General features: G+C 41.5%; 51 protein-coding genes (2 of these 51 cut by a window edge). 24 read left to right on the forward strand and 27 right to left on the reverse strand.

Going from position 1 to position 57671, the window contains the following annotated elements; translation table 11 throughout:
• The 3 genes in view from hypD to K5R16_RS04930 are tightly spaced (each overlapping or abutting the next) and all read left to right on the forward strand, a layout consistent with a single transcriptional unit that may run on beyond the window.
• Positions 1–475, forward strand: the 3' end of a protein-coding gene (gene hypD, locus K5R16_RS04920; RefSeq protein ID WP_220736427.1) for a hydrogenase formation protein HypD. 647 nt of this gene lie to the left of the window's left edge; the window shows 475 of its 1122 coding nt (coding positions 648–1122); its start codon lies beyond the left edge, outside the window; its stop codon occupies positions 473–475.
• Positions 472–1488, forward strand: a complete 1017-nt coding sequence (gene hypE, locus K5R16_RS04925) for a hydrogenase expression/formation protein HypE (RefSeq protein WP_220736428.1) — start codon at positions 472–474, stop codon at positions 1486–1488. The genes hypD and hypE overlap by 4 nt, the downstream gene beginning before the upstream one ends.
• Complete coding sequence (locus K5R16_RS04930) at positions 1488–1835, forward strand: hydrogenase maturation nickel metallochaperone HypA (protein ID WP_220736429.1); 348 nt, start codon at positions 1488–1490, stop codon at positions 1833–1835. Before hypE ends, K5R16_RS04930 begins: the two co-directional genes overlap by 1 nt.
• A gap of 178 nt (positions 1836–2013) precedes the next feature.
• On the opposite strand, the gene K5R16_RS04935 is transcribed toward K5R16_RS04930, so the two are convergent.
• From K5R16_RS04935 to K5R16_RS05010, 16 genes are all read right to left on the reverse strand, one after another.
• Positions 2014–3042: a lipopolysaccharide assembly protein LapB gene (locus K5R16_RS04935; protein WP_259649767.1), complete on the reverse strand. Its 1029-nt coding sequence runs from the start codon at positions 3040–3042 to the stop codon at positions 2014–2016.
• 38 nt (positions 3043–3080) lie between these two features.
• Positions 3081–4049 (reverse strand): type II secretion system F family protein, encoded by a 969-nt coding sequence (locus K5R16_RS04940; RefSeq protein ID WP_220736430.1) that lies wholly within the window; start codon positions 4047–4049, stop codon positions 3081–3083.
• Position 4050: 1 nt separating this feature from the next.
• Positions 4051–5028 (reverse strand): type II secretion system F family protein, encoded by a 978-nt coding sequence (locus K5R16_RS04945; RefSeq protein ID WP_220736431.1) that lies wholly within the window; start codon positions 5026–5028, stop codon positions 4051–4053.
• 11 nt (positions 5029–5039) lie between these two features.
• Positions 5040–6371, reverse strand: coding sequence for a CpaF family protein (locus K5R16_RS04950; RefSeq protein WP_220736432.1), 1332 nt, complete (start codon positions 6369–6371; stop codon positions 5040–5042).
• 1 nt (position 6372) lies between these two features.
• Positions 6373–7602, reverse strand: coding sequence for a pilus assembly protein CpaE (locus tag K5R16_RS04955; protein WP_220736433.1), 1230 nt, complete (start codon positions 7600–7602; stop codon positions 6373–6375).
• 84 nt (positions 7603–7686) lie between these two features.
• Positions 7687–8133: a TadE/TadG family type IV pilus assembly protein gene (locus tag K5R16_RS04960; RefSeq protein WP_220736434.1), complete on the reverse strand. Its 447-nt coding sequence runs from the start codon at positions 8131–8133 to the stop codon at positions 7687–7689.
• A complete protein-coding gene (locus K5R16_RS04965) occupies positions 8130–8609 on the reverse strand; it encodes a TadE/TadG family type IV pilus assembly protein (RefSeq protein WP_220736435.1) in 480 nt (159 codons plus the stop codon). The genes K5R16_RS04960 and K5R16_RS04965 overlap by 4 nt, the downstream gene beginning before the upstream one ends.
• 10 nt (positions 8610–8619) lie before the next feature.
• Entirely contained in the window at positions 8620–9909 is a 1290-nt protein-coding gene (locus tag K5R16_RS04970; RefSeq protein WP_220736436.1) for a Tad domain-containing protein, read from the reverse strand.
• Between the two features lie 59 nt (positions 9910–9968).
• Positions 9969–10259, reverse strand: a complete 291-nt coding sequence (locus tag K5R16_RS04975; RefSeq protein ID WP_259649768.1) for a hypothetical protein — start codon at positions 10257–10259, stop codon at positions 9969–9971.
• A gap of 16 nt (positions 10260–10275) precedes the next feature.
• Entirely contained in the window at positions 10276–11712 is a 1437-nt protein-coding gene (locus K5R16_RS04980; RefSeq protein WP_220736437.1) for a type II and III secretion system protein family protein, read from the reverse strand.
• Between the two features lie 46 nt (positions 11713–11758).
• Complete coding sequence (gene cpaB, locus K5R16_RS04985) at positions 11759–12562, reverse strand: Flp pilus assembly protein CpaB (protein ID WP_220736438.1); 804 nt, start codon at positions 12560–12562, stop codon at positions 11759–11761.
• Between the two features lie 32 nt (positions 12563–12594).
• On the reverse strand, positions 12595–13917 hold the full coding sequence (locus tag K5R16_RS04990) for an AAA family ATPase (RefSeq protein ID WP_220736439.1): 1323 nt from the start codon (positions 13915–13917) through the stop codon (positions 12595–12597).
• Between the two features lie 9 nt (positions 13918–13926).
• Positions 13927–14490 carry a prepilin peptidase gene (locus K5R16_RS04995; RefSeq protein WP_220736440.1) on the reverse strand — a complete coding sequence of 188 codons (564 nt, stop codon included), beginning with the start codon at positions 14488–14490 and terminating at the stop codon, positions 13927–13929.
• A 78-nt stretch (positions 14491–14568) separates the two neighbouring features.
• Entirely contained in the window at positions 14569–14760 is a 192-nt protein-coding gene (locus tag K5R16_RS05000) for a Flp family type IVb pilin (RefSeq protein ID WP_220736441.1), read from the reverse strand.
• 545 nt (positions 14761–15305) lie between these two features.
• Positions 15306–15722, reverse strand: a complete 417-nt coding sequence (locus tag K5R16_RS05005) for a helix-turn-helix domain-containing protein (RefSeq protein ID WP_220736442.1) — start codon at positions 15720–15722, stop codon at positions 15306–15308.
• Positions 15715–17037, reverse strand: a complete 1323-nt coding sequence (locus K5R16_RS05010; RefSeq protein ID WP_220736443.1) for a L,D-transpeptidase family protein — start codon at positions 17035–17037, stop codon at positions 15715–15717. The genes K5R16_RS05005 and K5R16_RS05010 overlap by 8 nt, the downstream gene beginning before the upstream one ends.
• Before the next feature lie 521 nt (positions 17038–17558).
• Here K5R16_RS05010 and K5R16_RS05015 point away from each other — a divergent pair.
• On the forward strand, positions 17559–19586 hold the full coding sequence (locus K5R16_RS05015) for a sulfatase-like hydrolase/transferase (protein ID WP_220736444.1): 2028 nt from the start codon (positions 17559–17561) through the stop codon (positions 19584–19586).
• A 61-nt stretch (positions 19587–19647) separates the two neighbouring features.
• Positions 19648–20067 carry a secondary thiamine-phosphate synthase enzyme YjbQ gene (locus K5R16_RS05020; protein ID WP_220736445.1) on the forward strand — a complete coding sequence of 140 codons (420 nt, stop codon included), beginning with the start codon at positions 19648–19650 and terminating at the stop codon, positions 20065–20067.
• Between the two features lie 128 nt (positions 20068–20195).
• Here K5R16_RS05020 and K5R16_RS05025 read toward each other — a convergent pair whose 3' ends face one another.
• The 3 genes from K5R16_RS05025 to K5R16_RS05035 form a co-directional block, all read right to left on the reverse strand.
• Positions 20196–21413 (reverse strand): RsmB/NOP family class I SAM-dependent RNA methyltransferase, encoded by a 1218-nt coding sequence (locus tag K5R16_RS05025; protein WP_220736446.1) that lies wholly within the window; start codon positions 21411–21413, stop codon positions 20196–20198.
• A gap of 151 nt (positions 21414–21564) precedes the next feature.
• Positions 21565–22830, reverse strand: a complete 1266-nt coding sequence (locus K5R16_RS05030) for a sugar MFS transporter (RefSeq protein WP_220736447.1) — start codon at positions 22828–22830, stop codon at positions 21565–21567.
• 341 nt (positions 22831–23171) lie between these two features.
• On the reverse strand, positions 23172–24803 hold the full coding sequence (locus tag K5R16_RS05035) for an alpha-glucosidase family protein (protein ID WP_220736448.1): 1632 nt from the start codon (positions 24801–24803) through the stop codon (positions 23172–23174).
• 476 nt (positions 24804–25279) lie between these two features.
• On the opposite strand from K5R16_RS05035, the gene K5R16_RS05040 reads away from it, so the two are divergent.
• From K5R16_RS05040 to K5R16_RS05055, 4 genes are all read left to right on the forward strand, one after another.
• A complete protein-coding gene (locus K5R16_RS05040) occupies positions 25280–28102 on the forward strand; it encodes a TonB-dependent receptor (RefSeq protein ID WP_220736449.1) in 2823 nt (940 codons plus the stop codon).
• A gap of 81 nt (positions 28103–28183) precedes the next feature.
• On the forward strand, positions 28184–30115 hold the full coding sequence (locus K5R16_RS05045) for a glycoside hydrolase family 13 protein (protein ID WP_374758378.1): 1932 nt from the start codon (positions 28184–28186) through the stop codon (positions 30113–30115).
• A gap of 40 nt (positions 30116–30155) precedes the next feature.
• Positions 30156–32222 carry an alpha-amylase family protein gene (locus tag K5R16_RS05050; protein WP_220736450.1) on the forward strand — a complete coding sequence of 689 codons (2067 nt, stop codon included), beginning with the start codon at positions 30156–30158 and terminating at the stop codon, positions 32220–32222.
• A 234-nt stretch (positions 32223–32456) separates the two neighbouring features.
• A complete protein-coding gene (locus K5R16_RS05055) occupies positions 32457–34586 on the forward strand; it encodes a glycoside hydrolase family 97 protein (protein WP_220736451.1) in 2130 nt (709 codons plus the stop codon).
• A gap of 83 nt (positions 34587–34669) precedes the next feature.
• Here the strand turns inward: K5R16_RS05055 and K5R16_RS05060 are convergent, their stop codons facing one another.
• On the reverse strand, positions 34670–35182 hold the full coding sequence (locus K5R16_RS05060; protein ID WP_220736452.1) for a malate synthase: 513 nt from the start codon (positions 35180–35182) through the stop codon (positions 34670–34672).
• Between the two features lie 156 nt (positions 35183–35338).
• On the opposite strand from K5R16_RS05060, the gene K5R16_RS05065 reads away from it, so the two are divergent.
• Positions 35339–36874 carry a DUF3612 domain-containing protein gene (locus tag K5R16_RS05065; RefSeq protein ID WP_220736453.1) on the forward strand — a complete coding sequence of 512 codons (1536 nt, stop codon included), beginning with the start codon at positions 35339–35341 and terminating at the stop codon, positions 36872–36874.
• A 1-nt stretch (position 36875) separates the two neighbouring features.
• On the opposite strand, the gene K5R16_RS05070 is transcribed toward K5R16_RS05065, so the two are convergent.
• Positions 36876–37235 carry a hypothetical protein gene (locus K5R16_RS05070; protein ID WP_259649769.1) on the reverse strand — a complete coding sequence of 120 codons (360 nt, stop codon included), beginning with the start codon at positions 37233–37235 and terminating at the stop codon, positions 36876–36878.
• A 341-nt stretch (positions 37236–37576) separates the two neighbouring features.
• Between K5R16_RS05070 and K5R16_RS05075 the strand changes: the two genes are divergently transcribed.
• Positions 37577–39133: an MFS transporter gene (locus K5R16_RS05075; protein WP_220736454.1), complete on the forward strand. Its 1557-nt coding sequence runs from the start codon at positions 37577–37579 to the stop codon at positions 39131–39133.
• Between the two features lie 93 nt (positions 39134–39226).
• Complete coding sequence (locus K5R16_RS05080) at positions 39227–41785, forward strand: glycoside hydrolase family 15 protein (protein ID WP_220736455.1); 2559 nt, start codon at positions 39227–39229, stop codon at positions 41783–41785.
• Positions 41786–41889: 104 nt separating this feature from the next.
• Here K5R16_RS05080 and K5R16_RS05085 read toward each other — a convergent pair whose 3' ends face one another.
• The 3 genes from K5R16_RS05085 to K5R16_RS05095 form a co-directional block, all read right to left on the reverse strand.
• A complete protein-coding gene (locus tag K5R16_RS05085) occupies positions 41890–42435 on the reverse strand; it encodes a GNAT family N-acetyltransferase (RefSeq protein WP_220736456.1) in 546 nt (181 codons plus the stop codon).
• Between the two features lie 2 nt (positions 42436–42437).
• Positions 42438–42953 carry a GNAT family N-acetyltransferase gene (locus K5R16_RS05090; RefSeq protein ID WP_220736457.1) on the reverse strand — a complete coding sequence of 172 codons (516 nt, stop codon included), beginning with the start codon at positions 42951–42953 and terminating at the stop codon, positions 42438–42440.
• Between the two features lie 201 nt (positions 42954–43154).
• Positions 43155–43667, reverse strand: coding sequence for a GreA/GreB family elongation factor (locus tag K5R16_RS05095; RefSeq protein ID WP_220736458.1), 513 nt, complete (start codon positions 43665–43667; stop codon positions 43155–43157).
• 167 nt (positions 43668–43834) lie between these two features.
• On the opposite strand from K5R16_RS05095, the gene K5R16_RS05100 reads away from it, so the two are divergent.
• Positions 43835–44755, forward strand: a complete 921-nt coding sequence (locus tag K5R16_RS05100; RefSeq protein ID WP_220736459.1) for a transporter — start codon at positions 43835–43837, stop codon at positions 44753–44755.
• A gap of 115 nt (positions 44756–44870) precedes the next feature.
• Here K5R16_RS05100 and K5R16_RS05105 read toward each other — a convergent pair whose 3' ends face one another.
• Positions 44871–46016: a cupin domain-containing protein gene (locus tag K5R16_RS05105; RefSeq protein ID WP_220736460.1), complete on the reverse strand. Its 1146-nt coding sequence runs from the start codon at positions 46014–46016 to the stop codon at positions 44871–44873.
• Between the two features lie 171 nt (positions 46017–46187).
• On the opposite strand from K5R16_RS05105, the gene K5R16_RS05110 reads away from it, so the two are divergent.
• Positions 46188–46856: a PolC-type DNA polymerase III gene (locus K5R16_RS05110; protein WP_374758379.1), complete on the forward strand. Its 669-nt coding sequence runs from the start codon at positions 46188–46190 to the stop codon at positions 46854–46856.
• Between the two features lie 50 nt (positions 46857–46906).
• On the opposite strand, the gene K5R16_RS05115 is transcribed toward K5R16_RS05110, so the two are convergent.
• Positions 46907–47923, reverse strand: a complete 1017-nt coding sequence (locus K5R16_RS05115; protein ID WP_220736461.1) for a LacI family DNA-binding transcriptional regulator — start codon at positions 47921–47923, stop codon at positions 46907–46909.
• Between the two features lie 97 nt (positions 47924–48020).
• Complete coding sequence (locus K5R16_RS05120; RefSeq protein ID WP_220736462.1) at positions 48021–48719, reverse strand: DUF3334 family protein; 699 nt, start codon at positions 48717–48719, stop codon at positions 48021–48023.
• A gap of 337 nt (positions 48720–49056) precedes the next feature.
• Between K5R16_RS05120 and K5R16_RS05125 the strand changes: the two genes are divergently transcribed.
• The 10 genes from K5R16_RS05125 to can form a co-directional block, all read left to right on the forward strand.
• Complete coding sequence (locus tag K5R16_RS05125) at positions 49057–50697, forward strand: methyl-accepting chemotaxis protein (RefSeq protein WP_220736463.1); 1641 nt, start codon at positions 49057–49059, stop codon at positions 50695–50697.
• A 107-nt stretch (positions 50698–50804) separates the two neighbouring features.
• Positions 50805–51197 (forward strand): ACT domain-containing protein, encoded by a 393-nt coding sequence (locus K5R16_RS05130; protein ID WP_220736464.1) that lies wholly within the window; start codon positions 50805–50807, stop codon positions 51195–51197.
• 49 nt (positions 51198–51246) lie between these two features.
• Positions 51247–51504 carry an HPr family phosphocarrier protein gene (locus K5R16_RS05135; RefSeq protein ID WP_220736465.1) on the forward strand — a complete coding sequence of 86 codons (258 nt, stop codon included), beginning with the start codon at positions 51247–51249 and terminating at the stop codon, positions 51502–51504.
• An 11-nt stretch (positions 51505–51515) separates the two neighbouring features.
• Complete coding sequence (gene ptsP / locus K5R16_RS05140) at positions 51516–53222, forward strand: phosphoenolpyruvate--protein phosphotransferase (protein WP_220736466.1); 1707 nt, start codon at positions 51516–51518, stop codon at positions 53220–53222.
• Between the two features lie 56 nt (positions 53223–53278).
• Positions 53279–53788, forward strand: coding sequence for a PTS glucose transporter subunit IIA (gene crr / locus K5R16_RS05145; protein ID WP_220736467.1), 510 nt, complete (start codon positions 53279–53281; stop codon positions 53786–53788).
• A 187-nt stretch (positions 53789–53975) separates the two neighbouring features.
• Entirely contained in the window at positions 53976–54365 is a 390-nt protein-coding gene (locus K5R16_RS05150) for an ArsC family reductase (RefSeq protein ID WP_220736468.1), read from the forward strand.
• The gene (dapE, locus tag K5R16_RS05155; RefSeq protein ID WP_220736469.1) at positions 54362–55507 is read left to right on the forward strand and encodes a succinyl-diaminopimelate desuccinylase; all 1146 of its coding nucleotides are present in this window, start codon (positions 54362–54364) and stop codon (positions 55505–55507) included. The genes K5R16_RS05150 and dapE overlap by 4 nt, the downstream gene beginning before the upstream one ends.
• Entirely contained in the window at positions 55468–56175 is a 708-nt protein-coding gene (locus K5R16_RS05160) for a M15 family metallopeptidase (protein ID WP_220736470.1), read from the forward strand. Before dapE ends, K5R16_RS05160 begins: the two co-directional genes overlap by 40 nt.
• 51 nt (positions 56176–56226) lie before the next feature.
• Entirely contained in the window at positions 56227–57057 is an 831-nt protein-coding gene (locus tag K5R16_RS05165) for an alpha/beta fold hydrolase (RefSeq protein ID WP_220736471.1), read from the forward strand.
• Positions 57058–57224: 167 nt separating this feature from the next.
• A protein-coding gene (gene can, locus K5R16_RS05170; protein WP_220736472.1) for a carbonate dehydratase crosses the window boundary here: on the forward strand, positions 57225–57671 show its 5' portion. It continues 165 nt past the right edge of the window; 447 of the gene's 612 nt are visible here — the first part of the coding sequence; its start codon is at positions 57225–57227; the stop codon falls past the right edge of the window.

Genomic DNA, 57671 nt, shown 5'->3' on the forward strand with positions numbered 1-57671 from the left:
AAGCTATAACACACCGCTGGTTGTTTCTGGATTCGAGCCTGTTGACGTCATGGAATCTATCTTGATGATCACCAAGCAAAAAGCCAACGCACAATCAATATTAGAAAATCAATATAGTCGTGCCGTATCGGAAGAAGGTAATTTGGCGGCTCAAGCACTGGTTAACAAATACATGACCGTCAGGCCTAGTTTTCGCTGGCGAGGTTTAGGCCCAATACCAGACTCGGCGTTAATGCTTCGTGAAGAGTACAGCCACCGAGATGCTGAAGTGGTTTATAAAGACCAACTGCCTCAACAAGAGATCGATGACCATAAAGCGTGCCAATGTGGAGATATTCTGCGAGGACTGTCCAAACCTAAAGACTGTAAAGTATTTGGACGGGGATGCAGTCCCGAAACCCCCTTAGGGAGTTGCATGGTCAGCTCTGAAGGCGCCTGCAATGCCTATTATAGATATAATGGAGTAACTGAATGAGCACTGTAAATGTGAGTAAAACCGTTCAGCTTAGCCACGGCGGAGGCGGCAAAGAGATGAACCGCCTGATCAAAGATATTTTTTTTAAAGCCTTCGACAATCCTATATTGAGAAGTGAAGAGGATTCAGCACGGCTGCACTTTAACGGGGATACTGCTTTTACGACAGACTCTTTTACGGTAGCACCACTATTTTTCGCCGGGGGTGATATAGGAAAACTTGCCATAGCGGGAACCGTTAACGATCTCGCTATGATGGGCGCAGAGCCGCAATTTTTAAGCAGTAGCTTTATTATTGAGGAAGGTTTTCCAATAGAAGATCTAAAAACTATCGTCGCAAGTATGGCAACTGAGCTTAAAAAGTCAGGTGCTAGAATAGTATGCGGAGATACAAAGGTCGTTCCTAGAGGCTGCGCTGACGGCGTGTTCATCAATACCTCTGGTGTCGGCCGTATTATCAATAACGGCATCTCAGTCAAAAACTTAAAACAAGATGATGTCATCATCGTTTCTCGAGATATTGGCCGTCATGGCGCGGCAATTTTAATGGCTCGCGAAGGACTTGCAGTGGAATCTGAACTCACCAGTGATTGTGCGACATTATGGCCAATTGTTGAACAACTGATAGCGAGTAATGTTGAAATACACGCCATGCGTGACGCCACTCGTGGAGGCTTATCTGCTGTACTAAACGAATGGGCATCAGCATCACAAGTCGGCATTACTGTTAATGAGTCAGAAATCCCCGTTAGCCAAGAAGTCGCAGGTTTGTGCGAGCTTTATGGGTTTGAGTCTTTTGATTTAGCCAATGAAGGTACTTTTATTCTGGCTGTTGCCCAGGATTGTGCAGAGAAAACCCTACAAATTATGCAAACGTTTTGTCACTGTGAACAAGCAGCTATCATCGGCAAGGTTACTGATATTAAAATAGGGAAAGTGATCCTGAATACGCCCTGGGGAAGTAGTCGATTTTTAGATGTGCCACAAGGTGAGTTGCTGCCGAGGATCTGCTAGTGCATGAATATTCGATCGTAACTGCGCTTATCGAACAATGTGAAAAACTAGCTGAGCAAAACAGTGCAAATAAAATTACCCGCGTTGACATAAAGCTAGGTATTTTAAGCGGTGTTGAACCGGCGTTATTAGAAACTGCATTCGAAGCGTTTAAGCTTGAAGGGATCTGCCATGAAGCGCAGCTTAACATGCAGATCCAACCATTAGTCTTGCAGTGTCATTCATGTAATCAACAAACAAACCACCAGCAACGCAGCATTGTTTGCGATCATTGCCAAAGTACACATACTACCGTGCTTGATGGAGAAGATATGCTGCTAATGCAATTGGAATTAGAGCAGGTATAGTCACTCGACTTTTAAAAGTGCTTAGACTGCAAACTCTAGTGAAAATTTCAATTTAAAGTGGCTAGTTAAAGCAATCCTATTTGCCAGCTAAAAAACTATTCACATAATAAAACAGGGCATTATTCATTTGAATAATGCCCTGCTTTTTATGTTTATACTTTTAGAAAATAATACAAAACTAGTTAGTAGCATGTGTAAATTCATCAGACAGCTCTGCTCTAGCTCTTTTTAAGTTTTTCTGTGCTTGTTCAAAATAACTTGGGGAGGTGTCTATTGCTCTTTCAAAAAGCTCAATCGCTTTTTCGTAATTCCCCTCTAGCATTAGAAAATACCCAAGATCGTTTAAGGCATCAGCTGGCTCCATAGCTTGTTCAAATGTTGCCAAAGCACGTTTATGTAGCCCCTTCCTGACATAAACTAATCCAAGATTGGTCCATGCTCTGTCAAGATTCTGATCTTCTCGAATTGCTTGCCTTAAATACCTTTCGGCAATCGTAAGCTCACCAGTAAGGTAATAAGAATACCCTAAATTAGAGATGATAATTGCAGAGTGTGGTTGAAGTTCTAGCAGTAACCTAAAATATTCACGTGCACTTTCATGTTTATTTTGAACATCATCAAGTATCGCAATTGCATTGTAAACTCGTGCAGGCGAATCTCGGTCAGGAACATACAAGCTGCCAATCATGCGGCTAACCGATAACGTCGCTAACCTTTTCTGGTCAAGCTCAATGGCTTTAGCCAGGTGTATTCTCGCTTCCCTGTATTGACGTTTATCCATGCTTACCACTCCAAGGTCTGCATGTACCATTATAAGGTTTGGGTCCAAAGCCAAAGCTTCGTTATAAGCCCTAAAGGCAATTTCAGGATTACCACGCATAGTATGGATCCTACCGATGTGATAAAACGTCTCAGCATTTTCGGCATTGAAATCTAGCGCCTGAATATAAGCATATAATGCTTTTTCAAGATTCCCAGATTGTTCCTCTTTGCGCGCTTTCATTAAGGCTTCTGCTTCTGTCTGCGGTGCTTCAAAGTCTGAAGTAATAGAAGATAACGCACCCGCATCAAGTAAGTCTTGTCGATTAGGAGCTTTGATCTGTTGTGGTTCCTCTGGTGTGGTCGAGGAGCAGGCAGTAAGACCACCCAACAGTAATAGCATCAATAAAAAGCTCAATGAACCTTTAAAAGAACCTTCAACAGCCATCATATTTATCCTTATACTTCACCTTGGTGAAGACTCTATTAGAATGCTTGTCCCCAAACTTTCATCACTTTCAGTACCGCTGGCCCCACCGCAACAATAAAGAATGAAGGCCATATACAACACATCATGGGAAATATCATCTTAACGGCTAGCTTAGCAGCTTGCTCTTCTGCCGCCTGTAATCGCTTATCTCGATATTCGTCAGAAAAAACTCTAAGGGTTTCAGCAATACCTGTGCCCAAGCGCATACTTTGTGAGATCGCAGAATTCAGACCTTTGATATCCTCAAGACCCGTTCTATCGGTGAACTCTTGAAGCGCAACCTTAATTGTTAAACCTGCACGTACTTTGCTGCAGACCAAATCTAGCTCACTGGCGAGACTTGGGTGACTAAAGGCCAACTCTTTAGCTACGCGTTGTAAGGCGGCCATTAAACCGAGACCAGCTTCACAGCAAACAACTAATAAGTCTAATGCATCCGGAAAGCCGACCCTAAGTAATCGCATTCTTCGGTTAGCCAAAGATTGTAGAACCATTGAGGGCAAAATGAACGCCCCCCCAATGAACAAACAGAATATGTAAACGATCCAAATGCCTGCGATTTTGGGAAACAGGTTAAGAATGACAACTGAAATTACAGCGCCTAGTAGCAATAGCAGTAAACGAGCAGCATTGAAGATAGCTAACGAATTTTCTGAGTGGAAACCTGCGTGAATTAACAATCTTCTCGTTTCATGATTAGAAAAGTTCATAAATGGCTTTTTTGCCATTTCGCCAATTCCATGTTCTAGGGTTTCAGAAACTGCATCACCACTAATACTCGCACTATTATCACTTGTATTTAGTTTTTTTAAACGCTTTCTTAGCGGAGAATAAATACCACTGATTAAGTATGAAATCGAGATTGCTAAAGTAACCCCAGCAATGCCTGCTACTATGTATATAGCCCATTCAACATGTTGTGGATCATCAAAAAACTGTCCAAGTAAACCTATTAGGAATTCCATATTACATATCAATCCTTATAATTTTACTAATCCAAAAGCCACCGACAAACATACCAATAGCTCCCCACATCAACAATTTGTGCCCCTCTTCCGTGCCGGTTAGTTCACCCACGTAGCCAGGGGTTTGCAGATAGATCACAGCAAATAAAACAAAGGGTAACAAGATTAAGATCCAAGCAGACAAACGCCCTTCCGCTGACAAAGTTCTAACTCTTCGTCTAAAAGTAAACCTTAGCCTTATCACTCTGGCGAGGTTTTGAATATTTTCAGCAAGATTCCCCCCGGTTTCTTTCTGAACCATAACTGCACTGGCAAAGGCCATTGCTGATACACTTGGCACACGCTCAATAAAACTAAGTAGTGCTCGTTTGGTGTCTTTACTGTAGTTAATATTGGCAAACATTAAACTAAACTCTTTAGCAAGCGGCCCTTCCATCTCCTCTGTTACCAGTTTTACGGCGTCTGAAAAAGAATAACCCGCCTGTAACGCTCGCCTTAATACGTCCAAAGCATCTGGAAAACTTTCTTCAATTTTGTCCATACGCTTATTAGTATCCCGCACCAACTTAAAATTAAATAAGAAAAGAACCAATCCAAATACAAAAACACCAGCCACAATTTCACCTAAGTAAAGCCAAGCTCCAACTGAAGTAATCGTCGCGGTGGCTAAGGCTAAAAAAAGGAACTGATGTCCCAGTAATTTGTAATCTGCGAGTTCGAGTCGATAACTCAAATTCTCTATAAATTGAAAGCTTTCTAAATAACGACCAACACTTCCTAGTTTTGCCAGCCGGCTTTTCCGCAATAGCGAAGTTTCAAATGTTGTATTTTCACCATCTTGTGACAAACTTTTTAAACGCTTTCGAACTAACGCGGTATTGGCACGTTGTGGGCTATAGACAGGTAAAAAAAGAGCTTGGGATAAAAAGATTACTGCAATAAAAATAAGACCAAGAAAGATAACTTCATTTGAAAACATAAGCTAAACCCCTAAAATTCTGCAAATGGATCGCCACAATTAAATAGATTATAAGGAAGCTCTATACCATGCTGTTTTAACTTACTGTGGAAGCCAGGTATAACGCCCGTCGCTTCAAATGCTCCAACAATCTCTCCACCTTCCTTCATGCCAGTTCGATTAAATCTGAAAATTTCAGACATAGTTATAATCTCCCCCTCCATACCATTGATCTCTTGAATACTTGTAACACGACGGCGACCATCCTCCTGACGCTCTAGCTGCACGACGAGGTCTATTGCAGATGCTACTTGAGTACGTATATTGCTTACAGGCATATCAAACCCTGCCATACAAACCATATACTCCAATCGTCCTAGTGCGTCTCGAGGACTGTTTGCATGCAGTGTTGTTAACGACCCTTCGTGACCGGTGTTCATCGCTGTAAGCATATCGAGAGCCTCACCACCACGAACCTCACCAATAACGATACGGTCAGGTCTCATACGCAGACAGTTTTTAACGAGGTCTCGTTGTGAAACCTCACCCTTTCCCTCTATATTTTGTGGTCGAGTTTCTAACCTCACAGTATGAGGTTGTTGTAACTGTAATTCAGCTGAATCTTCAATGGTGACGATACGTTCGTCGGATGGAATATAACCCGACAGCATATTTAGGAGGGTGGTTTTTCCGCTACCGGTGCCGCCAGAGACCAAAATATTTAGCTTTCCTTTTACGCTGCCTTGCAACAATTCAATCATTTCTTCAGTGACTGAACCTATATCAATAAGTTGTTTTGCATTTAGCTTATCAACGGCAAAACGTCGAATAGATAAAGATGGACCATCTAAAGCTAACGGTGGGATGATTGCATTAACTCGAGAACCGTCAGCAAGACGAGCATCCACCATCGGTGAGGACTCATCAATCCTCCTACCGACACTCGATACAATACGATCAATAATATTTAGTAGATGCGCATTGCTATGGAATTTAATGTTAACCGACTGCAATTTCCCCTTTCTTTCAACATAGACGCGATCATAGGAATTGACCAAAATGTCGGATATAGAAGGGTCTGCAAGTAGTATCTCAAGCGGACCAAGCCCTAGAACTTCATCGATGATAAGCTTTATCAAGCGCTTTCTTGATGAAAGGTTCAAAGGTAGGCGCATTTCCGACAATATTTTGTCGCAAATCTGACTAATTTGAGTTTCTGCTTGTTCTTTTGAAACAGTTTCAATCAGCGACAAATCCATTACACTTAATAATTTGTCATAGAGTTGAATCTTAATATCTTGTTCTTCTTGGCTTAGTGGTTGAAATTCAGAAGACTCTTTTCCATTATGCTGATTAATATCCATATCATTTCCCTAGTAATCGCTCCCAAAAACCCGCCCTTTTTATACTTTCTACTTTATCAAGCGGCATTAACTCAGTTACTAAATATTGAATATCTTGTAACATCTTCTGTTTCTTAGCTATTTCAGTTATTGATTTTCCTAATTCGACACATTCGCTAGATAACTTATAGTCATTAACAATAGTAAACACCGAGTCAATACCAATAGTTTGTTTAATGTCAGCGAGCTTAATATCAGATTGTTTGTCATATCTATTTATTACTAAGCTAATTTTTTCGTGAGCAACCCCCATATTTTCGAGTTGCTTTATTAAGTCTTTAGTTTGACGTAAGTGCATGATGTTTTGCTGGGTAACCACGAGAACCTTTGCATCGAGTAAAAGTTCATCATTCCAGAATTCCGGTCCACGGGAGAAATCTAATATAACTTGCTTATAAAATTGACGACATTTGCGCACTAAATCTGTTGTTTTAGTTAAATCAAGCTCACTACTTAAAGACAGTAACTCAAAGGGTTTTGCAGCCAATAGGCTTAAATTATTGTTAGAAGTCATGGTACTTTTAAGAGCGACTTCGTCCATATCATCTAAAGACCAAAGTACATCACATATTGAATAGTTGGCTTCCATCCCCAAAATATGAGCTAGTGAGCCATGATGTAGATCGGTATCAAGTAAGCAAACGTCGTAACTTTCTCTTTGTGCAGCTACGCTCGCTATACTTGCAGCTATGAAACTCGCCCCGGAACCCGATTTCCCATTTACTACAGCTAAAACAGGTGCAAGTACAGCCTCCTCGATTAAGCGATTAGAAACCTTTAATATCGCTCCATATATCTCTTCAACAGGCGCGTCACTGGCGATAAAATCACTCACCTTGTACTGAAAAGCTAACCGTAAAATGCTTGGCGGAGTATCTTTTCCCAGCAAAATAATATCAACACCAAAGTTAGCAGCATAACCGAGTGCCTGTTTTGCTTCACGCTCATCATTAGGCAAATGTAACAATATTAGGTTGATATCATTATTCGGATTTTGTTTGAAATCTTCTAAATAGGAATTCACAGAACAAGACAAACGCTCTACTTGGCTAAGTAGATCAGCAAATGTCTCTATGTTAGAAATATCTTTAACCGCTACGATTGCATTAACAGGAAAAGGTAATAGCATAGGCGTCACTGATTTAGGCTCATCATTAATATTTGCAACGCAAAGTTCTAGCGGATTGTCCATATTCCTCCTACCTCCCTAATTAAATTCACTTACATTTACTATAGCTATCATTTTCTAAGTTATGATTTTATTTAGATAAAAAAATCAACTGCAAGTGGTTGAACCGCCTTTGAACACACCTAAGCTTTCTCTCGGCAAGGTCGAAGAAAATATTGGAGAGTTAAGAGTAATAAAAAGCCCAGGAACTATAAACTGATGTTGATAGTTTATAATTTCAGCTCGGACTAATTTAATGTCACTACCATAGGTCAAGTCTGTTGATGCTGAGCCATCAATGTCTAAGTAACTAATCTCTAGATTAGCGACATTTAAATTTGGCACTAAAGATGCTCCATTAAAAAGGCCCAAGTTGCGAGTGTCATCAGTAATCAGACACACAACCGCGACTCTTGCAGCCCTGCGTGCAGCTTCATGAAGGACACTATAAGTGTAAAGTAGCCTTCCCACTTCTATTGCACTAAACAAAAGCAAAAAGAACACACTTGCCACTATGGAAAACTCAACCGCATAGAGCCCACGAACACGTTTCATATTGCCCTCATTGCATATTTGGCACTCAAATTAAAACTTAAATCAATTCCATCACCAAAACCAAAACCCTGTACCTTATCAAAAAAAACTGGCGTCCAATCATAGTCAACAGTAATAACCATGATGCCGCTATTAGCGGGCATTTCTGCAATACTAACATCAGTGATACTTATCCCGGACAGTAGTGCGCTGCTTCCCGTATTAGCGCCATAAACCAGCAGGTGCTTGGTATCCGAGATACATCCATCACAGTTGTTATCAGTCAGTGTCGAGGGGACTCCGTTACCGGTGGTAATAACGGTTTGCGATAAATGCCTACCTGCATCACGTACCATTCGAGTCAAATGACTATATTGATATATTCCCCGGCCTAACTCCGCCGTGATGAATATCAGCAGCAGAAAAATAGGGATCAGCAAGGTAAACTCAACGGCTGCCACCCCCGATTGTTCCGTATAATTTCTTCGTGTTCTCATCTCAATGTCCCTAGGAATCTGGGCTATCAGGATCCCAATATAAAACGATGGTTGAACTATCGCCTACATAAGCAGGGTCTAAAGAAGCGGTACCAGTATTCTTACAGATACTTAAAAACTCTCCTACGATGTAAGAACTTTGGCCATTACCACCAACCTGCTGAGTAAGGAAAAAACAGGCAGTTCCTATAATGTCGATATCATAAGAACCATTTTCATTTGGATCACAAACCCCCACAACGATGTTCAGCTCTCTCCGACTAGGTATTGCATTAGGATCGTCGGTAGTTGCGCAAGCCTGCGGCGTTTCAGAGTTATTGTCGCTGTCATACTGACTCCATGAGTACGCACCATCAGAGTTCGTAATGATTGTTTCCATCACAGGTTTACCCTTATCATCAACAACAGGTACCCCGTCAACTTCTGATTGCACTTCGCCTATTGTTACTTCAGTACCTTCACATATATTGGTGTCTCTCGGATTATCAACACTATTGGTGCCAGCTTGCCCCCACTCTCCAAATCGAGTGTTCATTCCTTGTGCTGCAGGACCTACCGTATTACCCGTTTTAGTCGTGGCAGTAATCCCTGCGCCGACACACTGATCTGGTGAATAGGTTCCAGAAAAAGCATCGCGAAGGTCACTACCACCGCGATCTCCATTAAGGCTAATTAGTTGGAAATTACCGGCACCATTCGCACTTGGGGCACCGGAACCGACTTTCATAACATGCAACCCATTTGCCAATCCGTAGTTATCTTCCGCAGAAGAACCTGGTTCTCCACAGACTAATAAAGGAACAACTTTATTAACACACAGTAAGTCTTGACTTCGACCCGCAACAGCAGAAGCTCGGATCTCTTTATTAAAATTTAATATGTCTGCTAAAAAGTTTGATAAAGGTACATCTTCAACCTTAACTCTTACGTATTCACTGCCTTCCAAGAGCACAGCGTTAAAAGGGTCTGGTAGTTGGGAGAATTCAATTTGAAGATGAGCAGTAACTTGGGTCTCATTGAAATCCGGAGTTACAAGGGAGGCAGCTGTTTTTAACTCTCCGTTTTCACTAAAATTTAGATTCTGAACCAATATTTCGTAAGCGGCTTCTCTTGCTTCGTACAATGTTGCACCATCTTGCAAAACTTTTGCCGCACTCAATGCCGCGGCATCAACGGCATTTTGTAAACGCCCTTTGCTTAACAGCATGTGTCCACCATCTAATGCAAGTGCCGCAAATGCTACAATGGCAAAGATACCGATAGTGAACATGACAAGAATAGCTCCGGATTGAAACTTCATCTTTGTAAGAATGATTGGTTTGCGAAAACGCTTAAAATCACGCATAACTCGCCTCTAGTTCAATTGCTGCTCGAACTACCCGCTGTAACCGAGCCCATACTTTTGGAAGATTGAGGTGCTACAGAGCTACTTCTATAAGACTGCATAACCTTACGACCATAGTTGCCTTCTAGACTAAGTATAATACCGTCGTTTTTTTCTGCAGCGTCGGGATCCAATATTTGTACTTGCTTAATCTGGTAATGACTCTCACCCATTGGAAAATCATTAACTTGGGTACACCCGGAAATCATGAATATTCCGCAAATAAATGCAGTTAATTGGACTAAAACTTCAGATCTTAATTTCATTACATTTTCTCCAATTCTAAAGTGAGTGGCCATATTTTTGCTGAGTACCGGTATCATCAAGTTTTGCGTCTGATTCTGCAGGTTGATATGGAGTATCACTAGAAGCCTCATTTTTTTCTTTATGCGATAACTTTCCTAACAAATAGAATTCAACGTCTGAGGGTAATACGAAACCGTCTGTTGGCAGTGAAATATCTTTTTTATTGAAAGGTCTTACTAAACGAGGGGTAACCAAAATAACCAACTCACTTTGACCATTTTGAAAGCTTTTACTTGTAAACAATTGTCCCAGAACAGGGACATCACCGAGTCCTGGTAACTTGTCAATATTCTCTCTTAATGTGTCACTGATTAATCCACTTATAGCGATAGTTTGCCCATCAGCTAATTCGACCGTAGTCGCAGTACTTCTTTTAGTTAATGAGGGTACGATTAAAGAGCTCGAAGTATTGCCTGTAATGGAAAAGCCGTTTGCGGTACTAATTTCACTAACTACTACATTTAAGTTCAAATTAATTTGGCCTGAGTCAAGAACCGTTGGTACAAATTTTACACCCACGCCATAATCACGGTACTGAACCGTAGTGTTACCATCATCACCTGGAACGGGAATAGGAAATTCACCACCTGATAGAAACTCAGCAGATTGTCCACTCATTGCGGTTACATTGGGTTCAGCTAATACTTTTGCGAGTCCGTTTTGTTTTGCAACATCTAGCGCAAAATTCATTAAAAGGTCACCATTCACATATTGGGCAAAAAGCCCCTTGCCGTCGACACCACCAATTCCGCCGGGGTCAAACCCACCACCGCCACCGATAACACCACCGGAAAGGTTATCTCCCTGATTAAATATAAAAAATTTGGAGTCAAATTGACGAGCAACGTTACGTTGAACTTCAGCTACAACAACTTCTAACATCACTTGGTGATCGCCACCAATGGTCATCATATTTAATACTCGGCTAGGAGCCGTTCCTCCTGCTGCTGCCTCTGCATAGCCTTGCGCTAGTTCTACTGCTGTATTCATTTTTTGCAGGTTAGAAGCTTGACCACTTAAAAGTAGTTGTCCTTGTGAGGTCTGAACACCCAGTTTCTCCGTTGGCAAAAACTCATGTAATCGAGTTTTCAAACCATTAAGATCATGGGTAACCTCAATGTCCATTATCTTAGAAAGTTGCTCATTCTTATCCCAAATCATGATATTGGTACTGCCAAGCTGTTTCCCCAAAATATATAGCTCATCATTGGGCAACAGTTTGATATCAGCAATACTAGGATTACCAACAGAAACTCTATGTACAGGTTCTTTAAGCATAAGTACCCGTGACTTGAATATCGGAATTTTTTGAATGTCACTTCTTACTTTTGCAGTCGGCCCTCCAGCATCAACGAGTGAAGTAAAAAGCAGTGCTAACAAAATTAAAAATGAATATTTCCTTAAGAATGGCATGTTGTTCTCCTGTCAAACACTATGCATTGCACTTGTTAAGTACTATCTAATTATTGACTTTAATCTCTTGCTCTTTCATACCTTTAAGCAAGAGAATCTTATCTGAATTTTTAAGCTCAGATCTGACGACCGATTGCACTAACAGTGGTTTAACTTCTTTTTCTTTTCTGATATCAACTTCTTCAACTTCAGCGAGCTCAATGACGGCTTTATCATTAGGATTACGTAACGCAAGTTGTAACGAGCCGCGACTTTTAGCAATCATCAATATTTCTGCTTGATCAAGGCTTAGCTCTAAAGTGACAGCCCTAACTACTACAGGTTTATTTTCATCATTCGAAGCTCGTTGATCTATCGCCAGTATTTTTATATTAGAAAGGACGATATCGGTCTTGATACCACTACTTTTAAAGATATTAATAATATCTACCCGATTACCTGGTAGCAGAAACCCAGCTACACCGACTACATCGTTTACCCGGATGGTTACTGCTCGCATAGTTGGAGTAATTAAGCTCGCTAACGTACTTCCTTCTCCCTTCACTGTTAGACGTTCAGTCCGCAGTACTTCACCTGGGTAGAGTTTCTGTTTAACTACCTTTCCTTCAGCTTCAGCTAAATCAACTACAGCTCCTTCGGGGATTAGAGCTTCAGGAACTGATGTAAGTGATAGGTGTTTACGTTGTAATATTACTCCTAAAGGAACTTCAGTTGCCAAAGTAATTACCGTTCCAGTAGAGCTTACAACGTCCTCTTTAGTATTGGATTTTAACCAGTTCTGGGCAAGGTAAACCGCAGTAACACCAAATACTAATGATAAAACAACAAATAAAAGGGTTTTATTATTCATTTAGAGCTCCTACAAAATGTAGCTTATTGTCTTTAAACGAAATAGATTGACCATGCTGAATCAATCAAAGAAGGAGTCACGACAGATTCAAACTCCATAAAACTTATTTGATCAGACATAATCCCTAACAAATCTCTTGGATAACAAGGAATAAGCGGCTTGTCATATCTCATGTGAAATTCAATCAACAAGTATTGGAAAACTTCTTCTGTGCAACTTAGGTTTAAATCTGCACAAACTTGAAACCATATTTTTCTATATAGTTGCTCATCTAGTGCATCAAAATGAATCTTATAACCTAAACGTCTCAAAAATGCTTCATCTACCAATTCCTTAGGATCAAGGTTAGTAGAAAAAAGTAGAATTAGTTCAAAAGGGATCTCAAAATGTTCGCCGGACTGCAAACTTAGAAAATCTCTTCGTTCTTCCATGGGAATGATCCAGCGATTAAATAACTGCTTAGCACTAATTTTTTGTCTACCTAAATCATCTAAAAGCAATATCCCGTTGTTTGCTTTTAACTGTAGTGGCGCCATATAAGTTCGACTATGACTATCAAATTGAACTTCTAACATGTCAGCTGTAAGTTCACCACCGGTGATTCGTAATGGTCGTTTACACCTTAACCAACGAGGGTCATGGCCTTTTGCTAAATCTAAACTTGCTGGAACTGTATCGCCCGCGACTCGATGATGCAGTTCTGGATCATAAACTTGGATAACTTCATTACCGATAGCTAAGGCATAAGGTATTAAGACATCATCGCCAATGGTCAAATTAAGGTGCCGACACAAGTAACTCTTCCCTGTACCAGGTGGCCCATAAATCAGCACTGGACGACTTGAATTCATTGCCGGACCTATTTTGAATAATAGATCTTTTGGTAGCACTAGTGCCGACAAACCTTTCTCAAGCATCTCGAATGTAATAGGGTTTGCCCGACTAGATTGTTTCCTACACACCTTATTATATTGAGCTAAAGGTACTGGCGCTAATCCAAGGTAACCATTGCGGGACAAAGCTTGTTTAGCATGTAGTTCTCCGCCCATACTTAAGGCGTACCGCATTTGTCCATCAGAGGTTGTCTGTCGATTTTCTACCCAAGCAAGGGTTTTTGCTGCATCCAATAAATGTTGAATAATGCCACCAGTCACCCCCATCAACTTAACCATTTGTTCTTTAGTCAGCACGCCACCATTTAATAAATGCTTTAATAAAAGGTCGAGTAAAAGAGACTCGGATAATCCGGTGTGTTCAATGTTAGTAGGTCTTGGTGCCAATCCCCCTGACACAGGAGAAATTGAACTGACCTTAGATTCAGGAGAAAGTTGTTTTAAGTGGGAATCTTGTTGCATAAATCACCTCTAAAAATAACTTTGGCTAATCGAAGTATACAAATGATTTATCTGTGGGTTGATACTGCACGCCCATAACCAGCCAAGTGCGAGTGCGGGTGCGTAAGGCACTTTTTGCCCTGCCGCTTCACCTTGCTCCGGTTTAAAGTAGGTTCTTAGATAAAAACAATCCCAATACCTCTTTGCGGTTATTTTCACACCTCTAAAACCCGTTCTCCATGCAACCAGAATAATGCTCGTGACCGAGCCTGCGACAATCGCATATAAGATACTCCAAAGGAGTAGTGTCGGCCCCATGATGGCGCCTATTCCCATCATTAGTTTGATATCGCCAGCACCCAATATTTTCAAAACGAAAGTAGGAAATAAAAGCACAAAAGCTGCAGTAAATCCGATAAAAGCGACAAGTAACCCGTCTAATTGAGCAAAGTAACTATTTATTGTAAAACCAGCAAAAATTGCAATTAGACAAAGCCAATTTGGTATTCGCTCTTTTGACAAATCAAAGCCAATCGCTAAACAGAAAAAAACACCGGCCATTATCACTTGAATACAGAGTTGCAAATCATTCATTACAGTCTATTCCTTGCAAATTACGCCGTTTAAAAGCCCACATACCAGTGGGCTTGATTAAAATTCCTAAAAGTTATTTTAACCACAATCTGAACTTTTTCCGTTAACGGCTGAGGCTAAACAATTAATTTTACTTGTTGCGTTATCACCAAGAAGGTTAAAGGCACCAATCATTCCACCAACAACCAAACCTCCGGCAATGGCGTACTCAACTGCCGTTAAGCCACTCTCATCTTCGATAAACTCTGTTAATAGCGATTTAATATTCATTTTGTACTCCAGAAAAATTTATGTATGTAATGGCACTAATCCAAAGGTTTCGGATATCTAATATATTCACATCGTTTAATTCTCAAACAATGTTTACCTTTTAAAGGTAGCAAAGCTGAAAGGATGTGCATTTGTGGAATAATTATGTGTACTGCTGAAATGAAAGTGACACCAACCAACTATTTGTTAACAAACTATCAATTTTGACGAAGTGTGAATCATTTAGCTCAACTAAGATACATTACCTGTAGATTTCGCCCTGATATCGCCAATACATTAGCGAAACCAATCAAAAGATTAGATGAAAATAGTTAATAGAGCCCCGCATAACAAAACCTGACGAGGTAATATTTTATCAAATTAGACCAGATATTTATTCAGTAGCGATAGGTAATAATGAAATAAAAGTAGAATATATGCTTAAGAAACCTTATAAATTCTATAGGTTAACAAAATTCCGCTATCAAATGATTATGTGTAGTAGTCATAAGCAGAACAATTTCATTTACATCAAATAAAATAGAAGTAGCAAACAAAGTTTACGTTTACCTTTCGCTGTAACCTAGTCGGTCAAGTATCTTATAGATATTAGAAATCTCATATTCAACTCCGAACTCAGAACTTATATACCTTTGTATTTCTGTGCCTTTTAACTTATCGCCACTGGTATTTTTATTTGTGCTATCAATGTAATCTATCAGTTGTTTCTTATGTTCTTTTGTTAAAGCTGAAGGTCGCCCTGTATGTTTTTTTTCCTCTAAGCCATGTAAACCACTAGATAGATAATTACTAATCCATCGATTTACGCTCGTTCTACTCACTTTAAGATAAGATGCTATTTGATACCGTGACTTACCATCTTGAAAATGCTGTACAGCCAGCAACTTCAGCCTCATCCTTGCACTTTTCTCTTTTCTAATTAGCTGGTTGATAGTTAATCTATCATGACAATAATCATCCATTATCTTTAACCTCCTGATTATAAACGTTGGCTCTAACTTGTAATAAGTCATCCTTATCAACCCATATATATTGGTTAGTTATAATAATGGGGATGGGGTTTTTAAGTCTAATGCTAACGGTTTCAGTTCCCTGTTTTGCTATTTTTAATATTCTCTTTTTGTCAACATTTTCCCTGCTAATCAAGTAATTGGCTAGCTGCTCTGGTTTCGCTAAACGAATACATCCATGACTTAAGGCTCTATTACTCTTAAAAAACAGATTTCTGTTGGGAGTATCATGAAGAAATATTGATTCAGAATTAGGAATTGTGAAACGATAAGCCCCTAAAGCATTCCAATACCCTGCAGTTTGAACAAGCCTGAATTTTCTAAGTGACAATCTCACTTGCTCGCTACTCATGCCCTTCAAACTTTTTTCTTTCTGGTTATCTACTCTATCGACTAGAACAAATCTTTGAGCATCCAGAAACCGTGGGTTATTTTTCAATCCTAATAGTAACTCGTCATAAACAATTGAATAAGGAGGTGTCCATGTAGGGTTTACAGTTATATTACTAATATATGTATTAAGGAGTGGTGTTTTATTATCTGTACTACCAATAATAACTGGCATTTCTAAATGTACATCTTCATCTCCTTTCACCCTCAATTTAAACTCGGAGATATTAACTTCAATATATATACTTTTCTTTTCATGAAATACAGATAGTTTTGCTTTGACTGCAGACTGTAGCTTAGTCACTATATTTTTTGGTCGTACATTAAGTAATTCAATAGACTCAATGGTTAAATTACCACTTTGGCTGAGGCCATGTCGTTTTTGAAATTGCTTAATGCCACTCGTTATCGAAGGATCATAAATTTGTTCTCGGTAAGCGGAAAGTTGCCTATTTTCAATATCCCCTAATGACACTAACATCCACCTAAGTTTAGCTATATCTTTAGACCTTTGTCCCATCTTATACTCATTAGGCTTTAAACTAGGCCATTTATATCGAGTAAGCTCCTTATATTCCCTTATTTTAAACCTTAGGCTTTGAATTTCTTTATCCGAATCAGCATACCTTATCAAACGCTCAAATGATATTTTATCATTATAATACAGTGAATTAACAACGCCGCTATGTTGACTATACTTAAATATACTTTCTAAAGCATTAGATTTAAGGTGTTCATAACCAGTATTATCATTACGTACGCCAACGCTGATCCCTATATCTTCGGCCAAAGAGTTGAGACTATCGCCTGTAGAGCTAGTTAAAGCCCCCGATGAGTAAGAATAGAGGAGAAAAAAAGTAAAGATAATCAATTTCAAGTTTGTAACCTCAAGGTGCATTTTGAATTAGGAAAACCTATCCCTTAACAGCTTCATCCTTGAATATTGCATTTCGCGCTAGTTTCTCAGCAGTAAAATGCCTTTTTACTTACCATATTTCTAGTTCAATTTATCAAAAAAGGCAAACCACTAATTATTCAACTCATTAGGAAAATAGCATCTATACTTAGATTAAGGTTTCTAAAAATTATGTTTCATTTGGCGGACTTAGAATGTATGAGTAAAAATAACGCTCAGAGAACCCCTACCAGAATAATAGAAATATTGGTTCTAGGAGGGGTTATATCGCTAGTATTGAGCATACACCTTAATGCTATATTTAGTTCATATGGCGTTGTACAGGACATAAAATCAGATAATCCATCTGGGTCTACTCTTGCAGAAAGGTACCTTATCCTTGGGGATTGGCCAGCAAGTAGAGAAAACAAGCTCAAAGATTTCACTTCTAATTATAAAATTGGTAATAGCTCTAAAAGCAAAGAAACCAATAAGGCTGATGAATGAAAAATGATAACAACAATGCATTTAGGGTTTTACTGAGAGCGACAGGTTTGCTGTTTTTATTTACGGTGTTACTCATCAACTATAGAAGTACCATTCTTCCTTATTCTCCTTTTTCTATCGCAAATGCGATGACACATTTAGATATACAGCATTTTAAAAGTATAGGTTTGATAAAAGATATCGGTTATTACTTATTAATATTACTCCTCATCCACATTTTTTGGGCAGCCTTAATTACAATTAGTTATTACTCCATTAGAATGAAGGACCGTAATGAATTCCAAAACGATCTAATATTAATACTACTGACCTTGAGTCACATTACTTTTATAGTGGGTCTAAATTCATATTTATACCCCACGTCTATTACCGCTTACTTTAGAAGTAATTCATTCTCATCTCCATACTTTTTATTTGTAACAGGTAGTATATTACTTTTTATTTTTATCATGGGTGTAAGCCAGTTAAAACACCGAAAGTTAATATTTTGCTTTATCATTTCACTTGCTTTGCTTATTATTTATCCAATCGGTACACTTCAGGTTCCACAATCAAAACTTGATAAGCCCAATATAATAATAGTAGGAATCGACGGGCTAAGGCCTGATCATCTTCATTATGAAAATCAACGGGATAACCATGCTCCATTTATTAACAATTTACTTTATAAATCTACCATATACAAAAACAGCTATAGTCCTCAGAGTAGAACTTATGTGGCTTGGATGAGCATCCTAACAGGTCAGTACCCAAAAACAAACGGAGCAAGATTTAATTTGGCGCCACCAGAGTTAATTAACAAAACTATTCCATTTGTGAAGGCGCTTAATAAAGATGGTTACCATACTACGTATGCAATGGATGAAAGAAGGTTCAATCAGATTGATGAGTCCTATGGTTTTAAGTCTACAGCAGGGCCAAAAATAGGTGCTGCCGATGCATTCATCTCTAGTTTCTCAGATTTCCCTTATATCAACGTACTGTTGAACCACCCTTATTCAGATGTTATCTTTCCTTATTTAAATAATAACAGAGCATATGGGAAGTCATATTCTCCTTCTGCATTTAACAAGGAGACAATTTATAAATTAAATCCGAACAAAGCTAATTTTCTATCCGTTCATTTTTGTCAACTACATTGGCCCTATACTTCTTCTGATTTTATAGAACAAGATTCAACTAAATGGAAAGGAAACTATAGCCATTTCATGTATAAATCAATGTTAACAAAGGTAGATAAACAAATTGAGAATTTTTTTGAAGATTTAAAACGCCTGAATTACTTAAATAATTCTATCGTATACGTAATTTCAGATCATGGGGAGGGGTTCAAATTAGGCGAGAATCTCAATACTCTAGGCACTGCTGCCAGCCCTTCCCTTCAATCTTGGGGACATGGCACAAACGTGTTAGATCAAAAGCAAACTAAAGTTCTATTAGCAAGAGTGCAATTCAAGAACAGCAAGGCTATTAACAAACCTGGAATTATTGATGGGCTTTTTTCACTTGTAGATATTTTACCTACTATAAATAAAGAGCTAAATTTAAAATTACCAGTTACATTTGATGGGATTCCATTACCAAATAAAGAATCGAATGTTGTAAAAGAACGATTTGTATTTGTAGAGTCATCATTACCATCAAAAGCAATGAATGCTAGCTTTATTGATGAAAAAAAAGTCGTATCAGAAGTAGGAAAAAATTATGTTGTGCGCTCATCAGGTGAAGCTGTAATGAAGCCCAGTGACTATATAAGCTTACTCGCCCGTAAGCAACGTTCTGTTTATTACAGAGACTATCAACTTGCTTTACTACCAAAATTAAGTAGTTTGGTTTTCATGGATTTTACCAATAACAGTGTGAGAGTAATAGAAGACGAAGAGAACGATTTACAGATTCACAAGATGCTAATGAGTCTCTGCCTGTTTTATAAAGGCGACTTTGGTTTTGATAAAATGAATAGGTGTGCAAACTTATCCACCGAAGTGAACGATAATGCACAGCAAGTTAGTCGAAATAATTAATATTACTTTATCCCTTTGGCCCTGTTAGCTTATAGTAAGAATTTACTAAAAGACTGCTGCTATGTGGCTACAAAAAAGTATCATTTTATCTGCTCGAAGTAGAGGCTTCCACTTAATCACTGACGAAATTGAGCGTGGCTTACCTACACTTAATAAGATTACAGTCGGTACCGCACATTTATTGCTACAACACACCTCGGCATCTCTGTCACTCAATGAAAATGCAGATCCAAGTGTGCGAGTTGACTTTGAGTCCTTTATAAATCGGTTAGCGCCTGAGCGTGCGGCCTACTATACCCATACATATGAGGGAGATGACGATATGCCGGCACATCTCAAATCAAGTATGCTTGGCGTCAGTTTAACGCTTCCGATAACCAATGGGCGCTTCAACCTTGGAACTTGGCAGGGTATATATTTAGGCGAACATAGGGATTTTGGCGGGTCGAGAAAAGTCTTGGTCACGTTGCAAGGTGAATAACATTTTCCCAAAGGGAACCACTATTCAATAGTGGTATAGTGCTTAAGGTGTAACACCCTAGCTCATTGAGTATTAGCTAACAAAAAGAGCGCATCAAGCGCTCTTTTTTAGATTTTGCAAAGTTAGTTTTATGCTTCAGCGATACGCTCTAGTTTCGCGTAGTAAAAACCATCAAATCCCGTTTCAGCAGGACTGATATTCTCATCTTCAATAAAGCGAAAATGTTTATTCTCAGCTAAAAATGCATCTACTTGATCGCGATTCTCTTCAGGCATAATAGAGCAAGTAGCATAAATTAAAATACCGCCGACTTTGACCATTCTGCTATAGCTTTGCAAAATGTGCTTTTGCAAAGCTACCAGAACAGGTAGCCGCTCAGGAGTATCACGCCATTTAGCATCTGGATTACGTTTGAGTACACCAAGACCTGAACACGGTACATCGAGTAACACTCGATCAGCGGATAGCTTAAGACGCTTAATCGTTTTGCTGCTAGCAATAATGCGTGTCTCAACATTATGAGCTGCAGCTCTACGAGCACGCTGTTTAAGGTTATCTAGTTTCCATTGCTCGACATCCATCGCCAGCAACCGGCCTTTGCCTTCCATTTGGGCAGAAATAGACAGTGTCTTACCACCCGCTCCGGCACACGCATCAACAACACGCATACCTGGTTTAGCGTCAAGCGCTTTGGCAATAAGTTGCGAGCCTGCATCTTGCTGCTCAAACCAACCTTTCTTAAAACACTCCGTTCTAAACAGTGCTGAATCGGATACCACCTCTAAAGCGGTGTCGACGCCTTCAACTTCTACAGTTTGCACCCGTTCATTACGTAGTTTTTTTGCTAATTCATCACGAGTACATTTAAGAGTATTAACACGTAAAAAACGTTTAGCAGGCTTGTTAAGCGCTGCACGTTCTGCAGGCCAGCGGTCGCCCATTTGCGCCTGCCCCATCTCGTTTAGCCAGTCAGGACAACCATCCCACAACACCGGTTGCTGTTTTGCGGTTTCAATACGTGTAGCCAGTTCTTGTTCATCGACTTGTAAAGCGTATTTCATTTTTGGTAACGGTAACTGGTGGAATAGATGCCATACGTTCAACAAACGCGACCCCATTCTTGCCATCTCTTCAGCCTTTACGTCAGACAAAAAGCAGTAAAGATTCAAACGTCTTAAGATATCACCGGTTACAAGAGTGATCCGCCCTTGTTCAGAAGGCTCTAATTGCAGCCCCGAAAAATGCTGCGAATAAGCGCGATCCAGTGGCTTGCCCTCTTTTAATACAAGGTCAAGAATACTAATCACAAGTTCTGTAGAGCTAGGAGATAAAGACGAATTCAACATTAAAAAGTTACCGTAGAAAGAAATCGCAGCGATCATAGGAGCAAAGTGCTAAATACGCAAGCTTACTCGCGAAAAGTCGCAATAAAAAAGCGACTTCAAACAAGTCGCTTTTCTTATGCGCTTACAAGCGCGGTATCGCTAACCTCAAATCCTATAGTTTAGAACCTTTAACTCCATAGTATAGAATAAACCCATAGCAGATAACGGGTAGGATAAACGCAGGTTGGATCCCCATACTATCGGCCATTACACCTTGTAGCAGCGGTACGACCGCACCGCCTACAATAGCTAAGCATAAAAAGCCACTACCTTGAGAGGTATGTGGGCCTAAATCACGTAGCGCCAAACTAAAGATAGTTGGGAACATTATTGAATTAAACAGCCCAACCGCAAGTATTGACCACATTGCAATTTCACCAGAGGTATTCATCGCAACAACAACTAGGCTAGCGGCCATAAATGCATTAAAAGCTAATACCGTTCCTGCAGGGATTTTTTGCATTACCGCCGAACCAATAAATCGACCGACCATTGCCCCGCCCCAGTAGTAAGCGATATATTTTGCAGCGTCAGCTTCTTTCATACCGACAATATGCTCTTCACCAAGAAAGTTGACTAAAAAGCTACCTATCGAAACCTCTGCACCGACATAGACGAATATCCCAACCGCACCGAGTACTAAATGTTTGTACTGACTGGCACTGGTTTTACCGTTTTTATCGGCGACACCTTCAACAGCTGACTCAGAATGAGCTGTAATGACCGGTAGTTTCAGCTTTGAGAATATAATCGCTAAACCGGCTAACATTGCAGACAACAGTAGATACGGTAATTTGACCACTTCTGCTTCAGCTTGCATTTGCGAAAGCCCTGATTGAGCCTCTACTGCGACAGACAATATTAAGATTGCACCAAAATATGGGGCAAAGGTTGTACCTAACGCATTGAATGCTTGCGTTAAATTCAAGCGACTCGACGCAGTTTCAACACTACCTAATGCATTCACATAGGGGTTAGCTGCAACCTGTAAAATCGTGATCCCAGATGCGAGCACAAACAGTGCGCCAAGAAATAGTGGGTAAACCGCCAGCGCCGCAGCAGGATAAAACAATGCACATCCTATACTTGCAATAACAAGCCCAGTGATAATCCCACGCTGGTAGCCCATTGTCTTAACCAACTTGCCTGCAGGCACAGAAACTAAAAAATATGCGCCAAAGAAGCAAAACTGGATGAGCATTGCTTCTGTATAGCTAAGCGAAAAAACCGCTTTCAAGTGCGGGATCAAAATATCATTTAAACAGGTTATAAAACCCCACATAAAAAACAGTGAAGTGAGTGAAACCAAAGCAAAACGATAACTGCCGTTATCACCCGATGCTACAGTCGCTGTATTAGAACTAAAAGATGAAGCCATATTATTTTCTCTCTTATCAGGTCAATCTTCTTAAGTTAAAGTCATTTAAAGACTAAGTATTAGGGTCTGCTGTTCTTTCGAGCTGAGTTTTTGTTCGATTCTTTACCGTATGGAATAATGCTTCTAACGCAAGGCTTGAGCGATGACGCTTAGCCAACTAAGTGAAGCGCTCATAACTCATTCAAGTCATAAAAGAATAGAAGCAATGAAACGAATCCAAAGGACAGCATTTCTTGGGAATTTTTTCTACGTTAAAGGCTATTTGTTGGGAATAACTACCCTACATAGCCTCGTCCTTGCCAAAATGGCCAATAAATCGGCGTAAAAACAACCATAAAAAATCAACAGACTCTAGCAAGTTTGGCGTAAAAGCTGCCGTAGGGTGGCAATGTCAACACTCCGTTCAGAAGGGTAGATCGGGCTAAACCATGGGCGTTAAACTCACGTTCCACTTCAAAACCAGGTAGCTCAACTGATAGCTCATTTTCACCCAAATTAAAACAGACTAAATAGCTGATTTCGTCATCGCTACGAATAAAACACAGTATTGGTTCAGGAGTATCAATAAAGCGAATGTCGCCCTCAATAAGCACTGGATGGTGTTTTCGCCAGGCAAGGAAAGTTCTATAGCTGTTTAAAATTGAATCCTTATTCAACTCTTGGCTTTCAACCGCCAATGAATAGTGCTCTTTGGCAACAGGTAACCAAGGCACGCCATCACTAAAACCTGCATTGCTTAAATCTTTAGACCAAGGCATTGGTGTACGGCAGCCATCGCGACCTTTGAACATTGGCCAAAATGCAATACCGAATGGATCTTGTAGTTGCTCAAACTCTATTTTGGCTTCAGTTAACCCAAGTTCTTCACCTTGATAACTACAAACGCTGCCTCTAAGCGAACATAACAAGGCATTAAGCATCTTTATCATATCTTCTGTTGCTCGCCCTTGACCCCAACGCGTTGCCACCCGCTGTACATCATGGTTACCAATAGCCCAACATGGCCAGCCATCCCCTATCCGGCCTTCTAGCGCTTCAACGGTCTCCCGAATGTAACTTGCACTGTAGTCATTGGTTAATAGCTCAAAACTATAAGCCATATGTAATCGGTCATTACCTTGGGTGTATTCAGCCATTGTGGCTAAGGAATCTTCTGAAGAGACTTCACCTAAGGTTACCGCACCGGGATAATGGTTAATCAGTGCCCGCAACTCTTCGATAAAACTAACAGTTTCAGGGCGAGTATTGTTGAAGTAGTGATACTGATAAGCATAGGGATTATCTTCACTAAAACCGCGCCCCTGACGCTTGTCTTTGGGCTTTGCCGGGTTATCACGTAGAAGATCATCATGAAAGCAGAATGTAATCGCATCGAGTCTAAAACCATCAACGCCCTTATCTAACCAAAATTGCACATTGGCTAATACGGCTGAGCGGACTCGCGGGTTGTGAAAGTTAAGATCGGGTTGGCTGGTTAAAAAGTTATGCAAGTAATATTGTTGACGCCTAGGTTCCCACTCCCATGCACAGCCGCCAAAAATCGCTAGCCAATTATTAGGGGCTGTTCCATCCTCTTTCGGATCGGCCCAAACATACCAGTCTTGTTTGGCATTGGTTTTATTTTGTCTACTCTCTGTAAACCATTGATGCTGATCGGACGTATGACTAAGCACCTGGTCAATAACAACTTTAATGCCCAATGAGTGTGCTTTGGCAATCAGTTCATCAAAATCAGCCATGTTACCGAACATTGGGTCAATGTCTCGATAATCACTAATATCATAACCAAAGTCTTTCATTGGCGAGGTAAAAAAAGGCGATACCCAAATTGCATCCACATTCAAGCTAGCAATGTAATCCAGTTTCTTAATAATCCCTTGTAGATCTCCAACTCCATCACCATTTGTATCCAACATACTACGTGGATAGATTTGATAGATGACAGCGCCTCGCCACCATGTAAGTTGATCCATTCTTGCCCCTTAACACTCAATATTTAAAACTAACAAATCCAACCGTTAGTTAAAACAATGTTGCCACCTAAAGATTGGTCGCTTTTGTTGTTAGAATGTTGGCAGCATACGTGATTTGCGAAATAGGGTTCAATATCTCTGCATACGTATGCAATAAACCAGTTGATAAATAATAAACTTTATTACTGGGATATTATGCATTAAAACAAGTACTAACGAACACATTTACGCATTAACACCTATGAGTAAAAACAACCATTCGCAGTTATTTTAGACGGGCAAAAAGATTGAATACGTATGCATAACATTGTTATGGTCAGAATCTCGGGAGTAATATCTTCACCGTTGCGCAACAATATACTTATAAACGCTGCAAAAATGTTGTAACACGTGCGCTTCTGTACCCAAACTCGTTACAACGTCAGTGATAATTAAAAAAAGGTAACTAGCCGACAGTCTAGTTAAAGGGGATGAAGATGTTGCAATTTAAACCTAGCGTGCTGACCTTAGCATTAGTCGCTGCTGGCGCGAGTATGAGCAGTTATGCTGCAGAAGAAGCCAAAGCAGAAAAAGACGATAAAGCGCAAGAAGAGCAAATAGAAGTTATTGAAGTTAAAGGTTTTAGAACCAGCGTTATTAAATCGCTTAATGTAAAACGCTTTGCTGATACCGTCTCAGAAAGCATCTCTGCGGATGACTTAGGTGCCTTGCCTGATCAATCTATCGCTGATGCTCTAACTCGGCTACCTGGTGTAACTGCAGTCAGAACGGGTGGTCAAGCCAGTGGTTTGAATATTCGCGGTTTAGACGGAGATTTCGTTTTCGCAACGTTAAATGGTCGTGAACAGGTGACTACCGGCGGTAAACGCGCAGTAGAATTTGACCAATACCCATCAGAATTGATCACTCAAGCTCAAGTCTACAAATCACAAAAGGCTTCACTGATTGAAGGTGGTGTTGCAGGTACCGTAGAACTTAAAACTGCAGATCCGTTACAAAATGAAAAAGAGCACTCTTTTGTCGTCAACATGCGCGGAAGTTTCAATGACCAAGCAGCAGATATCGCTGATGCAGAACAATTTGGTAATCGTTTAAGCTTTTCTTACCAAGGTAAGTACTTAGAAGATACTTTAGGCGTTGCCGTTGGTTACGCTCACCTCTACCAACCTTATGTAGCCAGTCAGTTCATTGGTCTTAGGTTCAATGATGATTCACGCGACGTTAATGGTGACGGAGAAGCAGAATCAATCAGCGAAGGCTTTGAGATGCAACAAAAAGGCGGCGAAGATACTCGCGATGGCTATATGGGTGCAATCCATTGGCAACCCAATGATAACTGGAGCATCAAAGGCGATGTATTCCACTCCAAATTTGATTCAGAAAACTTTGCCCGCGGTTTTCGCGTAAAATCGCTTAAAAATGGCGAGATCAGTAACGCTACAGTCCAAAACGGTTCAATGACTGGCGGCACAGTATCGACTGATGGAACCGACAACTTTGCCGTATTTGTTGTCAATGATAACGATTCTAAATACTCTAGCCTCACCTCAGGTGCGTTTAACGTCACCTGGAATAATGGCGATGCACTTACCGTTGCGGCAGATATTAGTTACTCAAAAGCTGATGGTGAGTTCGTTAATGGCGGCACCAGAGCGGTTATTTATGACGATATCGATAATCAAGTCCGTGCTTCAGAGTCGATCGATTACCAATTAAACGGTCTTAATCCAGCAGATGTCAGCTTTGACAAAAGTTATACCGATACAGCCACTCTAGGACTTAGAGAAGTGGGTATGTGGCCTTACGATCAACAAAACGATCTTATCGCATATAAACTCGATTTTAACTATGTATTAGATAACGACTTTATCTCTTCTGTTGATTTTGGCGTCCGATATTCACAGCGAGAATTTAACGCGCAGCGCTCACAAGCGGGATACGGCTTCGAATTTGGCGACAACGCAGGCAATCAACCGGTTCTTCACCTAACCGATGATATGACCGACGTAGTTAACTTCGGTGGCGATCTTTCAAACTACCCAAGTTTCCTTAAAATTGATTTTAATAAAGCGGTTGATTTAGTTAACCAACAACTTGCAGCTACCGGGCAGGATCCATTTACTCCAACAGCAAATTGGGATAATAATTGGACCATGATCCAAAGTGGCTCAGTTAATGAAGACGTACTAGCCGGTTATGTGCAGGCTAACCTCAATATGGAGATCGGCAGCTTACCCGTTACCGGTAATATCGGTGTACGTGTCGTCAATACCGATCAGTCGAGCAAAGGCTTACAACAAGTTGGTTTTGGTTTAGGTGAAGAGATCGCCGATGAAAAAGGTGTGATTAGTACCGATTATGTTCGCAACGAAGTCGGTAAAACCTATACCGATTACCTACCCTCAATTAACTTGAACTTTCACCTTACTGATAATGACCAAATTCGTTTTGCCGCAGCTTCAGTTATGGCTCGCCCACCTATCGATAAGTTAAAGTCGGGTATGGGCTCTTGGTATGATGACTCAGCGACACCAGGATACAAAAAGTACAACGCATGGGGTAATACGAGTCCGCTACTTGACCCGTTTTATGCAGACCAATTTGATCTGTCTTACGAGCATTACTTTGAAGACAGCGAAGGCGCAATTGCATTAGCCGTTTTCTACAAAGACATTAAGTCGTTTATCAACAACTTTACGATTCAGCCATTTGATTTTGAGCAAGCTGGTTTTATTGTTCCAGATACTATTGTCGATAATGGCGTTGAATTCCCAGTGGTTAAGGATGAAGGTCAATACCAAACAGCCATCAATAACGACAATGGCGGCTATATCCGTGGTGTTGAACTTGCTTACACGCAAATCTTTGACTTTTTACCAGGCGCATTTGCAGGCTTAGGTTTCACAGGTAGTTACTCTTACTCAGACAGTGAAGTTGAGTTTGAAACTGACTTAAGTGGTCAATCACTTGCTATCCCTCTTCCTGGTTTATCAGAACATGTTGCTAACACAACACTGTTTTATACACTGGAAGGTTTTGATACTCGCGTAAGCATGCGCTACAGAAGTGAATATGTTTCAGAACAAGTTGCAGTTGAATCTCAACTCGCTTTCTTTGATGCAGAAACAATATTTGACTATCAAGCATCATATGCGATGGAAAATGGCTTAAAGCTATTGTTCCAGGTGAACAACCTTACTGACGAACCAAACAAAACTTACTTTGGTCAGCCACAACAAACTGGAACCATTCAAACTTTCGGTCGTCAATATTACTTAGGATTTAGCTACAGCATGTAAGCTTAGTTAACCAAAGCCTACTTCTCTAAAGAAGTAGGCTTTTTTGATTTAAAAGGCTCTATAAGCAACAAGGCTCTGATAATGAACTCATCTCTAAACTGGCTTACCGCGCCAACGATTTCGATACTTTTCTGTACTGCTTTGATGCAAGATTGTCAGGCAGCTAACCTGTCATCATCAACCATAGAGCAAACGTTAAAAACAGAGCGGCTTAGAGTTGAACCGGAGTTCTGGTGGGCGGATATGGTCAATCCAACGCTTGAGCTGATGCTTCACGGCGACAATATCGCGTCAATGCAAGCATCCTTACGGACTCGTTCAAATATCAATATTGTTGAGCAATCAACCACAGAAAATCCAAACTATTTATTTATAAAGTTATCTCTAAAAGATGCTAAAGCGCAGACCATCACTCTGTCGCTAACAAAAAATAAGACTCAAATGCATCAGTTTGATTACCAAATCAAACAACGACGGACTGGTTCTAGCCAGCGACAAGGCTTCGATAACAGCGATGTCATCTACCTAATTACTCCAGATCGCTTCGTTAACGGTGATACATCAAATGATAATCACAGCTCAATGCTTGAAAAGGTCAATAGAGCAGATAAAGATGGCCGTCATGGCGGTGATATACAAGGTATTATTAATAGCCTAGATTACTTACAAAAGCTTGGTGTGACCCAGCTTTGGGTCAACCCACTGCTTGAAAATAATCAGCAGCAATACTCCTACCATGGCTACTCAACAACAGATCACTACAAGATTGACCCGCGTTTTGGCAGTAATGCGGACTACCGTCAACTTAGTGATGCCGCTAAAGATAGGGGCATTGGGATCATCAAAGATATCATCGTCAACCATATCGGCTCTAACCATTGGTGGATGACAGATATTCCTAGCAAAACCTGGATAAATGGTTTGGCTGCTAATCAGCCCATCAATACCAGTAAGTTGCCTTTTACCACTCATCGTCGTACTACAGTACAAGACCCCTACTCTGCGCCAAGCGATTTGAGCAACTTCGTCGATGGCTGGTTTGTTGATAGCATGCCAGATTTAAACCAAACGAACGAAAAACTAGCAACCTACCTGATTCAAAACAGTATTTGGTGGGTTGAGTATGCTAATTTATCTGGGATCCGTGAAGATACCTACTCCTACGCCGATAAAGAATTTTTGGCGCAATGGTCAAAAGCAATTATGGCTGAGTACCCCAAGTTTAATATAGTAGGCGAAGAATGGACTGCGAATCCCATAACTGTCTCCTATTGGCAAGCAGGAAAAATAAACCAAGATGGCTATGTCTCCTACCTTCCAAGTCTAATGGATTTCCCACTCTACGAGACCATGCTAAAAGCCTTTAATCATCCAGAATCTTGGGACAAAGGTTTTATTGAATTATATGAGATGATGGCAAATGATGTCGTTTATGCCGACCCAACTAATCTAGTGTTATTTGAAGGCAACCACGACACCAACCGTTTATTCAGCCTTTTGGATAACAATTTATCTCGTTACAAGATGGCAATGGCGTACACATTGACGTCCAATCGTATTCCGCAGATTTTTTACGGCACAGAAGTGTTAATGCAAAGCCCGGTAGAGGGTCGCCACGACGGTGCAGTAAGAGCTGACTTCCCCGGTGGTTGGTCATCCGACGCTAGCAATGCGATGACACAGCAGGGATTAAACTCGCAACAGTTGGACGCCCAACATTTTGTTAGTACATTACTCAATTTTAGAAAAGACTCATCTGCCATTGCTAACGGTAAGCTGATTCATTACGTACCAGAAAACGGCGTTTATGTTTACTTTAGAGCGGATAAGACAGAAACGGTGATGGTCGTGATGAACAAGAACGATGAGCAGATAACTCTAGATAGTGAAAGATTCAAAACACAGTTGAAAAACTTTTCAACTGCAACCGATGTGATAACAGGTCAATCGCAAAATACCTTACATAGCTTAAAAAGCCCTGCAAACTCGGTGTTAGTACTAAGCCTAAACTAATCAATAAGAACAACTAAATCAATGGATAGGGTTAGATTTTATGACGTTTAAAACAAAGTTGGTTGATGTATGTGGTATTAACAATGCTGTTGAAAAGAGCAAACTAAAAGTATCAAAAAGCGCGTTAATAGTCAGTCTTGTCTTACCTGCGTTTTTTGCAATCGGTTGCACAGAATCATCAACGAATAGCGACGTAAACACTGCAGAAAAAGCACCTGCAAACAAAAGCACTGTTTCGACGCATAAACAAGTAAAGCCGGTGGTTTATCAAGTCTTCACGCGCTTGTTTGGCAACAAAAACACCACCAATCAACCGTGGGGAACAAAACAGCAAAACGGTGTTGGAAAGTTTAGTGATTTTGATAACACTGCGCTACGAAGTATTAAAGCCCTCGGTACCACCCACATTTGGTATACCGGCGTCCCCCATCATGCTTTGGTTGCTGATTATAAAACCTATGGTATTAGCGACGATGACCCAGATGTCGTTAAAGGACGCGCAGGTTCCCCTTATGCTGTAAAAGATTACTACAATGTGAACCCAGATCTTGCTGATAATGTAGAGAACAGGCTGCAAGAGTTTAAAGACTTAATCAAACGCACCCATGATAATGGTATGAAGGTCGTCATCGACATCGTGCCAAATCATGTTGCTAGAGCTTATCAATCTAACTATGGCCAACATGGCGTTAGCAGCTTCGGCGTTAATGATGACACCAGTACAAGTTATAAAAGACAAAACAACTTCTACTATGTGGTAGACGATACTGCCAGTGAACTAACTGCAAAAGCTTTCAAAGTCCCTCAGTTAACACAAGAAAATGCACCGCTAGGTGGAGAAGCTCATCCCCTTTCCGATGGTAAATTTATTGAGTTCCCCGCGAAATGGACCGGCAATGGCTCTCGCGCAGCGCAGCCGGATGCAAATGACTGGTACGAAACCGTGAAAATCAATTATGGTGTAAAACCAGACGGCAGTTACGACTTCCCTAGCCTGCCATCTTCACTAGCAAGTCAAGACGCTAACGTCCACTATCTGCATTGGTTATCAATAGAAACTGAAGACAAAGCACTGCCTTTTAAAGACAAACGCATTCCAGACTCTTGGGTGAAATTCAAACAAATCACTCAATTTTGGCTAGCTCAGGGTATCGATGGTTTTCGTTATGACATGGCAGAGATGGTGCCAGTGGCATTTTGGAGTTATCTAAACGCCAATATTAAACACACAAACCCTGAGGCGTTCTTATTAGCTGAAGTCTATAATCCAGCGCTTTATCGAGACTATATTCGACTCGGGAAAATGGACTATCTGTACGATAAAGTGGATATGTACGATACGCTAAAAGCCATTATTCAAGGGCAAGAAAGCACAGCCGCTATCGCAGAGAAACAAGCCTTAGTCAGTGATATCTCATCAAACATGCTGCATTTTTTGGAAAACCATGATGAGCAAAGGATTGCTAGTGCCGATTTTGCTGATGATGCTTTTGCGGCACTGCCCGCTATGGTAGTTTCAACTACCATAAGCTCCGCCCCTACTCTTATTTATTTCGGACAAGATGTTGGTGAAAAAGCAGCAGTGAAAGCAGGTTTTGGTAGTCCTACCCGTACCAGTATTTTCGATTATATCGGCGTTCCAGCCCATCAGCGCTACATGAACAACGGCAAATTTGATGGCGGACAATCAACGGCAAAAGAACTTGAACTAAGACGATATTACACAAAGCTGCTCAACCTAAGCCATAGCGCATCGGCACTAACAGGTGAGTATGTCGAACTCGATAGTTTTAACCGCGCAAACAAAGTGATTGGCTATGATGAGCAAACATTTGCATTTAGCCGATACAATGCTGAGCAGCAATTAATTATTGTGAGTAACTTTAGCCAGCAACACGGTAAGACGTTTACCTTACAACTACCACATTCACTCATCTCGAAGTGGAAGATTAACGCTAAGCAAATAGCGCTGGTGGACCTTTTAAATGAACCTCAAAAGTCATTAAGCGGCCAGGAGTACACACTGACAGTTATTGATGATAAGGGAGCCGTCGCTTTGACCCTTGCGCCTAATGAGTCAAAAGTACTGATGGTTAATCATCACTAAATACCAATATCGATACCAATAAAAAGTAATACAAAGCCCGTATAGACGGGCTTTGTCATTTACCTGAAAAGCTAGAAATAACTTTACGGCTATACAACTAACTTGCCCATCTGAATACGTATGCAAGCCATTGCAGCAAGTTTAAGGTTCAACTTAGTATGCTAACAGCAGCATAACTTCAATAAAACTTGCACGACAGAACTATAACAATAAATTAAACACAGGGATGGCACCATGTACTCACTGCGCTCTACATTACTTTCGTACCATGATAACGCCGCAATACAAAAAAAGACTTTCCACGCTAAAAAGCGTTCATTATCTAAGCTGGCGACCATCACTTCAATAATACTAGGTACGGCGTTAAGCAATGTTGTAGTGGCTAAAACGGTTTCAGTAACCTCTCCCGACAAACAAATAGTGGTGTCTATTTTTGATGACAATGGCCAGCCAGAATATAACGTTGAGTTTCATGGAAAAAAGGTCATCACCGACTCACGTCTTGGATTGGTATTTAAATCATTAGGTGAATTGGCTCAAGGCTTTACCATCGAGAAAAGCAAATTAGGCAACACTCAAAATCGTTGGCAGCAACCATGGGGTGAGCAAGAGTGGATAGAAGACAATTACAACCAAGCTAACATCACCCTGAGCAACGGCAAATATAAGCTTAAACTGCATTTTAAAGCCTTTGATGACGGTATCGGCTTTCGATATGAGCTGCCAAAACAAGCTGAGCTAAGTCAGTTAACCATCACCAATGAATTAACAGAATTTTCTGTTCCAATGCCCGAAAAAGCGCAAGCCTGGTGGATCCCAGCAAGAGGCTGGAATCGTTATGAGTACCTATACAGCAACAGCGCTTTAGACAAAGTGACTAATGTACACACTCCCTTCACTTTTAGGCTTAATTCTGGTGTGCACATGAGTATTCACGAAGCTGCACTGGTCGATTACGCTTCGATGACTCTAAATCAACGTCGTAGCGGCAAATTAAAAGCTGATCTCACTCCCTGGTCTGACGGCAGTTTGGTCAAAACTCAAGCGGGCTTTTTCTCACCATGGCGTACTATTCAGATAAGCGATGACGCCGCAGGTTTATTAAATTCGCACTTAATTCTGAATTTGAATGAACCCAATAAACTTGGCGATGTAAGCTGGGTAGAGCCAGGGAAATATGTCGGTATTTGGTGGGGGATGCACCTTAATGAGAATACTTGGGGCTCAGGTGAAAAGCACGGCGCCACCACCAGCGAAACCAAGCGTTATATGGATTTTGCAGCGAATAATGGCTTCGATGGTGTGTTAGTAGAAGGCTGGAATCATGGTTGGGATGGCAGCTGGTTCCATAATGGTGACGTGTTCAGTTTTACTCAACCCTACTCCGATTTTGACCTTGATGCGGTGAGTCATTACGGCAACCAAAAAGGGGTTAAGCTAATTGGCCATCACGAAACCTCTGGCTCAGTGACAAACTACCGAAATCAGATGCAAGACGCCTACGATCTTTACCAACAGCATGGCGTCAGTCAGATAAAGACCGGCTATGTCGCTGATGGCGGCGATATTAAGCGTATAGATGAAAACGGTATTACTCGCCATGAATGGCATGATGGTCAATTTATGGCGAACGAATATCTATATAGCGTTCAGGAGGCAGCTAAACGTCAGCTCAGTATTAACACTCACGAACCGATAAAAGATACCGGACTGCGCCGTACCTATCCAAACTGGATTTCTCGTGAAGGTGCCCGTGGACAAGAGTTTAACGCCTGGGGCACACCGCCGAACAATCCGGCACACACCACAACGCTTGCCTTTACCCGCATGTTAGCTGGGCCAATGGATTTCACCCCAGGTATATTCGACCTTGCCCCAAAAGGACTTGATGCGATTAATCGAGTACAAACCACTTTAACCAAGCAACTCGCTCTGTATGTCGTACTTTATAGCCCTATTCAGATGGCAGCGGATCTTCCTAGAAACTACCTTGAACGGCAAGATGCGTTTCAGTTCATCAAAGATGTACCCACCGATTGGCATCAAAGTATCGCCTTGGCAGGTGAAGTTGGCGAGTACGTGGTATTTGCGCGACAAGAACGAGCTGGAAAAAGTGACGGAAAAGATTGGTACCTAGGTGCAATTACCGACGACAACGCCAGAGAAATTGAAGTAAAACTTGATTTTTTAACCCAAGGAATGCGTTACGAGGCGCAGATCTACCGTGATGGTAAAGGCGCTAACTGGCAAAATAATCCTTATGACTATGTCATCGAGACCAAACTAGTAAACGCTGCAGATATACTCACACTAAAGCTTGCTTCAAGCGGCGGAACCGCAATTCGTTTTAAGGCTGTTGATTAGAAAAAACTCGCCTTTTCTATGGCATAAACTGAAAAAAGCCCTTAATTAAGGGCTTTTTCTTTTACTCACTTTCTTAGCAAGATTTAGCGCTTTAGCTGGTAGTCGCTACCATCTTTCGCGGTAAACTCTTGATCGAGTACCGATGAGGCAACCACTGTATTTTCAACATTGACCAGGCTTATCCAGTACTGGTGACCTTCAACTAAGATATCCTCAATGTTGGCACAATCTTCTGCGCCCCTTTCACTTTGTCTATCAAAAGTTAGCTCCACATGCACGCCATTATCTTTAAGCAATATTGCGGTAGGCTCACTCTTATGACCGTTAAGCGCCACAAACTGTTTCGGACAACGTAAGCCCGTTTGGCTACCGTCTTTCATAAACACTAGCAGTTGTTGGTAGTAGACAACATAGCTGCAAGCATCCTTGTGCGATCCTGTGGCTAGCGGAAACTTGTCATCCAAAAATATTTTGGCACAAGGTGTTGAGGTATCATTTGCTGCCTGACGGACAACATTCACATCAACAAAATCCGAACCAATATATACATTATTCTCGTGGTTGTTTGCAGTGTTATTGATTGTTGATATATCCATTGTCCTGTCCTCATTCGTTCCTAAAATAGGTCACTCGCCGTTACTTGCTTTGAAAGCTTTCAAAAAACTGTTTATTTCCTGACTGCTTGATTTGTAGTCTAGTGTAAAAATCGCTACAATTTCACAATAAAAATTTTACAATGTGAATTTTACAATATGAAAAGTAATCAGAGCCTGATCAGAAAGTCACATTTTCTCGGTACCAAGATTAGAAATCTGCGTAAGAGAAACCACCTTACAATGGAAGATCTTTCAGCCCGCTGTGTGCGTGTCGATCCTGAGTCAGCCCCCTCTGTATCTTACCTTTCGATGATTGAACGGGGTAAACGAGTCCCTAGTGCTGGGATGCTAGCGGTGATTGCCGCAGTGTTTCAAAAAGAGGTTGATTGGTTTCTCGATGACGTTCCTGAAGACAACGCAATAACACCAGAAAAAGGTCGACGCGGTGGTATAAGTGGCATGGCTTTAGAGCCGAGTTTTCTGTTTTCGAGTGATATTTTACAGATTGCCATCCCCGAAATGCTATCACAAACAGGAACTACCGGTCGTGAATTTGCCCATTTATTGATCCGCGCACACCAAGAACATCATCAAAACCACTTCCCAGATCTTGAGCGCGCAGCTGAAGAAGTTGGTCAAAAACGGCTTCCTTTGGCATTAGATGACTTAAAAGATATTGCCAAATCCCTTGGGTTAAAACTGAAATGGGTCGATAGAACCCCGCAAGAAGTAGAAGATGAGATGGGGGTCAATACTGCCCATGTGGTGACTTCGTTCTTTGAGCCGCCATCAACTATCTATCTCAACAAGATGCTCAAGTCGTTCCCAACAAGGCTTAAATATGACCTTGCGGTACATATTGGTCACTGCGTTTTACACAATAAAGACGGTTTAAAGTGCGTGTTAACAGCCGGAAGAAGACATACCGCGGCCCACGATGAGTTAACAACTCCTGCATCATCGACTTTGAATGCCCAAGATATTTTGCATGCATGGCGTGATTTCGAGTCTAGTTTCTTTGCTGGTGCATTGCTTTGTCCAAAAGTGCCCTTCAGACAATTACTAGACAGACACGGCTATGAGATAAACGTCAACAAAGCGGTTGGTGTGTCGGCATCAGTTGCAATGCGCCGAATGACCGTCGTTTCTCCCTACCCGCATTGGCATTACTTTGATGCCTACGCACCTGGCAAATTGAAAGCGGTTTATCGCGGTAACGGCATTCCTCTGCCTTGGGGCAATATGCGGGTGGTAGAAGATCCTTGCCAGCATTGGGCCGTATTTAGAATGATCAACGAACCCAAAGTTGGTACCTCAGCTCAAATATCAATTCTCGAGGTTGCTGAAGAGCCACGGATCTACTGCTGTGAGTCAGTAAAGGTAGAAGATATGGCGGGAAACAATCACGTGCTTTGCGCAGGAATCGATCTCAATCCTGCTATTGATGCCCAAGGTGGTGATTCTGCGTCTATTGCCACAGAGCTGAAACAGATCTGTGCCGAAAATAGTGGCTCAGTAGAAATGCCAACGCATATTAAGAAAAACCTATTAAGCGTGGCAAAAATCCTTAACATTAATTGGATAGAACGCGGTATTGACAATGAAGCGCGGCTTATTTGCTCTAGAGGCGCCGTGTGCCCAAGACAACCAAGTTGCTATAAAGCCGGTAAAGCCCTTTGTGACGCAGAGTAGCTTAACGATTAAGTATGCCCATTGCAGTTGCATGCACAATGATGCACTGCTCTGAATAGCCAAATTCAATTGCCAGCGTATCGTCGATAATCATATCAGCAAGTAAGACGGTACCGGCAATTTTTTGCTTAGCTTGCTCAATTGCCATCAAAGTCGACACGCCTTCATCGATAGGCAGTAAATATAAAAACTGTGTTTGACAGCTTTTACCTACGACAGCACCTAATTCAACAAGATCTACAGACTGAGTTACACCACGATATGTCTCAGAGGTAAATGAACCGTGATTTGCAATGTTACAACCAGTCAAGATTGAAAAGCACATAAAAACAAAAACTTGTATTTTCATCATTTTAGTCATCGACACAATTCCGTTAAATGTAAGTGTTGTTATTGTTAAATATACAGCATGAATACGTATGTATTCTGTTGTGCCAAAATCAAGCTCAAGGGTAACATGGCTACCTACTTTTATTCATGCTCTGCTTGTGGTGTGGTCGGTAAAAGTATGGTCGTTTCTAACGGTTTGGCCGTTAGTTTTACCACTCGATAACAAGCTTTAGCCCAACAACGCAAACACGTTTGGTTATCGCTTGATTAGCATAGGTATAGGGTAACGGCCAGCAGAGGTCGCTAGTTGTTACCCATTTTTTTAAAGATTCGACCAACAATAATAATTCTAACACCGAAAAGGTCTGGTTAATGTCTGAGAACAACCCTCAACAACAAAAGCCACAGCTCAGCTTCTGGCAAATATTTAATATGTGTTTTGGATTTTTGGGCATTCAATTTGGCTTTGCACTGCAAAATGCCAATGTAAGCCGAATATTCCAAACCCTTGGCGCATCGATTGATGATATCCCAATTCTGTGGATTGCCGCGCCTTTAACCGGACTCATTGTACAGCCTATCATCGGTTACCTGAGTGATAACACCTGGGGAAGATGGGGAAGAAGGCGACCATTCTTCGTGCTTGGTGCGGTTTGTACGACCTTAGCGCTTTTTGTTATGCCCCACTCGCCTGCTCTATGGATCGCTGCTGGCATGCTATGGATTATGGATGCATCGATTAACATCGCTATGGAACCATTTAGAGCATTTGTTGGCGATAACCTGCCCAATAAGCAACGCACTCTTGGTTATGCGATGCAAAGCTTCTTTATTGGTATTGGCGCAGTCATCGCATCAGCGCTACCCTATATTTTAAGTAATTATTTTGATGTGAGTAATACTGCGCCCGCTGGTGAGATTGCTGATTCAGTACGTTACGCTTTCTATTTTGGCGGTGCTGTTCTTTTCCTTGCTGTAATGTGGACCGTCATTTCAACAAAAGAGTACTCACCTGAAGAGTTAGCTGAATTTGAAAAGCACACTGACGAAAGTCCGATTCAAACAACGGGTCAACGTAGCGCAACACAGTACCGAAACGGAAGTATCCTCTGGGCAAGTATAGGTAGCATTTTTACTGCCACTATTTGGTTGTGTGAATGGGATAAGCAGCTATTTATTCTCAGTATCGGAATATTAAGTTTTGGTCCATTGCAGCTATACTGTGCAACCAAATTAAACCAACTAAAGCGTCATGCTGAAACAACAGAACAGTTAAGTACAAACCGTGAAAAGCAGAGCTTAATCTTTTGCGTGGTCGATGACCTATTCAATATGCCCAAAGCGATGCATCAACTCGCTTTAGTGCAATTTTTCTCATGGTTTGCACTATTTGCCATGTGGATCTATACCACAGCAGCCGTGACTGACTATCACTATGGTAGCCAAGATGTATTATCAAAAGCTTATAACGATGGTGCTGACTGGGTCGGTTTACTCTTTGCAGTTTATAACGGTTTTGCAGCAATCGCGGCCATTTTCATCCCTATTCTCGCGAAAAAACTGGGTTTAAAAGTGACTCACTGCATCAACCTGTTCTGTGGTGGTCTCGGCCTTATTAGTTTTAAGTTCATCAGCGATCCCACCTTATTATGGCTGCCAATGATAGGCATAGGTATCGCTTGGGCTTCAATACTCTCTGTCCCATACGCCCTGCTCGCAAATACATTACCAGCAAAGAAAATGGGCGTTTACATGGGAATATTTAACTTCTTTATCGTCATTCCACAATTATTGGCAGCAAGTGTGCTTGGTCTTATCGTCAGAGTGCTTTTCGATGGCCAGCCGATTTACGCACTGATCACCGGTGGCGCGCTAATGATGGTAGCAGGTATAGCTGTGTTAAGAGTCAATGTCGACAATAGCCAGTGATCCTTGCTGAAAATCAAACTCGCAAAAAGCGTTAACAATACACTTTGTGTTTTACGCAAAATAAATAAAAAAGCATCATATTTGGGGAAGCAAATGGTAGGTCCAATCACATTAAAACAAACAGTACTTACCGCCGCAGTGAGTATGGCGCTGTTACTAGCCGGCTGTAACAATCAACATACAGAAAGTAATACTGAAAATAGTACCGCAAAAAGTACTGAGCTAAATTCTGTTAAAAGTGAAACAACACAACTTAGCACTGGTAATCAGCGAAACTCTATTGCACCGGGAATTCCTGGAAGCGACCCAACATGGGCTTTTGCAGGAAAAACCGGCATTGGCACCTCTTATGAGCCCTATACAGACGGCAGTTATCAAGATAGCGCTGAAAACCCTATCAGTCGGGTTTGGTTCTCGCTTGCCCAAGGTATTATCACTGAAACCATGTTTGGTCTAATCCACAACGCACAACTGAAAGAGATGCAATTTGTTGTAACCGGTGACGGTTTTGTTGATACAGAAAAAGATGATACTGAACACTCTATCGAGTATTTACACACTGATGAGTTCGGTAGACCACTATCACTTGCCTATAAGCTTATTAATAAAGATAAAGGCGGCAAATACCAAATAGAAAAACATATTTTTACTGATCCTGACCGCGATACACTAATGATGAAGGTGGTCTTTACTGCATTTGAATCCGGGATCACCCCATACCTAATGGTTAACCCGCATATCGACAATAGTGGTGCAAACGATATTGCTCGGTATGACACTGCTAATAAAGTGTTTACCGTAAACACCACAGATAAAAACAGCAGTGTCATGAGTGTTAAATCAAGTGTTGATTTTAGCCAAGCAAGTGTTGGCTTTGTTGGCATCTCTGATGGATTAACCGATCTAAAAAATAACGGTGATATGAACTGGCAGTACAGCGCAACCTCCGATGAAAACCAAGGAGGAAATGTCGTGCTCACTGCCCAGTACCCGAGCCCAATAGTAAAAGCCGGCGAGCAACAAGCTAAGATAAGTTTTGATCTCGTCATCGGTTTTGGCAGCGATAAGCAAATCAGTTTAGCTAATACAGACGCGACCCTAGCAGCAGGCAGTGACAAAGTACTCGCAGCCTTTAACGGTGAAGGAGAAGCATTGGGTTGGCAAGATTATCTAAGCTCACTCGATGCATTAAATAACATGGTTAATACCACTACTGATAATGGCAAGTTGTTATACGCCAGTGCATTAGTGTTAAAAGCGCAAGAAGACAAGACCCATGCTGGCGCGTTAATCGCCTCACTTTCTAATCCATGGGGAGATACGGTTTCTGCAAAAGTTGGCAGTACCGGCTACAAAGCCGTTTGGCCACGGGACTTTTATCAATGCGCGATGGCCTTTCTAGCAATGGGCGACAGCCAAACGCCAAAAACAGCGTTTGAGTATTTAGAGAAAGTTCAGGTAACTGAAAATACTCCGGGTTATACCGGGACACCAGGTTGGTTTTTACAGAAAACCCATGTAGATGGACAGATTGAATGGGTCGGTGTGCAGTTAGATCAGACTGCAATGCCTATCATGCTCGGCTGGAAGTTATGGCAAGCTGGGGTATTAAGCGATACTGAAATAAGCCATTGGTATAAAAAGATGCTCAAACCTGCCGCAGAGTTTTTGGTCAATGGTGGTGAAGTTAACTTAGATTGGAATCACACCAATATAACACCACTAAAAACTCAGCAAGAACGCTGGGAGGAGCAGCAAGGTTACTCACCTTCAACCACCGCCGCAGTAATATCAGGTCTAATCAGCGCCAGTGATATAGCAGATCATACAGGCGATGAAAAAGCGGCCAAACGTTATTTAAACACCGCCAAAATGATGCAGAGTAAAATAGCAAAACTAATGGTGACCACAAGTGGGTTACTGGCAGCATCAAGCCGCTCTAATAGTGATTCAAACCAAACTGAAACCCTACCCTATTTTGTGCGTTTAGCGCCAAACGGCGAACCAAACCTTGACACTAAGCTCGGTGACAACAATGGTAGAGATGGCCTTGATCAACGCCTTATTCTAGACGGAGGTTTTTTGGAACTGGTTCGCTACGGCGTTACTAATGCAAATGACAAGACAGTGAGTAATACAGTTGCACTGATAGACGATGAAAAACTAGAGCATAACTTAAGAGTTAAATACCAGTTTAAAGCTAAAGATGGGTCACTTATTCCAGGCTTTAGACGTTACGGTAATGATGGTTACGGTGAAGATGAAGTCAACGGTGACAGCTACGCTGAGAAAGGTCAAAACAGTGCCGGGCAACGAGGTCGTGTTTGGCCATTTTTTACCGGAGAACGTGGCCATTTTGAGCTTGCTAAAGCCCTTAAGAGCAACAGTCTTGATAGTGACTCCCATCAAAAGCTAATCAATACCTATGTGCAAGGAATGGAAACTTTTGCCAATGAAGGGTTAATGCTACCGGAACAAGTATGGGACGGCGTTGGCAACCCTACGCGTTACCAGTATAAGCCAGCTCAAGGCACTAACTCTGCCACACCACTTGCTTGGACTCACGCAGAATACATTAAGCTGGTACGCTCAATGTCAGATAAAAAGGTATGGGATAATTACTCAATTGTCACTGACAAACTCAAGCAGTAGGCGGTTTAAATAAGTACAAAAAAGGTAAGCCCGTTAGCATCAAGCTAGCGGGCTTTTTTATCGATACTTAAACGAGCTTATTGGCAGCTATAAGCTAATTGTATCTATAAGCTTAGTGAATCTCTTTCATGCTTAAGCAAGCCATATTGGAACTCACTTCCCCACGCGCCTTTAAAGAATATATTATTGATAAAATGGGCTTCTCGGCGAAACCCTACTCTTTCTAATAATTGATAGGAGGGGTGATTGTCGCAGTCAGTAGTCGCAATTATTCGGTGCTTTTTCATATCATTAAAAAGATAATCAATAAATGCATTCAACGCTTTGGTGGCAATCCCTTTACCTTGATGCTCCGGCGCTAAAGTAAAGCCCACTTCAACTTGCTCAGCATCAATAAAATGGATTGCAAAATCACCTAACAAGTTATTGCTGTGGGTTGCAACAATTGCAAGTTGGAACCATTGCCCTACTTCACCAAATTGATGCCCCTGCATCGATTCATACAAGCTATTGGCTTTTTCTATTGAGTAATCATTCCAGCTTTGGTATTGAGCAACCGCTTCCATCGCTCGATAACGCGCAAAAGTCTCTAGGTCGACAAGTTCAAACTCACGAATAGTTAAATCATCTACGGTAAATATCTTCGACATTGTTATGACTCTACTGTTAATTTATACAAACGACTCTCTTCATCGTAAGCAGCCAATTTTTCAATTTTATCAAATACAAAGCCCAGCCGCTCTAGTGTCTTTATCGAAGCCTCATTATCCATAGAAGTCACTGCAATAAATTCCTTTGCCTTAAGAATAGTCTCACCATAGTCGAGTACCGCTTTTACCGCTTCTTGGGCATATCCTTTAGACCAAAAGGCTTTTGCAAAAGCATAACCTAGTTCGAAATCATCGCGATAATCGCGGCGTATTAAGCCACAGATCCCTATAGGAACTTCGCCTTCTCGCAATGAAACCAAGTACATACCATAGCCGTTCTCATGATAACTTTTAGTGAAACTGTCATCGATATACTTTACCGCTTGCTCAAAGCTATGCACTTGCTTATCCGCAATCCCCTCGATAAAACTTGGTTCATTAAGCAAAGACAGAATAAAGTTCGCATCGGCAGCAGTAACCTGTCTAATTGTTAGCCGTTCACTGGTCATTAAAGCCATATAATTCCTTTTAATATATACCCGTGCTACCTGAAGGTGCACGATTCAGTGGGAATTTAATGGACTTTAATCACGGCATTGATTGCCACGAATGGTCGTTCCCTTGGTAAAATCAATAACACTGAGTAAAACCCATGCTTTTTGTATAAGAAACGCCAATCGCAGAAGTCTTTGTTCGACTCCACTCCGTTGTTGCGCTGACTAGTAGATCCCAACAATTTCATATTGATGAAGTTTACCCGCGACATTAATCGAAACTTCATCATTCACTTCGCGCGACATTAGTTTTTCACCAATAGGCGACTGCGGTGTGATGAGCATAAAATTACGTTTAGCTAATTCAATTTTTAAACCACCAGCGCTTGGTCCCATAAACAATAAGCTAACAATATCTTCTGCGTCAACAAGCTCAACTAAGTGACCAACAGCGATAAACTTAGGTTTACGACTATCGCATTGATTCAAAGCTCGATGCTTTAACAAGGTGAATAGTTGCTCAAAAGCTGTGATATCCGCCTGACACTCTGCAACTCTAACGGATTGGCCGTGGGCAAGGTATGACGCCTCTAAACCAAAAGTATCGTACTTATTTTCAGCAACACTCTCACTACTGGTTGCAGTATCATGGGCACGTTTGGCTGCATTCATCGCATCCTGATGCACTTTGATAAGGGCTTGATGAATCGATTGCTCTATCTCTTCTCTGGTAAGCACGTAACGCCCTTTAGGTAATACAAAATATGTTAAATAACAGTTTTAATTATTTGCAGCATAACATGCTTGATTAAACTGATAAATTGGTTAACTTAGAGTATGTGCAATCGAATTAACTGAGTAGTGGAACCGCTCAGAGAGCGCCATTTTTCAGTTAGGGATCATCAATGCAAAACAGCCATAATAAAAATAACAGTCAACTCCTCAACATTGGCTTGCTCAGCGTAGCAATAGCCGCAACAACATGCTCTGCGCAAGATCTAGAGCCTAGAAGCTATACCAACATTCCCATCGGAATGAACTTTTTAGTTGTCGGCGCTGCACATTCTGAAGGTGAACTGTCACCAGCACCAACTGCGCCAATCGAAAATGCTGATATCAACATTAATGCCGCCGTTATCGGTTACGCCCATACTTTTGCACTGGCAGGGAAATCATCGAAAATTGATATGACCGCGAGTCGACTTTGCTATAAAGGCAGCGCTGATTTTCAAGGCGAACGAGTCACAGCTGATAGATGTGGCTATGGCGATGCTAATGTTCGACTCTCTTGGAACTTTTATGGTGCGCCAGCTTTAAAACCTGCCGATTTTGCAGCATGGAAGCAAGGCGTTGTGGTCGGTACGAGTCTACAAATAACGGCCCCTACAGGAAGTTATGATAGAGATAAACTGCTTAATGCAGGTGCTAATCGTTGGGTATTTAGACCAGGATTAGGTATGTCTCATAAACTCGGTGACTGGTATTACGATTTAATCGCTTCTGTGCGTTTTTACGGTGATAATGACGAGTATTTCAATGAGGTTAAGCTTGAGCAAGATCCACAATATACCCTACAGGGTCACCTAATTTACAACTTTAGCCGAGGTCACTGGCTATCACTCAATGCCAACTTTTATTTTGGCGGCGAAACCCACAAGGACAATATCGACTCGTTTGATTCGCAGGAGAACTCTCGTTTCGGCATCACCTATTCGGCGCCGATTAACAGAAGCAATAGCATTAAACTCTACGCTAGTACCGGGGTAGTCACTCAAGTCGGAAGCGATTTTGATACGCTCGGCGCTGTCTGGCAATACATATTCTAAATATGATTATCCATAAATATGCAGCTCAACTTAATGCACTAATAAAAAAGGTTCAATGGCAGTATTACCGTTGAACCAGTTCTATTGGTAGTCAAGCATTTACAAATGCTAGCAGTTACTCAATATCGTCGAAATACCAGTAACCAGCATTAACCCAATCAGTTAATTGATTGAGTGCTTCATCATCAGCCAACCAAGGAGTTAGCGCCTCTAGAGTTAGCTGCTGCGAGTCACATAACAGTGCGATTAACGACTCTTTAGTTTTGCCTAGTTGGATCTGTTCACCATTTATATAGAGCATGCCATCAGCGACTGTTGCTTCAAAATACAAACAGCGCAGGCCACCAAGCTTAACTAACGGCTGTTGCTTTAACTGCTCAGTCACGTCAAGAGTTTGAAAACCTAAATGGTCTTCAGGTAAATCAAGTTCACATTTCGACTGAGTAAGATAACGACCACTAAACTCACTGATTAGCTTGTCATCTAACGTGCTGAATAACTGCTGCTTAATGCGAGCTAAGTCGGAGTGATTGACCACGCCAGAGCCATTAGCTAGTTCACGGTCCGGATCGGCAATCTGCTCATTACACAGATCGTTATCGATAATGTGATCAGCCATTGCGCTCACCATGTCTTTCGCAGAGGCTGTTCGATAACCGACAGAGAAACTCATCGAAGGCTCAAGAGTCACACCATCATGAGGATACCCCGGTGGTAGATACAAAATATCACCAGGCAACAATTCAACATCTATGATCGGATCAAATGCTTCTGTATGCAGCAATGCAGGGTGAGCTGCAAATTCTTTGTGAGGACCAAGATCCCCAACTCGCCAACGACGGCGACCCGAGCCTTGGCAGATAAACACATCGTAAAGGTCAATATGAGGGCCAACTCCGCCACCAGGTGTGGCATAGCTCACCATGACATCATCAAAACGCCAGCGTGGGATAAAATCAAAACATTGAATTAACTCTTCTGCTTCCGGTAACCAGTTATTCAGTGCTTGAACAATCAAGGTCCAATCTTTTTCACCAAGTTCTTCGTAAGATTCAAATGGTCCAAACTCAGCTTGCCACTCATCGTTTGCCTTGAAGACTCGGCGAGATTCAACCAATTCATCACAAGCAAGCCCCGCCATCTCTTCAGGAGAAAGCAGATCATGAAAATTTTTAAAGCCCTGACGGATCACCAGTGGTTTTTTTTGCCAGTATTGCTCTAAGAACTGCTGCGGCGTAATACCATTTAAATCTAATTGCATATTTATTACTCACTAAAATTTGCGGCGATCCTAGCAAGCATTAGCATTAAGTTATTTGGGCAAGATCATAAATTGGCGATTTAGTCATAATACAATTTGCACTACATTTAAATTGACTCCCCACAATGTCGCTCTACAATATGCACAAACTCTACTGGTAAGAACTGCACATTGGCACACTCTTTTGCTTCACTCCACTCTCCAAACCTCCAAAATGATATAGCCCTAGATGCAAGTACAGTCATAGTGCTCGATTTTGAAACCACTGGCCTGTCTCCAAACCAAGGCGACCGAGCCATTGAAATTGGTGCGGTAAAATTACAAGACGGTATTGTTATTGAACGTTTTCAAGAGCTAATGAATCCAGGCTTTCGTGTTAGCGGTTTTATCGAGAGTTACACCGGTATTAGCAATCAAATGCTAAATAGTGCAGCTCCTTGTGATGAAGTCATGGATCAGTTTGCTGACTTTATCGCTGACTATAATATGGTTGCCCATAATGCATCTTTCGACCAACGATTCTTAGATGCCGAGCTGAACGCAATTGGACGTGGTTATAACGGTCAGTTTGCTTGCTCGATGTTGATTGCTAGAAGGCTATATCAAGAAGCGCCAAACCATAAACTTGGTAGTTTAATCAGTTACAAGCAGATTAAACATGATGGTGTTTTTCATAGAGCGTTAGCGGATTCAGAGATGACAGCCGATTTATGGTTAGCAATGTTAGATGATCTTAAGCAAGATCATTGTATTGAAAATGCGGAGTTTAGATTGATGCAAACGATAACAAAGCAGAGCAAAGCCAACGTATTTAGATTTTTGTCTAATTACAGTAACTAACGCCTTATGCCGAGCATGACATGTTTTATCGCTCGGCGGTTAAAAAGTTGCTACGCCGACTGACGCACCACTAAGTTAGTCGGGATCAGCTGCGGTGATACCTCTTCACCGTTAATCAGTTTAAGTACACTCTCAACCAAGATTTCACCTGCAAGCATGGTATTTTGCTTAATCGTCGTTAATGGCGGATTAGCAAAACTGGCCACTGGAATATCGTCATAGCCCATTACAGCAACATCTGCTGGAACCGACAACCCTTTAGCGTTAAGCGCCCTTATGGCACCTATTGCGATAAGATCGCTCGCCGCAAAAATCGCATCGAAAGTCTCACCGCTATGCAATAAATCATTGGTCGCATCAAATCCCGATGTTTCAGTGCTTATCGCTGCAAACTGTATGGCATTATTCTCTTTGATTCCAGCTGTTTTCAGTGCGGCTAAATGACCTAAATAACGGTCACGGAACTCAGGACTATGGCTGGATGAATCGCCAATAAAAGCAATATTGCGATGCCCTTTTGACAAAAGATGCTCAGTAGCACTCAAGCCACCTTGATGGTTATCACAACCAATGGTTAGTACCGATTTATGATTATGCTCCGCGCCCCAAATGACAAAGTGAGTATTTTGTTCCAATAATTTTGCAAGCTTTCTTTCGTAGTCAACGAAATCACCATAGCCGAGTAAAATAATACCATCGGCCTTATTACTGTCTTCATAATCAGCATGCCAATCACTGCTTAACTGTTGAAACGAAACCAGCAGATCATAGCCCTTTTGCGCAGAAGCTCTGGTAATCGAGCCCAGCATAGAGAGAAAAAAAGGATTAATCAGCGAGTCATCATTGGTAGGATCTTCACAAAGCAATAGCGCAAGCGTCTGACTGTTTTGCATCCTTAAGTTACTGGCGTTCTTATCAACTTTATAGTTAAGTTCTTTTGCAATTGCTTGGATACGTTGACGAGTTTCTAAATTAACCAACGGACTGTCCCTTAAGGCTCTAGAGACTGTTGATTGAGACACTCCTGCTTTATAAGCTATATCAATGGACGTTGCTTTTGTAACCATGATGTCTTTCACACCTTTATTATAGTTTTATGTAGTTTTTATGTAGTTACTTGCATCACTCTCATCAATATAGCTCAACAGCAATATTTGAATCTGCTTATATGCCTAACTCATCAAACAGGTCGTCTGCACTGCTCATTTGCGTCTCTTTAGAGCTTGCAACAGGTTTAATCTGCTGAGGGGTACTGCCTTGTCCATGCTCAGCTAACAGATCGTCTAAGTCAAAATCTTCGTCAGCATCGAAATCCGTTAACTTAATAAACTCTGTTTTATCCATCGCAAACTCAAGATAAAAAATATGATTGTTTTGAGTTTTAAAAGAAACCCTTCTCGCTACCGCTTCATCAAGGTTAGTATCAACCGAAATAGTCAGTTCTTTATTAATGGTCAACATTTTTGGCTGGCTTTGACTAATTGAGGTCTGTAATTCTTTACTGATTTTGTTGATGAAATCCCCTAGCATTTGGTTCATCAACTCACCCATCACATTACCGACTTCATCAGAGGTGTGCGAGAACGCCAATTCTGACTCAGGCATGCCCATATTAAGCATATACTCTCGATAGATCTCAATCGCTGCTGGCGCCGAGAAGTTAATCACTACTAGACCAGAGAAACCACCATCAAAAATAGAAAAACAACCTAAATCAGGTTTTAAGCAAGTACGTGTAATCGACTGCACCATTCCAGCATGAGTGATCTGGCTATTGGTGGTACTAGAAAGTACATGAGAGACTGATATACAAAGCTTACGTAATATGTCATCAGTGGTGACAGAATCTTGCGTTGTTAGCATAATGAAAACCTTCTTGTTGTAATCTTTTCATAGTGCCGTAAACCTTTAACAAAACAAAGCAAAAACATAGCCAAATTGGAGAATTATTGCTAACTCGTACAGTCTTTAGCCAATCGTCTTCATTCAATCGGCGACCTTTTTATTCTTTAGCACTTCTAGACGAGTGAAAGTGGGACACTATGACTATTAACAGCCGTAATTAAGCGACTAAGAATGAAAAGCGGCTAAAGAACCGATACAGTTAACATATTAAAAATAAACATAATCTTAACTGTTCTTTTTAGTCAAAATAAGCGCTACATTGAGCTTACTCTTTTTTTAGTAGAGCTTAGTTATTATGACAGCCATTTTAAGACAACTTACCATCCTCCAGCGACTGATTTTAATGCTTATGCTCGCTGCGATTGGCACTGTTGTGTTTGCCAGTTTTTCGATCAATGAGCAATACAACAATCTTGTATCCCAGAAGTTGCAGCAAAATGATGCTCAACTGAATACTGTCGTTAGTATTATTGAGGCCCATAGGCAACAAGTCCTTAATGGCGAAATCTCAGAAAAAGAGGCAAAACTTGAATCAGCAAGTCTTGTTGACCAAGTAAACTTCGGTAATGACGGTTATTTTATCCTTGCCGATAGCGACAATACTATTTTGGCTCATGGCGGAAACAAGCAAGCAGTAGGCAGAAACATAGCGAGCATCAACCAATCCGGAAATGACACAACTCTTTCAGCACTGGTAGCTAAAGCTTCAACCGACGGTAGCGCAAAGGGAGAGGTTAACTTCACTAACCCACAAAGTAGGCAGTTAGAAGGTAAATTGGTAGAAGCTAGATATTACCCTGCTTGGAACTGGACACTTATAACGGGGAGCTATAAAAGCGAGATCAGTTCGGTGATGTACTCAATGGCGATAGATTACCTCGTCATCATGTTGATGATTTCAATTCCTATTTTTAGTTTCTTTCTGATGCTTAATCTTTCTATTACCGCACCACTAAAAGCTGCAATTGCAGCGATGAAAGATATCGCACAAGGTGAAGGCGATTTAACCAAGAGATTACCCACTAAAGGTAAAGATGAGGTTGCAGAGCTTGCAGAAGCATTTAACCTGTTTGTCATTAAAATTGCTGATACCGTCGCCCAATTACAACCTTTAGGTAAAAGTCTTGATGATGACGCTAATCGCTTGCTAAATGCAGTACAGGAATCCAATAGCAGTGTTGATCATTTGCATCAAGAGACTAGCAGCGTCGCCACGGCAATCAACGAGATGTTATCAACCACCCACGAAATGGCTACGAACACCAGTCAAGCTGCCGATGCAGCGAACAGTGTTAAGCAGCAGGCACAGCTAAGCATGGAAAAAATGGGCAGCACTTTAGACAATACCCAGCGCTTAGTTGAAGAGCTCAAAACATCAGAGCAGATCACCCATGAACTCGGTAGTTCGTCACAGCAGATTGGCAGTATATTGGATGTCATTAGAGGCATAGCCGACCAAACGAACCTGCTAGCCCTTAACGCAGCGATTGAAGCTGCTCGAGCCGGAGCTCATGGCCGAGGTTTTGCCGTTGTAGCTGACGAGGTACGCGCACTCGCGAATCGTACTCAAGACTCAACCAATGAAATCCAGAAGATAATTACTGAAATCCAATCCGGTGTTGGCTCGGTAGTCTCAAGTAATGAGCGTACACAGCAGCAGTCTGAACAAGTACAAACCCAAGCCAAAGGTGTGGGTGATTCCCTAGGAGAAATCTTAGCCTTAATCGCGCATATTAGTGATATGAACACCCAGTTAGCCAGTGCGACAGAAGAGCAATCTTTGGTAACAGAAGAGATTAATCGCAACATTTGCAGTATCACCGAATTAACTGAAGTCTCTGTCAAAGCGAATGAAAGTAATCATCATGCCGCGGTATCTTTGCAATCTATTAGCCAGAACTCAGCAAAAACCTTAGGTCAATTCAAGGTAAGCTAAACATCATTTCCACACTCTAAAAGGGGCATTATTTGCCCCTTTTTCATTTCTAAAACTATGTTAAGCTAAATTCAATCTGGAAAACTCATCTAAACGGAATTGAATTTATGGCACGTATGACATTAGCTGTTCACCCACAGCTTTTTACTATCCATAGTCTGGCTCCCGACACAATGGTGCCAAACGACATATTCCAACAAGAGATCTATTTTATAGGCAAGACACGGGAAGAGTTGTCGGTTGTCGTTACCTCCACTTTTGAAATGGACAGCTTAGAACAGGAACATGGCTGGAGTTGCTTAGAAGTGCTCGGGCCTTTAGGCTTTTCAATGACCGGTATTTTGGCGAGTGTATCTGGCGCACTAGCCGAGCAAAAAATATCCATCTTTGCAATTTCCACCTTTGATACTGATTACATTCTAGTAAAGGAAGAAACGCTTGCCGAGGCCACTAAAGCGCTCAAGAAAAAGAACTATCAGATAATTAATCATCAAGGGTAGTCACTGTGATGACTTAGCTACTCGTTTTGCGCTAAATAGAGAACAAGATATGTATCAGAAAACAGTCACTATTACCGCCAAACACGGTATACACACACGCCCTGCTGCACTTTTGGTTAAAAAAGCTAAATCATTCGATTGCGATATTTTGGTTGAATGTAACGGTAAACAAGCAAGTGCAAAAAGTTTATTTAAATTACAAACGCTTGGACTCTATTATGGTATCGAAGTAAAGGTGATTGCAGACGGTGAACAAGCAGAACAAGCCGTAGAAGAAGTTTCCGAATTACTGATTACTCTTAGTTAAAAGGCTACGTCATGTCTATTAAAGGTATTGTTGTTTCTTCAGGTGTTGCATTTGGGCAGGCCCTGCATTTAAACCTGCATCATGAAAAAATTGATTACCGTAGATTACCTACATCTCAAATAGCAGATGAACAACGAAAGTTAACCCAAGCCTTTAATAAACAGAAAAGTCATTTAGAAGAAGGCTTGGCAAAACTTGAGGTTGGATCTGAACACTACGATTTAATAGAAGCTGACATACTGGTTTTAGATGATGAATCACTGTTAGAGATGGTGCTTACAGAGGTAGAGCAACTGCAGATTAATGCAGCCGTTGCTATTGAAAGGGTTTTTGCTCTACAAGCATCTGAACTTGAGCAATTGGACGATCCTTACCTCGCTAATAGAGCGCAAGATGTCTTATGCCTTGGCAGCCGGCTTATTGCGAGACTAAGTGGCGCCCAACATCTAGATCTCAGCCAATTAACTCAACCCACTATTATACTGGCGCATGACTTAACTCCGGCAGAATTTGCCATGCTACCGCTAGAGCACATTGCAGGCTTAGTACTTAATACCGGCGGGCTGACCAGTCACACGGCAATTCTAGCTCGCAGTGCGGGCTTGCCCGCACTGTTAAGTTGTCACTTCACTCGGGCACAGATCCATAACGGCGACGAAGTCGTCCTTAATGCTATCAACGGAGAGCTTCACCTTAAGCCCACAGCCGAAACCTTTGAAAAGCTAACGGAGCTTCGTCTACAAGATGAGGCGCATAAACAACAACTACTATTGCTTAAAGATCTGCCCACGCAGACACTGGATGGCCACAGCGTAGCACTCCTTGCCAATGTCGGTAGCTTGAATGAAATAAGCCATCTTACTGATGTTGGCGCTGAAGGGATCGGTTTGTTCAGAACAGAGTTCATGTTAATGAACACCACCACCATTCCGCAGGAAAAAATTCAGTATCACTTTTACTGTGATGCGCTTCACCTGATGGATGGTAAGCCCTTTACCATAAGGACACTCGATGTTGGAGCGGATAAAGAACTCCCTTGTTTAAACCCCGCTTGTGAGGAAAACCCTGCATTAGGAGTCAGAGGCATACGCTATACCTTCGCTCACCCAGAAATATTGATTACTCAGCTGAAAGCTATTTTGCGGGCGGCAAACCACGGGCCTATTAGATTAATGTTTCCAATGCTTAATCAAGTCGAGGAGCTAGATACCCTTTTTGATCTAATAGAACAATGTAAAGTGAGATTAAATGAAGAGGAGAAAGGCTTTGGCCAGCTTAGCTATGGCATAGTGGTAGAGACCCCCGCAGCGGTAATAAACCTTGAATCAATGCTACCTAGACTTGATTTTATTAGCATAGGCACCAACGATTTAACCCAGTATGCTATGGCTGCTGATAGAACTAACCCACAGCTAACAAGAGATTACCCGTCACTATCACCCGCTATTTTAACCTTGATACAAATGACAATAGATAGTGCAAAAAAACACAATGTTAAAGTATCACTTTGCGGTGAGCTGGCCAGCGACCCCATCGTAGCACCACTTTTAGTTGGAATGGGAATTGACGAGCTCAGCGTCAACTTAGCGTCATTACTGGAAGTTAAGTCTGCCATAAGAGCCAGTTCACACCAAGCGTGTATAGCAATGGCAGAACAGGCACATAAATTAAAAAGAATCGAAGAATTAAATCTTTATCTAACAGGTCTTAATATATAGAGATATAATAAGTGCAGTCTAATTTGAATATAATAATGATTCCAAGGGGCAAATAAATGGGATTTTTAAGCCGCATTAGACGTCTTGTTTCCGGACAAACAGACATCGCGGGAAGTGTAAATGTATACGCGCCCGTTTCAGGCAAAATTGTTGCTATCGAGAAAGTACCTGATGCGGTATTTTCCGAGAAAATAGTCGGTGATGGTCTAGCCATAGCGCCAACGGGTAAGCATATTGTTGCCCCCATTGACGGAACCATAGGTAAAATTTTTGAGACTAATCATGCGTTCAGTATTGAATCTCCTCAAGGCTTAGAGATTTTCGTCCATTTCGGCATCGGTACTGTTGAGCTCCGAGGCAACGGTTTCCAACGTCTTGCCGAAGAGGGCCAAGAGGTAAAAATGGGTGAACCTATTCTTGAATTTGATATTGAATATTTAAAAGAGCATGCAGATAGCTTATTAACGCCTGTACTGATTGCGAATATGGAAGATATACAAAGTCTGGATAAGAAACAGGGAAGCTTAGAAGCAGGCAAAGACGTTATCTTTTCTGCAATGCTCTAACCTCTGTTAAGTTTTTAAGCTACCTAATTATCTAGTAACATAAGGATAGCCTAATGGAATCATTAGGCTTTATGTTGCAACCATGTAAGCTTTTAGCAAACAAAATTCAGATGACATACGCATTGGCGTGAATAAACCTCATTAACAGCATTACTGCTCGATTTCGTCTTGAGCCTTTATAGAACCAATGCCACAATGCAAAACACAAAAATTAGATAATGGAGTACCCCCTTTGACACTTTTCGGCATTAAGAATTGCGATACCGTGCGTAAAGCCCGCAAATGGCTTGAACAGAATAATCTTAGCGTTAATTTTCACGATTTTCGTGAGGACGGACTTACCGAAGAGTTAGTAAAAGAGTGGTCTGCCATTGTCGGCTGGGAAACCTTATTTAACAAGCGTAGTACGAGCTTTAGAAATCTCACTGATGCAGAAAAAAATGACATCAACGAGAAAAAGGCCATAGCGCTTATGGTGCTATACCCAACTTTGATAAAGCGCCCAGTACTCGCGGGCGACGGCAAGGTCAAAGTTGGCTTCAAAGAAGCTGAATATAAAGCGTGGTTCAAACTATGAGTAAGTTGAACGATTCGCCTGTGCTCGCACTGGCTAAAGACCTTATTTCTCGCCCTTCGGTTACGCCGCTGGATGAAGGTTGTCAAACTTTGATGGCCGATAGACTAAAAGATGCCGGTTTCAATATTGAAGACATGGTGTTTGAAGACACCACCAACATGTGGGCGAGAAAAGGCACACAAAATCCCGTTTTCTGTTTCGCAGGTCATACCGATGTTGTCCCCGTTGGCGATCTCAATCGCTGGCATACACCTCCCTTTGAGCCGGTCGTAATAGATGACTACCTGCATGGTCGTGGCGCTGCCGACATGAAAGGCTCTCTCGCTGCTATGGTTGTCGCCACTGAGCGGTTCGTAAACAAACATCCAGATCATAAAGGCTCTATCGCGTTTCTCATTACCAGTGATGAAGAGGGACCGTTTATTAACGGGACTACGCGAGTCATCGATACCTTAGAAGCTCGTAATGAAAAAATTACTTGGTCACTTGTCGGAGAGCCATCGTCTACACATAAGCTCGGCGATATTGTAAAAAATGGCCGCCGCGGTAGCTTAACAGGAAATTTAACGGTTAAAGGGATCCAAGGCCATGTTGCCTACCCTCACCTAGCTGATAACCCGATACACAAAGCTTCTCCAGCATTAGATGAGCTAGCGCGTATGAAATGGGATAACGGCAATGAGTTCTTCCCACCGACCAGCTTTCAAATCGCCAATATTAACGGCGGAACAGGCGCGTCAAACGTCATTCCTGGCGCATTAGAAGTGATGTTCAATTTTAGATATTCTACTGAGGTCACCGCAGAGATCCTTATTGATCGCGTACTTAATATCCTAGATGCCCATGGGCTAGATTACGATATCAACTGGATATTCAATGGCCTACCTTTTCTAACGGGTGATGGGCCATTACTTGATGCTACCCGTGATGCGATTAAAAAAGTGACTGGGCTAGACACAGATCCACAGACATCAGGTGGCACTTCAGATGGTCGTTTTATTGCACCAACCGGAGCACATGTACTTGAATTAGGCCCTGTCAACGCCACTATTCATAAGGTCAATGAGTGCGTAAAGGTATCAGATCTTGAACAGCTAACGCTATGCTACGAAGCTATTTTGGAAAACTTACTTTGCGAGTAGCCTCGCCTCATCTTTACGGACTTAGCAGTGCTCATTTAGTTGAGTACTGCGGCTTCCTACTCGAAACAGAAACCGCTGTCGCATTTGAAAAAATGCGCATTGCAGCCGCCAAAGACGGTATCACCTTAGAGATATGTTCCGCTTTTCGAGACTTTGAACGGCAGCAACATATCTGGAATGCAAAAGCCAGCGGCAAACGAGTGTTGCTCGATTCAGACTCAAAGCCTGTAGACATTAATGAAAAAACTCCCGAGCAAATAATAGCACTAATCTTATTGTGGTCAGCGCTACCTGGAACTTCACGTCATCATTGGGGAACTGATATCGATGTTTTTGATAGCAATGCTATTTCAAAGGACAAGTTACAACTAGTACCGCAAGAATACGCGTCGAATGGCCCTTGCCATCAACTTTATATTTGGTTAGTGCAGAACGCACAGCAATTTGGTTTTTACTTTCCTTTTCAACAAGGGTTAAGCGGTGTGAGTCCAGAGCCTTGGCATTTAAGTTACTTACCGGTATCAACAGGATTTTTAAATAGTTTTGACACCCAAACTTTACGAAAAATACTGCAAGACTCTTCAGTCTTATATAAAGAATCGTTGTTCAATAACCTAGAGGGTTTGGCGCAAGAATATGTTTTTCGAGTCGCGCCGGCTCCGCTATAAGACCGTACTTATTTAATATCGAATAAATTCACAATTGACAGAGAATAATCCGTGAAAAATCAAGATTTCGCCGCTCATAGACAGCAATATACTATCGATAATCAGACGTTAAGTTTTATTGATATCGGTCAAGGCCCAGCCCTTTTGTTTGGCCACAGCTACCTGTGGGACGCGCAAATGTGGGCACCACAGATTGAGTTTTTGAGTCACCACTATCGCTGTATTGTGCCAGATCTATGGGGTCATGGCTTGTCAGATGCAATGCCTACAAGTAACCGCAGCCTTCGCGATATATCAGCCCAGATGCTTTCCTTGATGGATAGTTTGGAAATTGAAGAGTTTTCGGTCATCGGCTTATCCGTTGGTGCAATGTGGGGCGCCGAACTTGCCCTTGCCGCGCCAACCCGAGTTAAACGTTTAGTCATGATGAACAGCTTTATCGGTTTTGAACCGGAGATCACTCGCGATAAATACTACGCTATGCTCGATGTGATTAAGCATGAACAAGCTGTCTCTGCTTCGCTACGCACCACTATAACGCCACTGTTTTTTGCTGATCAGCCTAAGGTTGAACTAGTTGAGCTATTTAATACTCGCTTAGCAAGCATTGATCATGAGCAGGTAGATACTATTTATCGGTTAGGAAAAATGATTTTTGGTAGACGAGACACAACCGAGGAAGCAGATAAACTAACCCTTCCCTGCTTAATCATGGCGGGCTTACAAGATAAGGCTCGCTCGGTACTAGAAAGTTATCTAATGCACGATATTATTGACGGCAGTAAGTTTGTTCATATTCCAGATGCTGGACATATATCGACTCTTGAACAGCCTGAATTTGTTAACCAACAGCTTAGCCAGTTTTTAAAAGCCACAGACTAAGCTCAGTTGTTACTTAACAGCACTTAATTTTAACAATTGGTTGAGGTTTGCGTTCTATACTGTTACGTAGCACAACGGCACGACTGAATAGACCAGCACGGCAAGTCATTAGTGCTATGCTGGCAACGCATCAATATTCTCGTTAACAGACTGAAAATAAGACCAGAATGAAATTACTTAAACCGCTTTTTGATAACAACAAACGCTGGGCTGGCCGTATTCTTGAAGAAGACCCTAAATTCTTTGAGCAGTTAGCTAAACAGCAAAACCCTGAATATTTATGGATTGGTTGCTCCGACAGTAGAGTACCGTCTAACCAGATCATCGATCTTATGCCAGGCGAAGTCTTCGTCCATCGCAATATTGCTAATATGGTCATTCATACTGATCTCAACTGCCTGTCGGTACTGCAGTACGCTGTCGAAGTACTGAAAGTAAAGCATATTATGGTTGTTGGTCATTATGGCTGCGGTGGTGTAAAGGCTTCTATGGGCACTGAACGCTTAGGTCTGATTGACAACTGGCTTGGCCATCTGCGTGATATTCACCGCTTACACAAACAAGATTTAGATAAGCTGGACGAAGAAGCACGTTTTGACCGTCTCTGTGAACTA

The organism is Shewanella sp. c952, from assembly GCF_019654975.1.
Taxonomy (GTDB): domain Bacteria; phylum Pseudomonadota; class Gammaproteobacteria; order Enterobacterales; family Shewanellaceae; genus Shewanella.

Coding starts and splice junctions, on each gene's coding strand:
- K5R16_RS05085 (WP_220736456.1), bottom strand. CDS start 42,435: ATGTCGAAGATATTTACCGTAGATGATTTAACTATTCGTGAGTTTGAA.
- K5R16_RS04940 (WP_220736430.1), bottom strand. CDS start 4,049: ATGGAATTCCTAATAGGTTTACTTGGACAGTTTTTTGATGATCCACAA.
- K5R16_RS05070 (WP_259649769.1), bottom strand. CDS start 37,235: ATGACTAAAATGATGAAAATACAAGTTTTTGTTTTTATGTGCTTTTCA.
- K5R16_RS04950 (WP_220736432.1), bottom strand. CDS start 6,371: ATGGATATTAATCAGCATAATGGAAAAGAGTCTTCTGAATTTCAACCA.
- K5R16_RS04975 (WP_259649768.1), bottom strand. CDS start 10,259: ATGAAATTAAGATCTGAAGTTTTAGTCCAATTAACTGCATTTATTTGC.
- K5R16_RS05055 (WP_220736451.1), top strand. CDS start 32,457: ATGTACTCACTGCGCTCTACATTACTTTCGTACCATGATAACGCCGCA.
- K5R16_RS04980 (WP_220736437.1), bottom strand. CDS start 11,712: ATGCCATTCTTAAGGAAATATTCATTTTTAATTTTGTTAGCACTGCTT.
- K5R16_RS05135 (WP_220736465.1), top strand. CDS start 51,247: ATGTATCAGAAAACAGTCACTATTACCGCCAAACACGGTATACACACA.
- K5R16_RS05015 (WP_220736444.1), top strand. CDS start 17,559: ATGAAAAATGATAACAACAATGCATTTAGGGTTTTACTGAGAGCGACA.
- K5R16_RS04955 (WP_220736433.1), bottom strand. CDS start 7,602: ATGGACAATCCGCTAGAACTTTGCGTTGCAAATATTAATGATGAGCCT.
- K5R16_RS05020 (WP_220736445.1), top strand. CDS start 19,648: ATGTGGCTACAAAAAAGTATCATTTTATCTGCTCGAAGTAGAGGCTTC.
- crr (WP_220736467.1), top strand. CDS start 53,279: ATGGGATTTTTAAGCCGCATTAGACGTCTTGTTTCCGGACAAACAGAC.
- K5R16_RS05065 (WP_220736453.1), top strand. CDS start 35,339: ATGAAAAGTAATCAGAGCCTGATCAGAAAGTCACATTTTCTCGGTACC.
- K5R16_RS04990 (WP_220736439.1), bottom strand. CDS start 13,917: ATGCAACAAGATTCCCACTTAAAACAACTTTCTCCTGAATCTAAGGTC.
- K5R16_RS05125 (WP_220736463.1), top strand. CDS start 49,057: ATGACAGCCATTTTAAGACAACTTACCATCCTCCAGCGACTGATTTTA.
- K5R16_RS05160 (WP_220736470.1), top strand. CDS start 55,468: ATGCTACGAAGCTATTTTGGAAAACTTACTTTGCGAGTAGCCTCGCCT.
- K5R16_RS05080 (WP_220736455.1), top strand. CDS start 39,227: ATGGTAGGTCCAATCACATTAAAACAAACAGTACTTACCGCCGCAGTG.
- dapE (WP_220736469.1), top strand. CDS start 54,362: ATGAGTAAGTTGAACGATTCGCCTGTGCTCGCACTGGCTAAAGACCTT.
- K5R16_RS05120 (WP_220736462.1), bottom strand. CDS start 48,719: ATGCTAACAACGCAAGATTCTGTCACCACTGATGACATATTACGTAAG.
- K5R16_RS04970 (WP_220736436.1), bottom strand. CDS start 9,909: ATGAAGTTTCAATCCGGAGCTATTCTTGTCATGTTCACTATCGGTATC.
- K5R16_RS04965 (WP_220736435.1), bottom strand. CDS start 8,609: ATGAGAACACGAAGAAATTATACGGAACAATCGGGGGTGGCAGCCGTT.
- K5R16_RS04945 (WP_220736431.1), bottom strand. CDS start 5,028: ATGTTTTCAAATGAAGTTATCTTTCTTGGTCTTATTTTTATTGCAGTA.
- K5R16_RS05045 (WP_374758378.1), top strand. CDS start 28,184: ATGAACTCATCTCTAAACTGGCTTACCGCGCCAACGATTTCGATACTT.
- K5R16_RS05000 (WP_220736441.1), bottom strand. CDS start 14,760: ATGAATATTAAATCGCTATTAACAGAGTTTATCGAAGATGAGAGTGGC.
- K5R16_RS05075 (WP_220736454.1), top strand. CDS start 37,577: ATGTCTGAGAACAACCCTCAACAACAAAAGCCACAGCTCAGCTTCTGG.
- K5R16_RS04995 (WP_220736440.1), bottom strand. CDS start 14,490: ATGAATGATTTGCAACTCTGTATTCAAGTGATAATGGCCGGTGTTTTT.
- cpaB (WP_220736438.1), bottom strand. CDS start 12,562: ATGAATAATAAAACCCTTTTATTTGTTGTTTTATCATTAGTATTTGGT.
- K5R16_RS05105 (WP_220736460.1), bottom strand. CDS start 46,016: ATGCAATTAGATTTAAATGGTATTACGCCGCAGCAGTTCTTAGAGCAA.
- K5R16_RS05115 (WP_220736461.1), bottom strand. CDS start 47,923: ATGGTTACAAAAGCAACGTCCATTGATATAGCTTATAAAGCAGGAGTG.
- K5R16_RS05150 (WP_220736468.1), top strand. CDS start 53,976: ATGCCACAATGCAAAACACAAAAATTAGATAATGGAGTACCCCCTTTG.
- K5R16_RS04960 (WP_220736434.1), bottom strand. CDS start 8,133: ATGAAACGTGTTCGTGGGCTCTATGCGGTTGAGTTTTCCATAGTGGCA.
- K5R16_RS05025 (WP_220736446.1), bottom strand. CDS start 21,413: ATGTTGAATTCGTCTTTATCTCCTAGCTCTACAGAACTTGTGATTAGT.
- K5R16_RS05130 (WP_220736464.1), top strand. CDS start 50,805: ATGGCACGTATGACATTAGCTGTTCACCCACAGCTTTTTACTATCCAT.
- hypE (WP_220736428.1), top strand. CDS start 472: ATGAGCACTGTAAATGTGAGTAAAACCGTTCAGCTTAGCCACGGCGGA.
- K5R16_RS05030 (WP_220736447.1), bottom strand. CDS start 22,830: ATGGCTTCATCTTTTAGTTCTAATACAGCGACTGTAGCATCGGGTGAT.
- K5R16_RS05090 (WP_220736457.1), bottom strand. CDS start 42,953: ATGGCTTTAATGACCAGTGAACGGCTAACAATTAGACAGGTTACTGCT.
- K5R16_RS05035 (WP_220736448.1), bottom strand. CDS start 24,803: ATGGATCAACTTACATGGTGGCGAGGCGCTGTCATCTATCAAATCTAT.
- K5R16_RS05100 (WP_220736459.1), top strand. CDS start 43,835: ATGCAAAACAGCCATAATAAAAATAACAGTCAACTCCTCAACATTGGC.
- K5R16_RS05060 (WP_220736452.1), bottom strand. CDS start 35,182: ATGGATATATCAACAATCAATAACACTGCAAACAACCACGAGAATAAT.
- K5R16_RS05005 (WP_220736442.1), bottom strand. CDS start 15,722: ATGGATGATTATTGTCATGATAGATTAACTATCAACCAGCTAATTAGA.
- K5R16_RS05040 (WP_220736449.1), top strand. CDS start 25,280: ATGTTGCAATTTAAACCTAGCGTGCTGACCTTAGCATTAGTCGCTGCT.
- ptsP (WP_220736466.1), top strand. CDS start 51,516: ATGTCTATTAAAGGTATTGTTGTTTCTTCAGGTGTTGCATTTGGGCAG.
- K5R16_RS05050 (WP_220736450.1), top strand. CDS start 30,156: ATGACGTTTAAAACAAAGTTGGTTGATGTATGTGGTATTAACAATGCT.
- K5R16_RS04935 (WP_259649767.1), bottom strand. CDS start 3,042: ATGGCTGTTGAAGGTTCTTTTAAAGGTTCATTGAGCTTTTTATTGATG.